The sequence below is a fragment of the Vagococcus sp. JNUCC 83 genome, from assembly GCF_053667615.1.
On the sequence record NZ_CM132204.1, the window covers coordinates 1,844,781 to 1,902,451 of the forward strand.

54 protein-coding genes and 2 riboswitches (2 of these 56 cut by a window edge) are annotated in these 57,671 nt (G+C 34.0%); of the genes, 14 read left to right on the forward strand and 40 right to left on the reverse strand.

The genetic code is table 11. The features are described 5' to 3' along the window. The 6 genes in view from JNUCC83_RS08955 to JNUCC83_RS08980 are tightly spaced (at most 50 nt apart) and all read right to left on the reverse strand, a layout consistent with a single transcriptional unit that may run on beyond the window. Positions 1-97: the 5' portion of a WxL domain-containing protein gene (locus JNUCC83_RS08955; RefSeq protein WP_454459697.1), read on the reverse strand. The gene continues 605 nt to the left of window position 1, outside the view; the window shows 97 of its 702 coding nt (coding positions 1-97); its start codon is at positions 95-97; its stop codon lies off the left edge, out of view. 50 nt (positions 98-147) lie between these two features. After that, positions 148-966 carry a WxL domain-containing protein gene (locus JNUCC83_RS08960; RefSeq protein WP_454459698.1) on the reverse strand — a complete coding sequence of 273 codons (819 nt, stop codon included), beginning with the start codon at positions 964-966 and terminating at the stop codon, positions 148-150. Between the two features lie 32 nt (positions 967-998). Then, positions 999-1,751 carry a WxL domain-containing protein gene (locus tag JNUCC83_RS08965; protein ID WP_454459699.1) on the reverse strand — a complete coding sequence of 251 codons (753 nt, stop codon included), beginning with the start codon at positions 1,749-1,751 and terminating at the stop codon, positions 999-1,001. Between the two features lie 21 nt (positions 1,752-1,772). After that, positions 1,773-2,114: an LPXTG cell wall anchor domain-containing protein gene (locus JNUCC83_RS08970; protein ID WP_454459700.1), complete on the reverse strand. Its 342-nt coding sequence runs from the start codon at positions 2,112-2,114 to the stop codon at positions 1,773-1,775. A gap of 20 nt (positions 2,115-2,134) precedes the next feature. After that, positions 2,135-4,750 carry a MucBP domain-containing protein gene (locus JNUCC83_RS08975; protein ID WP_454459701.1) on the reverse strand — a complete coding sequence of 872 codons (2,616 nt, stop codon included), beginning with the start codon at positions 4,748-4,750 and terminating at the stop codon, positions 2,135-2,137. Positions 4,751-4,784: 34 nt separating this feature from the next. After that, entirely contained in the window at positions 4,785-6,368 is a 1,584-nt protein-coding gene (locus JNUCC83_RS08980) for an immunoglobulin-like domain-containing protein (protein WP_454459702.1), read from the reverse strand. 667 nt (positions 6,369-7,035) lie between these two features. Here JNUCC83_RS08980 and JNUCC83_RS08985 point away from each other — a divergent pair. From JNUCC83_RS08985 to tnpC, 3 genes are all read left to right on the forward strand, one after another. Then, positions 7,036-7,242, forward strand: a complete 207-nt coding sequence (locus tag JNUCC83_RS08985; RefSeq protein WP_454459703.1) for a hypothetical protein — start codon at positions 7,036-7,038, stop codon at positions 7,240-7,242. After that, positions 7,232-7,588, forward strand: a complete 357-nt coding sequence (gene tnpB, locus JNUCC83_RS08990) for an IS66 family insertion sequence element accessory protein TnpB (RefSeq protein ID WP_454459704.1) — start codon at positions 7,232-7,234, stop codon at positions 7,586-7,588. Before JNUCC83_RS08985 ends, tnpB begins: the two co-directional genes overlap by 11 nt. Positions 7,589-7,693: 105 nt before the next feature. Then, positions 7,694-9,196, forward strand: a complete 1,503-nt coding sequence (gene tnpC, locus JNUCC83_RS08995; RefSeq protein WP_454459705.1) for an IS66 family transposase — start codon at positions 7,694-7,696, stop codon at positions 9,194-9,196. A gap of 173 nt (positions 9,197-9,369) precedes the next feature. Here tnpC and JNUCC83_RS09000 read toward each other — a convergent pair whose 3' ends face one another. From JNUCC83_RS09000 to thiT, 9 genes are all read right to left on the reverse strand, one after another. Then, positions 9,370-12,615 carry an isopeptide-forming domain-containing fimbrial protein gene (locus tag JNUCC83_RS09000; protein ID WP_454459706.1) on the reverse strand — a complete coding sequence of 1,082 codons (3,246 nt, stop codon included), beginning with the start codon at positions 12,613-12,615 and terminating at the stop codon, positions 9,370-9,372. Between the two features lie 79 nt (positions 12,616-12,694). Further along, the gene (locus JNUCC83_RS09005) at positions 12,695-13,495 is read right to left on the reverse strand and encodes a WxL domain-containing protein (RefSeq protein ID WP_454459707.1); all 801 of its coding nucleotides are present in this window, start codon (positions 13,493-13,495) and stop codon (positions 12,695-12,697) included. 62 nt (positions 13,496-13,557) lie between these two features. Further along, complete coding sequence (locus JNUCC83_RS09010) at positions 13,558-14,334, reverse strand: WxL domain-containing protein (RefSeq protein WP_454459708.1); 777 nt, start codon at positions 14,332-14,334, stop codon at positions 13,558-13,560. Then, positions 14,318-14,650, reverse strand: coding sequence for an LPXTG cell wall anchor domain-containing protein (locus JNUCC83_RS09015; protein WP_454459709.1), 333 nt, complete (start codon positions 14,648-14,650; stop codon positions 14,318-14,320). Before JNUCC83_RS09015 ends, JNUCC83_RS09010 begins: the two co-directional genes overlap by 17 nt. 26 nt (positions 14,651-14,676) lie before the next feature. Next, complete coding sequence (gene lepB, locus JNUCC83_RS09020; protein WP_454459710.1) at positions 14,677-15,180, reverse strand: signal peptidase I; 504 nt, start codon at positions 15,178-15,180, stop codon at positions 14,677-14,679. A gap of 15 nt (positions 15,181-15,195) precedes the next feature. Then, positions 15,196-15,843 carry a hypothetical protein gene (locus tag JNUCC83_RS09025; RefSeq protein WP_454459711.1) on the reverse strand — a complete coding sequence of 216 codons (648 nt, stop codon included), beginning with the start codon at positions 15,841-15,843 and terminating at the stop codon, positions 15,196-15,198. Positions 15,844-15,845: 2 nt separating this feature from the next. Next, a complete protein-coding gene (locus JNUCC83_RS09030) occupies positions 15,846-16,907 on the reverse strand; it encodes a WxLIP family cell surface protein (RefSeq protein ID WP_454459712.1) in 1,062 nt (353 codons plus the stop codon). A gap of 268 nt (positions 16,908-17,175) precedes the next feature. Further along, complete coding sequence (locus JNUCC83_RS09035; protein ID WP_454459713.1) at positions 17,176-17,652, reverse strand: MFS transporter; 477 nt, start codon at positions 17,650-17,652, stop codon at positions 17,176-17,178. A gap of 43 nt (positions 17,653-17,695) precedes the next feature. Further along, on the reverse strand, positions 17,696-18,256 hold the full coding sequence (gene thiT / locus JNUCC83_RS09040; protein ID WP_454459714.1) for an energy-coupled thiamine transporter ThiT: 561 nt from the start codon (positions 18,254-18,256) through the stop codon (positions 17,696-17,698). A gap of 61 nt (positions 18,257-18,317) precedes the next feature. Beyond that, positions 18,318-18,419, reverse strand: a riboswitch (TPP riboswitch). 406 nt (positions 18,420-18,825) lie between these two features. Here thiT and JNUCC83_RS09045 point away from each other — a divergent pair. Further along, positions 18,826-19,143: a hypothetical protein gene (locus JNUCC83_RS09045; protein WP_454459715.1), complete on the forward strand. Its 318-nt coding sequence runs from the start codon at positions 18,826-18,828 to the stop codon at positions 19,141-19,143. On the opposite strand, the gene JNUCC83_RS09050 is transcribed toward JNUCC83_RS09045, so the two are convergent. Together JNUCC83_RS09050 and JNUCC83_RS09055 are read right to left on the reverse strand one after the other, a co-directional pair. Beyond that, positions 19,132-20,031 carry an ROK family protein gene (locus tag JNUCC83_RS09050; protein ID WP_454459716.1) on the reverse strand — a complete coding sequence of 300 codons (900 nt, stop codon included), beginning with the start codon at positions 20,029-20,031 and terminating at the stop codon, positions 19,132-19,134. The genes JNUCC83_RS09045 and JNUCC83_RS09050 overlap by 12 nt on opposite strands. Positions 20,032-20,111: 80 nt before the next feature. Beyond that, positions 20,112-21,023 (reverse strand): Rgg family transcriptional regulator, encoded by a 912-nt coding sequence (locus tag JNUCC83_RS09055; protein ID WP_454459717.1) that lies wholly within the window; start codon positions 21,021-21,023, stop codon positions 20,112-20,114. A gap of 90 nt (positions 21,024-21,113) precedes the next feature. On the opposite strand from JNUCC83_RS09055, the gene JNUCC83_RS09060 reads away from it, so the two are divergent. Next, a complete protein-coding gene (locus tag JNUCC83_RS09060) occupies positions 21,114-22,358 on the forward strand; it encodes an MFS transporter (RefSeq protein ID WP_454459718.1) in 1,245 nt (414 codons plus the stop codon). 30 nt (positions 22,359-22,388) lie between these two features. Here JNUCC83_RS09060 and JNUCC83_RS09065 read toward each other — a convergent pair whose 3' ends face one another. Beyond that, complete coding sequence (locus JNUCC83_RS09065; RefSeq protein ID WP_454459719.1) at positions 22,389-23,045, reverse strand: 5'-methylthioadenosine/adenosylhomocysteine nucleosidase; 657 nt, start codon at positions 23,043-23,045, stop codon at positions 22,389-22,391. 118 nt (positions 23,046-23,163) lie between these two features. Between JNUCC83_RS09065 and JNUCC83_RS09070 the strand changes: the two genes are divergently transcribed. Together JNUCC83_RS09070 and JNUCC83_RS09075 are read left to right on the forward strand one after the other, a co-directional pair. Continuing rightward, on the forward strand, positions 23,164-23,595 hold the full coding sequence (locus JNUCC83_RS09070) for a LytTR family DNA-binding domain-containing protein (protein WP_454459720.1): 432 nt from the start codon (positions 23,164-23,166) through the stop codon (positions 23,593-23,595). Further along, positions 23,592-24,035, forward strand: coding sequence for a DUF3021 domain-containing protein (locus JNUCC83_RS09075; protein WP_454459721.1), 444 nt, complete (start codon positions 23,592-23,594; stop codon positions 24,033-24,035). Before JNUCC83_RS09070 ends, JNUCC83_RS09075 begins: the two co-directional genes overlap by 4 nt. Before the next feature lie 480 nt (positions 24,036-24,515). On the opposite strand, the gene JNUCC83_RS09080 is transcribed toward JNUCC83_RS09075, so the two are convergent. Next, on the reverse strand, positions 24,516-24,932 hold the full coding sequence (locus JNUCC83_RS09080) for a cytidine deaminase family protein (RefSeq protein ID WP_454459722.1): 417 nt from the start codon (positions 24,930-24,932) through the stop codon (positions 24,516-24,518). Between the two features lie 310 nt (positions 24,933-25,242). Between JNUCC83_RS09080 and JNUCC83_RS09085 the strand changes: the two genes are divergently transcribed. Then, positions 25,243-26,595: a DUF3329 domain-containing protein gene (locus JNUCC83_RS09085; RefSeq protein WP_454459723.1), complete on the forward strand. Its 1,353-nt coding sequence runs from the start codon at positions 25,243-25,245 to the stop codon at positions 26,593-26,595. A gap of 130 nt (positions 26,596-26,725) precedes the next feature. Here the strand turns inward: JNUCC83_RS09085 and ftsY are convergent, their stop codons facing one another. From ftsY to aspS, 11 genes are all read right to left on the reverse strand, one after another. After that, positions 26,726-27,949, reverse strand: a complete 1,224-nt coding sequence (gene ftsY / locus JNUCC83_RS09090; RefSeq protein ID WP_454459724.1) for a signal recognition particle-docking protein FtsY — start codon at positions 27,947-27,949, stop codon at positions 26,726-26,728. Between the two features lie 11 nt (positions 27,950-27,960). Continuing rightward, a complete protein-coding gene (locus JNUCC83_RS09095; protein WP_454459725.1) occupies positions 27,961-28,779 on the reverse strand; it encodes a Cof-type HAD-IIB family hydrolase in 819 nt (272 codons plus the stop codon). 14 nt (positions 28,780-28,793) lie between these two features. Then, positions 28,794-32,366, reverse strand: coding sequence for a chromosome segregation protein SMC (smc, locus tag JNUCC83_RS09100; RefSeq protein ID WP_454459726.1), 3,573 nt, complete (start codon positions 32,364-32,366; stop codon positions 28,794-28,796). An 18-nt stretch (positions 32,367-32,384) separates the two neighbouring features. Beyond that, the gene (gene rnc, locus JNUCC83_RS09105) at positions 32,385-33,086 is read right to left on the reverse strand and encodes a ribonuclease III (RefSeq protein ID WP_454459727.1); all 702 of its coding nucleotides are present in this window, start codon (positions 33,084-33,086) and stop codon (positions 32,385-32,387) included. Between the two features lie 113 nt (positions 33,087-33,199). Continuing rightward, positions 33,200-34,984, reverse strand: a complete 1,785-nt coding sequence (locus tag JNUCC83_RS09110) for an oligopeptide ABC transporter substrate-binding protein (protein WP_454459728.1) — start codon at positions 34,982-34,984, stop codon at positions 33,200-33,202. 23 nt (positions 34,985-35,007) lie between these two features. Next, positions 35,008-35,910 carry an ABC transporter permease gene (locus tag JNUCC83_RS09115; protein ID WP_454459729.1) on the reverse strand — a complete coding sequence of 301 codons (903 nt, stop codon included), beginning with the start codon at positions 35,908-35,910 and terminating at the stop codon, positions 35,008-35,010. Between the two features lie 30 nt (positions 35,911-35,940). Beyond that, entirely contained in the window at positions 35,941-36,903 is a 963-nt protein-coding gene (gene opp4B / locus JNUCC83_RS09120; RefSeq protein WP_454459730.1) for an oligopeptide ABC transporter permease, read from the reverse strand. A gap of 1 nt (position 36,904) precedes the next feature. Further along, on the reverse strand, positions 36,905-37,855 hold the full coding sequence (locus JNUCC83_RS09125; RefSeq protein WP_454461355.1) for an ATP-binding cassette domain-containing protein: 951 nt from the start codon (positions 37,853-37,855) through the stop codon (positions 36,905-36,907). Further along, complete coding sequence (locus JNUCC83_RS09130; RefSeq protein ID WP_454459731.1) at positions 37,852-38,856, reverse strand: ABC transporter ATP-binding protein; 1,005 nt, start codon at positions 38,854-38,856, stop codon at positions 37,852-37,854. Before JNUCC83_RS09130 ends, JNUCC83_RS09125 begins: the two co-directional genes overlap by 4 nt. A 354-nt stretch (positions 38,857-39,210) precedes the next feature. Continuing rightward, positions 39,211-40,065, reverse strand: coding sequence for a YitT family protein (locus JNUCC83_RS09135; RefSeq protein ID WP_454461356.1), 855 nt, complete (start codon positions 40,063-40,065; stop codon positions 39,211-39,213). A 74-nt stretch (positions 40,066-40,139) separates the two neighbouring features. Continuing rightward, positions 40,140-41,906, reverse strand: a complete 1,767-nt coding sequence (aspS, locus tag JNUCC83_RS09140) for an aspartate--tRNA ligase (protein ID WP_454459732.1) — start codon at positions 41,904-41,906, stop codon at positions 40,140-40,142. A 379-nt stretch (positions 41,907-42,285) separates the two neighbouring features. Here aspS and JNUCC83_RS09145 point away from each other — a divergent pair, with 379 nt between their 5' ends. Then, a complete protein-coding gene (locus JNUCC83_RS09145; RefSeq protein WP_454459733.1) occupies positions 42,286-43,602 on the forward strand; it encodes an N-acetylmuramoyl-L-alanine amidase family protein in 1,317 nt (438 codons plus the stop codon). A gap of 43 nt (positions 43,603-43,645) precedes the next feature. Here the strand turns inward: JNUCC83_RS09145 and JNUCC83_RS09150 are convergent, their stop codons facing one another. Next, positions 43,646-44,725, reverse strand: a complete 1,080-nt coding sequence (locus tag JNUCC83_RS09150; protein ID WP_454459734.1) for a 3D domain-containing protein — start codon at positions 44,723-44,725, stop codon at positions 43,646-43,648. A 149-nt stretch (positions 44,726-44,874) separates the two neighbouring features. Between JNUCC83_RS09150 and JNUCC83_RS09155 the strand changes: the two genes are divergently transcribed. The 3 genes from JNUCC83_RS09155 (at position 44,875) to JNUCC83_RS09165 (ending at position 48,879) form a co-directional block, all read left to right on the forward strand. Beyond that, complete coding sequence (locus JNUCC83_RS09155) at positions 44,875-45,351, forward strand: nucleoside 2-deoxyribosyltransferase (protein ID WP_454459735.1); 477 nt, start codon at positions 44,875-44,877, stop codon at positions 45,349-45,351. A 77-nt stretch (positions 45,352-45,428) separates the two neighbouring features. Then, on the forward strand, positions 45,429-47,156 hold the full coding sequence (locus tag JNUCC83_RS09160) for an ABC transporter ATP-binding protein (protein WP_454459736.1): 1,728 nt from the start codon (positions 45,429-45,431) through the stop codon (positions 47,154-47,156). Continuing rightward, on the forward strand, positions 47,149-48,879 hold the full coding sequence (locus JNUCC83_RS09165) for an ABC transporter ATP-binding protein (RefSeq protein ID WP_454459737.1): 1,731 nt from the start codon (positions 47,149-47,151) through the stop codon (positions 48,877-48,879). The genes JNUCC83_RS09160 and JNUCC83_RS09165 overlap by 8 nt, the downstream gene beginning before the upstream one ends. 48 nt (positions 48,880-48,927) lie before the next feature. Here the strand turns inward: JNUCC83_RS09165 and JNUCC83_RS09170 are convergent, their stop codons facing one another. The 4 genes from JNUCC83_RS09170 to mgsA all read right to left on the reverse strand — a co-directional run bounded on the left by JNUCC83_RS09170 (position 48,928) and on the right by mgsA (position 51,365). Continuing rightward, positions 48,928-49,419 carry an LURP-one-related family protein gene (locus tag JNUCC83_RS09170; protein ID WP_454459738.1) on the reverse strand — a complete coding sequence of 164 codons (492 nt, stop codon included), beginning with the start codon at positions 49,417-49,419 and terminating at the stop codon, positions 48,928-48,930. A 69-nt stretch (positions 49,420-49,488) separates the two neighbouring features. Further along, positions 49,489-50,169, reverse strand: a complete 681-nt coding sequence (locus tag JNUCC83_RS09175; protein ID WP_454459739.1) for a YjjG family noncanonical pyrimidine nucleotidase — start codon at positions 50,167-50,169, stop codon at positions 49,489-49,491. Positions 50,170-50,257: 88 nt separating this feature from the next. Further along, positions 50,258-50,782 (reverse strand): folate family ECF transporter S component, encoded by a 525-nt coding sequence (locus JNUCC83_RS09180; RefSeq protein WP_454459740.1) that lies wholly within the window; start codon positions 50,780-50,782, stop codon positions 50,258-50,260. A gap of 39 nt (positions 50,783-50,821) precedes the next feature. Then, positions 50,822-50,926: riboswitch (THF riboswitch) on the reverse strand. Between the two features lie 61 nt (positions 50,927-50,987). Next, the gene (mgsA, locus tag JNUCC83_RS09185) at positions 50,988-51,365 is read right to left on the reverse strand and encodes a methylglyoxal synthase (protein ID WP_454459741.1); all 378 of its coding nucleotides are present in this window, start codon (positions 51,363-51,365) and stop codon (positions 50,988-50,990) included. Positions 51,366-51,481: 116 nt separating this feature from the next. Here mgsA and JNUCC83_RS09190 point away from each other — a divergent pair, with 116 nt between their 5' ends. Both JNUCC83_RS09190 and JNUCC83_RS09195 read left to right on the forward strand, forming a co-directional pair. Next, complete coding sequence (locus tag JNUCC83_RS09190; RefSeq protein ID WP_454459742.1) at positions 51,482-52,588, forward strand: ABC transporter ATP-binding protein; 1,107 nt, start codon at positions 51,482-51,484, stop codon at positions 52,586-52,588. Positions 52,589-52,731: 143 nt separating this feature from the next. Beyond that, complete coding sequence (locus JNUCC83_RS09195; protein WP_454459743.1) at positions 52,732-54,474, forward strand: IS1182 family transposase; 1,743 nt, start codon at positions 52,732-52,734, stop codon at positions 54,472-54,474. Here the strand turns inward: JNUCC83_RS09195 and JNUCC83_RS09200 are convergent. From JNUCC83_RS09200 to metG, 5 genes are all read right to left on the reverse strand, one after another. Then, positions 54,401-54,964, reverse strand: a complete 564-nt coding sequence (locus JNUCC83_RS09200; RefSeq protein ID WP_454459744.1) for a hypothetical protein — start codon at positions 54,962-54,964, stop codon at positions 54,401-54,403. The two genes, JNUCC83_RS09195 and JNUCC83_RS09200, sit on opposite strands and share 74 nt — an antisense overlap. Before the next feature lie 83 nt (positions 54,965-55,047). After that, positions 55,048-55,932 carry a 16S rRNA (adenine(1518)-N(6)/adenine(1519)-N(6))-dimethyltransferase RsmA gene (gene rsmA / locus JNUCC83_RS09205; protein ID WP_454459745.1) on the reverse strand — a complete coding sequence of 295 codons (885 nt, stop codon included), beginning with the start codon at positions 55,930-55,932 and terminating at the stop codon, positions 55,048-55,050. After that, positions 55,925-56,500, reverse strand: a complete 576-nt coding sequence (gene rnmV, locus JNUCC83_RS09210) for a ribonuclease M5 (RefSeq protein WP_454459746.1) — start codon at positions 56,498-56,500, stop codon at positions 55,925-55,927. Before rnmV ends, rsmA begins: the two co-directional genes overlap by 8 nt. After that, complete coding sequence (locus JNUCC83_RS09215) at positions 56,493-57,269, reverse strand: TatD family hydrolase (protein WP_454459747.1); 777 nt, start codon at positions 57,267-57,269, stop codon at positions 56,493-56,495. Before JNUCC83_RS09215 ends, rnmV begins: the two co-directional genes overlap by 8 nt. A 78-nt stretch (positions 57,270-57,347) precedes the next feature. Beyond that, on the reverse strand, positions 57,348-57,671 hold the end of the coding sequence (gene metG / locus JNUCC83_RS09220) for a methionine--tRNA ligase (RefSeq protein WP_454459748.1). It continues 1,686 nt past the right edge of the window; only the last 324 of its 2,010 coding nucleotides appear in the window; its start codon lies beyond the right edge, outside the window; its stop codon occupies positions 57,348-57,350.

A 57,671-nucleotide genomic window follows, 5' to 3' on the forward strand; every position in this document is an offset into this window, starting at 1 on the left:
CTGTATTACCTACTTTCTCCGCTTGAGAGGCTACTCCACCAATTACAATTGTACTAATCAATAAAAAACTAGTACCCAAAATTGTTTTTTTCTTCATTTCATTTCCTCCAATTTTCTCATATCATTTTCTTATGTTAGAAGACACTCCTATGATGGAGTATCTTCTAAGTTCCAAGTTAATTCAGCTTTATAAAGAACACCCTTTTGCTTTTTAATGCTACCAGGAACATCTAAAGAAATAGATTTACTTGCAGTTTCTGGATCATTTTTTACAGATCCAGCTAAAATTGCTATAGACCCAGTACCTTGTCCTTCTTTAGCACCAGCAAATAGTTGCTCTGCTGTACCCTTACTTAATGATACGGCATTATCTGTAGCGAAAGTATCTGGTAAAGCTGCCCCATTAGAAGAACGTTTAAACGAGTTAAGATTTTTAATTTTTAGCACGGTTCCTCTTAATGCACTACCATCATCTGTTTCAGGTGCAACCTCTTTTCCATCAACAGTAAAATCTTCGGTTTGTGCTACCTTCAATGTCCAACCCGCACTAGTTCCTCTGTCGTCTGTTACTTGAATATAATTTGGCACGGTAATACCATTTTGTTGGTTTTTAGCGTCCTCCGCTGAGTTAAATACAGTAGCTGGTTTTGCATAATAAGTCACATTATTACCTGACATAATCTGCTCACCAAAATGAAAATCTGAAACATAATCAATCACTAACGGACCTCTATTTGTTCCTCGTTTATCTTCAGTTGTGTTACTTGGAAAAATTGAATCTTCACGAGTTGGGTTTTCCGGTTCAATCAAGCTATTGTTATTTTCATCATCTTTACCCTTTTGTCTAAACTGAATATCTGGAATACTTGTTGCTGAAGATAAGGTTGTTGCTGCTACTGGTTGTGAAACAGCCGCAAATCCAATCACTGTTAAAACACTTGCTGAAACTAATTTAATTTTATTCATTATCTTTTCCCCTTTTTTGTTTTATTGAATAATTAACTTGGGTCGTCAACTAATTCCCAATTTAGTGTAGTTGAATATGCGCCCTTAGAAATTTTTTGGTCTCCTGCAATATCTAAACTAACACTCTTAGCCCCTTCAGTCGCATCTTTACCAAAAGCGTGAGTCCAAGTACCAATCCCTTGGTTTTTTTCAGCTGTTACCACTCTAACTGCAGCCGCACCCGGTGTGATTTTTACTTCAGCAGCAGGTGTTGGTGTATTTGTAGCTGTTTTATTCACTGAATTTGATACACCATTTAGTAACGAAATAGTCGTTTTTTCAATAGTATTTGTATTGATTGTTTTATGTTTTAACGCAGTAGGTTGTGATACCATAACTTTCCATCCAGAACCAGAACCACGATTGTCTGTCACTTGAACATAATTTGCTCTTTGAACCTTTTCAGTTGTCCCTTCTTGAGTTACAGTTGTTGGTTTTGCATAATATGTATTTTCGTTACCAGAGATTTTAATTTGTCCAAAATTATAATTTGAAACTAAATCAATACTTAAAGGTCCTTTATTATGTGTTTCTTCATCAGGATTCTCAGGTGTAACTGGTTTATCTGGATGCTCTGGATCAACCGGTTTAGTTGGATCTGTATTATCCAAAAATTCGATGTCCACTTGGTTTGTTGCTAATTTTCCATCACTAGTATTTCCATTTGACGCTGCCAAACTCACTACTGATGCTTGTGAAGCTACTACTAATAGAGCTGCTGTTGTGATTAATTTTTTTGATTTCATTGTAAGTACCCCTTTTTTATTTTATTTAAACTTTCTTTGCTTTGTTGCTTTAATAACTATAGTAACTAAAGTGATGCTTAGTCCAATCAGTACTACAAACATAGCTTTTTCTTCTCCAGTTTGTGGTAAAATACCTGATTTTTTTGTTGCAGTGCCTGTAGACCCACTCGTTTTCGGCAGTTCTTTTTCTGCCTCTTTTGAGCTAGAATCTACCGGTTCTTTCGGTTCCCAATCTTCGAGAATCTCTGTAGTCACCTTATTGTCAGCACTGGAAGCTACTTCTGCAGCCGCATTTTTTTGATAAGTTACCAAGCTAAAAACAAAAAGTAAGGAAAGTAGAAACACTTTTCTAATTTTTTTCATCCATATCTCCTCGCTTTTGCTTATGGCGCATCAACAAGATTCCAAGTAAGTTCTGCTTCATAGTTGCCTGCTTTTGCTAAACCACCTGGTACTGATAAAATCAAACCTTCTTTTTTGCTTACCCAATCTTGACTGATATTAAAAGCCGTTCCTCGATTGTCAGCTGTGGTTGTACCATTTTGTATTGGATAATCACTACCGTCTACTGGAATATCATTTTTCACTCCAGATTTTTTGAACTTCAGAATTCCTGGAAGTTTGTCACCAGTGCTTGTATTTTCAAAATCTTTTGCTATTGATAAATTCAACACCCAGTTTTTACCAGGAGCACGATTATCCTTAACGATGATATCTTCACTCAACTTGCTTAATGAATAATCTTCTTCTTTAGAAGAAATTTCGTTCACTCCAAAATTAAATTCTGACGGTGTCGTTAGTTCAAGATTTCCTGCACCCCTTCTTGAGGTCACAACATTAGAATCTACTTTTTTAGCAACCATGCCATCAGAGTAATTCCCTGAAGCACTTGAAGAAGCTACTACGTCTACCTCAATTAAATTTTTAACCGTTGCATCATAACTTAACGTTAAATCTTCTGTACTAGCTATGGATTCACTACCATCTAATGTGATGGTGATGGTATTTGTTCCTTCATCATACACATCTGCTTTGGCGTAAGTTAATGTTTTGCCAGAAGTTGTTTTTAATGTAATATTGTCAATATTTTCAACATTTGGACTCACATTTGCCACTAGATTAAAGTTTTGATAACTCGAAGTGGCATCTGTCAATTTGGTTTTGAGGTCTGTCGTATAGGTGACTTTTTGTCCCATGTCAACTTCTTTTCCATCGACTGATTCTCCAGCTTCATTGGTCACTTTTTGTACAAGGTCAAATCGATGCTCTTTGTAAACAAACGTAATCGTTTGTGCATCGGTAGTAAAGCTACCAGTTAATGCTGAACCTGTTGATTTGCTGTAATCATATCCATTGATGGCCACGTTCATTCCTGTAGCATCATAAGGTTTTCCGATAATCCCACTCAATGTGTCATCAGCTTTTAGCGTGTTTCCCTCTTCATCAACATACTTAACAGTGACTGTTCCTTTATTTTCCACTTCAACTGGTTTGTCAGTTGTGGTTTTTTCATTAAAGTATGTGTCTTCCGTTGTTTTCGAACGAAACTCTGCTGTATTATTGATGTTCATACCTGTTGCTTTTTCGCCAAGTGTCACTTTAAATTTGACGTTGATTTTACCATCCGCTACAAGTTTCAATCCACTTCCATTGCCAGGTATATTTAATGTATGAGTGGCACTGTCATAGGCTTGACTAATCGGGATGCTTGTTGGATTACCATTTGTTCCGTTAACATCTTCAATTATGATATCTTCGGTTGGTGCGTCAAATCCTTCACTTAATTTATCTTGGATTGTAATATCGGATAATGGATTCGCCGATTCGTATGAAATCGTATATTCAATCACATCACCAATTTGGGCTTTGCCTTCGCTACGCGTTAAGTTTTTTGCTGTTTTACTTTTTTTTGTGTTCGTGTCCACACTAATCCCAACATCGTATCGTGCGGTATAAGATTCACCAGGCGCAAGTGTTACTTTCCCCCAACTCATAAATATCCCACTGTCGGGTGAAGTAAACGTAGGATTACCCTCGGAATCCGTACCATTTTGTCTTTGATTAATTGGAATATCTACATCTGCAGCCGCAGTCATAGATTTGGTTGTCACATCCGTACCCTGATTATCTAAATCATCGCCAAACACACTTGGAAAAGGTCGCTTTATATTTGGATCATCCGTGTAAATAGCAGCACCATTTTGGTGTGCAGCTGCGTATAATACAGGGAAGTGCTCACTGTTATCGGGTATACCGTTAGTGTAATAATCTAAACGATAATTCCCTTTTTTTAAGTTGTTTGGGTCTTGAGGTGTTTTTATATAAATCCCTTGACCTGCACCACGAGAATACACGGGAACTTGGTCATTATCATTTAGTTTAGTATCCACACGTTTCATGGGATACACTGTTTTTGTCTCTGTTTTTGACGTGTTGGTAAACGTATACTTATGAACGACTGCATCTTGATTGGCATTGGCATATTGCTCTAAACTTATTTTTAAGTCTGTATCTGACAATTTGCTACCTGATGCGATAACTGCCTCTTTATTTGGTTCTGCCAGGTTACTTAATAAAGTTCGTGTACTGTCATTAAATAGCGCAACTCCACCCTCAGCTTTAAAATTCCCTGAAGAACCCCCGTCTATAAGGTACTCATCCGTTGTACCAATTAAATTAAATGGTGATGTAGCCACCCCACTACTTGAAGTATATATATGCTGAATCGTGGTATTATTTAAAGCAGCTTCATCCGATTGAATATAGTGAACGTCAGGTGTACCACCCTCATAAGACAAAAATCTAGACAATCCGTACCGCAATTTGCCGACATCTTTTTTCTCAAGCCATTGCGTTGGATAATAGGTCGCATTAACTTGAAGTGTTGATAAAACAATACTTAATAATAGAATAGAGACAAGTAAAAGTGATTTGAATTTCTTTTTTTTAATATTAACCCCCTCCTCCTTATAACCTTTATTGTATAAATCGCAAGCCATTATAATTTAATGACTTACGATTTTTCACAACATATTATTGCACAGTTACGGTAATGTCTTTTTGAACTGTATTGCCATCAGAGTCTGTGACTTCATAAACAACACGGTAATTACCGTCTTCTTGATTATCAACTTTATTTTCAACGACTTTAATTGATGATGTGATATCCCCATCTTCAACATCATTAGCTTTAGCTAACGCTAACGCTTCTGCATCACCAAAGTCAATATATTTTTCTAAATCATAATCACTCGCCTCAATCGTTGGTGCATATCCGATTGTTTGACGACCAGCTTCTCCTTCAATGACGTTCGTTGAAGAAATGTAATCATCATAACGAGAATTGCTTAATTTAAGAACAGCTTCACCTAAGTTGTAAGTAGATAAGTAGCCATAAGTGTAATCGTTATTCATGATAAAGTTCTTCATTGCTTTGTTATTATAAACTGAGATATATCCTGAAGAACCAGTTACCTTAGAATCTTGCATCACAAAGTTCTCAATCGCTTTATTATTATAGACACTCACATAACCAGTAGATTGAGACACTTCAGTTCCATGAAGTTCAAATGTTTTCATTGTTTCACTGTATGCAACATCAATTAATTTAGTTCTACTATTAACAAATTTAAGACTTTCTAAACGCAGGTTCTTTTGCACGAATGAAATAACTGTGTCAATATCAGCATTACGGAAGTATAAGTCTTTTGTTCCTTCTAAGACAACTTGTTGTTTATTGCTTAATTTTACAGTGATTTTATCGAGAGAATCAGTTAAAGAAGTAATTTTCACACCAGCTGGTATTTCTACTGTTTTAATTTCTTTATCCGCACCAGTGTAATAGATATAACCAGGTTTTGAAGCATCAAATTTTGTTTCAGCAATTGGTGTTGCTGTATTTGGGTTCATATGGAAAATGTCACTTGGACTCATACCACCTGATGACACCACTCTTAAGCCTTTTGGTCTTTCAATACGTGTGTTGACATAATTTGTGTTGTAGCCTTTTTGGTTACTGTATTGGCTTGCGTCATCTTTCAATACAGAGTTTGAGATAGTTGATTCCACTAAACTCTTATTACTGTATATACGTAAATCCGCATTTAGAGTTGAGTTGTCAACAATAAATGTTTTTAATTGTGGTGCAGAGTGAATGGCTAATGAATAATCTGTTGCGCCAAATTCAGAATTTTTAACGATCAATTCTTGAACGTTCTTCATTCCTGAAAAATCAACACCTTTTTGGAAATTAACGCCATCTAACGTTACATTTGTTACGCTGTTTAAATAGAATGGCACAAGATTAGACACAGTTAAATTTTTAAATGTCACTTCTTTAACGTTATCTAATTTATATGTTTGTTTTCCATCCTTAACCGTAATTCTTGTAGAAGTAGCGTTCATTGTTACAACTGAACTTTCTGGAATTTCAATTGTTTGTTCTTGCCCGTTAGCATCCACGTAAACTATTCCAGATTGAATGGCCACATCTTCTCCTAATTTTTCTGTTACCTCTGAACTAAGTTCAGCAGCGTTAACTGTGCTAGTAGACATCATTAAAGCACTGCTAGCTAAAAATGATAAAACTATCGCAGATTTAATAATAATTTTTTTCAAAATAAACATCTCCCTTTCTCTTTTTATTAAATCTAAAAAACATACGTTAAACGAACAAAATGTGTCACTAAATATTACCCATTATGTAATTATTTGCTACGGTACGACGCGATTTTAATAGTCTAAACTATTTTTTCGAAAAATATATATTTATCGAAAAAGATAACAAAAAAAATGGGTATGTTTTAATTCTAGAGCTTACAGTGACTGATAAGACAATGTTCAATTACGTATATATTTAATTATATATTATAGCATCTAACTATTCAAGTCTTTATATAAAAACCTCTATTTTAAAACAAAAGATAAATAACACAGATAACTATAATTTAATTTGCTATTTTATCAAATTACTCATTAAAAATATATTCTCATTATCACTGTTTACTTTTACTTTAAAAAATGATCTGTTAATATTATAAATCGAACAAAACAGCTAATAATATAGATTTTCTAAGTAAAATATATAACCATTTTTTATATTTTAGTAATTACTCATCACGGTTAATTACGACTAACAGCTAAAATTTTAAAACATAATTATTACAGCTCTTACAACTATAAAATCCACCTGGTTTACCGTAAGCGGGAAGTAATAGGGTATCTATGATAAAAGTATACCTTCGGTTATTCTTAAATTACTTAAGAAAGATTGGAGGTATTTTCAATGCCAGAAAAACAAGATATTGTTCCAGTTACATTTGATTCAAAGCTTAAACAAAAAAATGATGGACCGCAATCAACTACCAACGTTACTAAACCAAAGGTTGCGATTAGGGTCAAACGAGATCAGATGGATATCACCATCTACAATGGTTGTAATAATTATATTTTAAATGCTGCACTAGGAGTGTTGAACTCTCATGCTAATTAATTATTCAACTGTAAAGAATATTTATGTGGTTTGTGGAAAAACAGATATGAGACGTGGTATCGATGGATTAGCTTCTATTGTTTTAAATCAATTTGATTTAGATGTCTATTCTGATTCACTCTTTTTATTTTGCGGAAATAGTCTCAATCGCTTTAAAGCTTTATATTGGGATGGTGATGGTTTTATATTACTCTATAAACGTTTTGAAAATGGTAAACTGCAATGGCCCAGAAAAGAATCTGAACTAAGATTATTAACTAAACAACAACTTCGTTGGTTGTTAGAAGGTTTACAAATTGATCAAAGCAAAAAGATAGCTCCAGCTATTCCAGGTTACCTCAGCTAAATAAGTATCTAAAATGATAAAAATCTGTCATTTTAGATGCTTATTTGTTTTAAAAAATGTACAATGAAAGAAACTAAGAGAATATAATGATTTGAGGTGATTTCTTTGTCTGAGTTAGAAGAAAAACTTTTAAAACAAGTTGAAGCATTATCTAATGAATTGTCACTATTAAGAGAGCAAAATGAATTCCTAATGAAAAAACTATTTGGTCGTTCGTCTGAGAGAAATACAGATGATAAAAATCAAATAGATTTATTTGATGATGACTCGTCTTTTAATCTAGCAGAGACAACTGAAGAAAAAACCGTCTTTGAGGAAATTAAGTATAAACGAAAAAAGAAAAAAGGTTATAAAGCTGAGCTAACAAAGGATTTACCCATAGAAGAGATACATTGTGACCTTCAGGGTCACGAGTGTACCTGTGATTGGTGTTGTACCTCTTTAAAGCACATAGGTAAAACTAGAATAAGAGAAGAAGTCGTTTTTGTTCCTGCAAAGATGTATAAAGAAGTTTACTATCAACACGCTTATGAGTGTCCCACTTGTAAAAAAGATGGTGTTGATACGATAAAGAAAGCAAGCGTACCTAAACAACCGATAACACATAGTTTAGCTTCTCCGTCTGTATTAGCCCAATTGATTCATCAAAAAATTGAAATGAGTTTACCTTTTTATCGTCAAGAAAAAGAATGGGAAGCCTACGGATTACGTGTTCCACGTCGAACACAGGCTAATTGGTTCATTACCTCTTGTGAGAAGTGGTTGACTCCCATTTGGAATGAGTTAAAGAAACAACTTGTAAAAGAGAAATTCATTCATGCAGATGAAACTCATTACAATGTTTTATCTAGCGATAAACAAAAATCGTACTTTTGGCTATTTCGAACGATTGAACAAACTGAACACCCTATTATCTTGTATCATCATGAACTTAGTCGTAAAAGTAGCGTGGCCAAAAATTTTCTACATGATTTTTCAGGCTATCTTCATTGTGATGGCTATAATGCTTATAGATCTGTAGATAATGTGGTACTTGTGAATTGTTGGGCTCATGTGAGAAGAAAATTTTTTGAAGCAAAAGATTCATCTTCAAAAGAGACTCCCGCTAAGCAAGGCGTTACTTACTGCGACAAGCTCTTTCAGATTGAAAAAGAGATAAGAGAATTAAATGATGCAGAAAAATATCAATCACGACTAGCTAAAAGCCAACCAATTATTGATGACTTTTGGCAATGGATTGACTCTTTTGTCACTTTACCTGGATCAAAACTAGGCAAAGCAGTTAACTACGCTCTTAACATGAAAGAAGGTTTGATGGCTTTTATGAGGGACGGTCGTTGTGCGCTATCCAATAATTTAGCAGAGCGAAGTATTCGACCTATGACTATAGGGAGGAAGAACTGGCTATTTTCAGCTAGCGAGAGCGGAGCAGTAGCTAATGGTGTTGCATACAGTATCGTTGAAACAGCTAAAGCCAACGGCTTGGTTCCAACTAAATATTTACAGTATCTGTTTAAACAACTTCCAAATATCGAAGATATATCAGACTCTGACATACTGGAAGCTTATTTACCATGGTCAGATCAAGTACAACTTAATTGTCTATAGAAATAGGGATCCACTTGTCATAGCATGACACAGCGAATCCCTATTTGGCATATACTCTATTACTTCCCGCTTACGAACCAAAAAAAAGTGCCAAGAGAAAATCACTTTCTCATGACACTTTTTATTGTAACAACATATTTTCTCGTTTACTTAAAATGTATTTAATACAATGATTAAAATTTTGGTACTTCAGATATTGTCCATGTAACTTCTCCAGTATATGTACCTAGTACATTTCCAGATGACATTTCTGCAGGATTATAACTCAATTTTAGTCCTTTAGATTTGTCAGTATTTCCCCAGTCAGAAGAAATATCTACATTACCTTTGCTAGTGTTCGATTCAATAATAGCATCTGAATCACTCAATAGGATAGAACTCTTACCTGTATTATAACTTAATGCATTAGGTATCGTTTTTCCACCACTATTAGTCAAAGGTTTAGTTACCTTGGCTGATAACGACCATCCATTATTTTGAGCTAACCTCGTATCTGAAATGACTAGATCATCATCTATCGACTGTGGATGTACAGTTTGAACTTTATCTGCCAACTGTAAAGTTCCAAAATCAATTGTTTTTGGAGCAGATACAATCCTTAAAATACCATCAAAAACATAGTCCACCTTATCACCATTACCAGTTATAATGACTTTAGTATTTGAAGGCGGTGTAATTAATTTATAGTTTTTGTTCACTATTTTTTCTATTGTACTTTGTACATCTTTATTAGCATCTAAATCTTGAGTTGAGCCAATGGCACCTTGTATCACAATAGGTTCTTCAAGTTTTGCGCCATTTAAATCCGTAAAATTAACTGTGATAGTATTATTTTTAACACTACTGATGTCTGCTTGATTTGATTTAATCGTAAAATCATTATTGCTAATGTCTTTACCCGATACAGTGGCGATGTTACTTATCGTCTTACCTGCAACCTCAGAAGAAACTTTTGCATCAAACGTAATGTTTTTTACATTTTCTCCAGACGCTTTTTTAGGCATAATTTTACCTAATGGTACCTTCAATTTTCTGGATGTTTCATCATATGAAGCATCAGATATTTTCACACCATCAACTGTTACATTTGCATTGCTTGGTTCATAAATTAATCCAGCATCCAAAACGTCTTCTAAATAGACGTCATTCCATTCAATGTTACTACCATCTTCTTCATCATTACTTACACTGATCGTATATGTCACTGTATCTCCAATAGAAATTGGTGAATCAGATTTCCCATCTTTTAGCGATACTTTTTTTGTAGCTGTGGCTTTTGATATGCGTCCTTTTTCAACCACATAAGATGACGCTGCTGGGAATGTCGCATCGGAATAAACCAAATCCTTTGAGGGATTGATATTTCCGTCTTTATCATTGGTTGTGGGGGCTTTGACTTTTAGATTCGTTGGCGCTAAACCTGCTGTATCTCTAAGGTAGACTTGTACTTTATCACCTACGTTAAATTTGTTTGGTAAAGTATAACTAAAATTACCGCTCTCATCAACCGTTGCGACTTCTGTCATTGCTCCACCGTTTACCTGTAGATAAACTTTAGAACCCACTTCAGCTCCGCTACCCGAAATCTTAGAATCACTTTCATATATTTTACCTGTATTAACTTTTACCGGTTTTGGTGGTGTAATATTAAATACTGGCTCACTTAATGAAGGTTCTGAAACTAAATTACCTCTAGTTGCAATCGCACTAAATTTCATACCTGGATCTAAAAAGTCTGTTAACGTTGTTGAAACATAGCCAGAATTATCCGTCAATAAAGTCGCTTTGTTTCCAGTTTTAGGGTTAGTTATTTCAACAGGAAGACCTTTACTAGCAAATAATTCTGTGTAGTGTAAATCTCCATTTTCATCAAGACCTGTATCATCTGGCACATCCCCTAATTTAACCCTAGCAAGATTAGTCAGCTGCTTGTCAGCATCTGTAATGGTATATTGCCAATTAATAGTTGGTGGCACGTTCAAACCTGATATACGAGCAATATTACTTCTAGCTGTCGTCGAATTAGAGTTTAACGATGCGGCTAATTCACTATTACTTGAGGTAACTTTATGTCCATCTGTAATCGTTAATTCTTCTACGTCTGTATAATCAAAATCAGCCGTCGAAGAAAAACTAGAACCCAATTTCCAAAATGACATGTTACTGTTTTTTACGGTAAAACTATTGTTACTACCCGTATTATTTACTTGTACTGCATCCCGATTTGTATTAGAGGCATTGTTTCTAATATCAAAATTGGCAGGGTTATCCAAAATTATACTGTTATTTTTTTTTGCTGCTAAAGATCCTAGATCAATCAAAGCATCTCCCACTCCTGTGGTTCGACCAATTACATATAAGTTAGAGCCCGGTTCAAATAGCATTTTCATGTTCCTAGCGCTAGAACCACTCCAATCCATAAGTGGTGTGGACGAATTAGCACCAGACCCCACAAAATTGGTGACGTTGTCTTGAATAGATGGGTAACTAGCCAAAGAGGTTAACGTCACAATAGACCCTTTTTTCGCATTAAAAGTTTGTCCATTTCCAGAAAATTGAACAGCAGCACCTGGAACACTGGCTGTAAACTGTGCATTCTCCCCAATTTGTATACTTCTGTAGTACATATATATAGCAGGATATCCCGTATTATTTGTGTTTCTGACATTTCTTAATTTTACATTAGCACCATCACCCACAATAAAATCACCAGTTCCTGTATCACTTGCTCCAACCTGACTATTAAACCAAATGATAGAATAATTATTCTGTGTGATTTCACCATAGTACTCTGTTCCATCCGCAAAATTTACACCACCTGTATAGAAATTTTCCGCTCGAGTGTAAATTTTATTTTTTCCAGATACATTTATTTGCGCTCTAGGTGTTCGAAATAAACGACCAGAACCAGATGTTGAACTCACATCAGGTACGTAAACGTTTTTCATATTAAACGTCCAATACTGTCCGTATTGATTATTATTTGATGCACTATATGCGTTATACGTTTCTATAATACCTCCACGTGCAACATCAGCTCCAACAGTACCATTGTTTGCCAAAGTAATATTTTGAATATTCATAGTTGCTGTACCAGAATTAGTTGGTTTTCCAATCATCAGACTAGTGTTAGCCAAGTCAAGCTTGTAATTTTTAAAATCTTCAGGCTTCGTACCAGCTTTACTACCGTCAATTACAATATCTGTTGTTCTATATTTCAAATTTGTAGCTACTCCAGTATAAGTAATATCATTTGTTAACGTAATTTTCGTAGTTGTTTGATCTTCAAACGCGGTTTTAAAATCTGCCCAATTGCTGACAGATACTTCCGCAGCTTGTGCTGTAATGCTTTTGGGTACAAAAACAGAAAAAATAATTAAAGTGATAGGCAATATGAGTTTTTTAATAAAATTAAGCATTTTATTATATCTCCTCCCTATAAAACGAGGATGGCACTAAATAGCACCATCCAAAAAATTATAATAAACTCGTTTGTTTCTATGCTCCTGGTGTAGGTGTAGACGCGATAGTCCATGTTACTGTCGCAATGTAATCACCTAATGTCATTGATGCTGCAGTGGCAGCTGGGACTGTTAATTTAACAGAGTTAGCTGTTGTATCCACTCCTTTTTGAATTGCATCGTTTCCTAATACTGCATTATTTGCATCATAATCAGCGCTTTGACCAAATTCTAATACGTACGTACCAGCACCTTTACCAGCTGCTGCGTTTACTACTTCAACTGCCGTTCCATCTTCACCTAAAACAAAAGAACTAGCTTGAGATGTTAATGATGGTGCAATGTCCTTATTAATAGTTTTAGTTTCAAGTAAAGGGTTAGTGTATGTTAATGTTGCTCCACCTAATTTTTTACTGTCATCAGCAAGTGAAAATTGTTTTGTCATTGCCGCTGTAATAGTATATCCAGCATTTGATCCTCTAAGGTCAGACCATGTTACTAATTGACCACGTTTAGTTTTATCTGCTAATTCAAGAGCATGAGCATCACGTGTGATTATACTGTTTCCTGTAGAAATTTTATCAAAAATTAAATCTGTTGTATTAGTAATCCCTAAAGGTCCCTTGTTTGCCCCTGGATGTACCCCAGGTGTATCTGGTGTTATACCTGGTTCAGTATTTGGTTTCTCTGGATCGACCATAGGATCATCAGGTTTAATTTCACCTGCTCCAACTGTCACCTTTCCATTTGATTCAGCTGCATTTGCTGTTAAAGGTATTGTTGCACCTCCTACAATTGCTGTTAATAGTGTGAGTGCCGCTATCTTTCTTGCTTTCATTATGTATCTCCTCCTAAAAAATTTTTATATATGTAAAAGAGAATTTCTCTCTTATACCAAATTTAATTTGGACCTGAAACAAGCGTCCATTCCAATTTTGTAGTATACTCCACTGGATAAATCTTTGCCGTATCTGGCACTGTTAATGAAATAGCGGAATTTGAATACTCCTGCTTTTTGTACTTTTCATTCATAACAGGTTTATTAGATTCAGATAACGGACTTAATGTTGGTTTATTCTTCTGAGGATTATCCTCTGAAGAACCGAAAGCTATCGACCAAGATCCTTTCCCTTCACCTTGATTAGCTGTTGCTATACTATAAGCTGTATTCAAATTGGATAGTACGACAGCATCTCGTGTTACTAAAGGTGTTGTACCGTTACCATTTGAGCTAGCCCAGCCTTTATCAAAAGACAATGTCGCACCTTTTAATTCTTGATTTTCAAGATCTTGAATAATGGCACTTCTAAATTGAGATTTTTGAGTTAGTTGTAATTCCCACCCATCTGTTTGGCGAAAGTCAGATACTTGTATAAAGTAACCTCGAGCTGGTGTTTCATCTAAAAATAGTTGAGCTAGAGAATTGTACTTCTTATCCTTATCGCCCGAGTAAGCTCGACCAAAATTTAATGGTGAAACAAAATCAATTCTAAGAGAACCTTTTGTCGATAAAGTATCACCTGGATTAACATTATTTTCAGGATGTTCTGGATCAAAAATCTCCGAAGAACCCCTATCTTCGACAACAACTTTTCCATTACTTATTGCAGCAACAGAATTTGTTGATGACACGATCATCGATATAGCACATAACACTATACTATTCCGTAGTCTCATTTTTCGCACCTTCTCTCCTCAAAACAAAAACCAGTAAAAAAATACTTATTAAAATAAATCCGCTACTAAATAATACTTGATTATTATTTTCACCTGTTTTAGGCAAAATTCCTTTTTTTTCATTTTTTTTAGATGAACTAGCTGTCGGTTTATCTTTTTTAGGTTCTTCTTTTTTAGGATTTTCTTGACTACTACTACTATCATAGAAAATTATTTTCCCTTCAACCTCGATATTCCCTCCATCAGCAGCAATTCCCTTTAAACTTCCTGTTGTTATCGTCAAACATAATAATAAAAACATTACTATTTTTTTCAATTTAACACCCCTTTTTGAATACATCGTCACAGAGTACCTCTATGAATTCCTATAATATTCTTCCTGTCAACTAGTCCATACGTTCGGCTATCATTATCCATAAATCTATTGTCAAACAAGACAAGAAAGTTATCATCAGGTATTTGAGATTTACTGCTTATAGTCATTGTAGAAAAATTCATGGTATACAATCCCCCAAATAATTGACTGTTATTTTTTTCGTAATTAATAAATGGCTCTATTTGTTCTTTTCCATCAACATACAAAACATCATTCTGATAAAGAATATTTTCACCTGGAAGGCCTATGACTCTTACAATAGAATATTTCGAATTTTGATTAAGTAACACTATATCAAATCTTCTAACTTTATCATTGGTACGTCTGAACAAAACTATATCATTTATTCTAATTGTAGGATTCATGGCATACGTATCAGCAACTTTGACAACATATACCATGTTCAGTATTACCACTGTAATTATGATTGAAATTATCCCCAGTATCAAAAACTGAAATGATTTTTTCATAAAACTTATCTTTCCTTATTTATTACTTAATGCATTTGCATTAACTTTATAGTACTCAAACACTTGATTCTCAATGTCTTTTATTCGTTTCAAATCAGATGTGTATTGCTCTTTTATATTTTGTTGATTTCCATAGAATAATGAACTATCTTTCGTTGCATTCATACCAAGTTGCCCTATCATCTTATAGTATTTATTAAGTAATTGCTGTCCCTCAACTGTGTTTGAGCTATCAGAAGTCTTGTTGCTATAACTAGCCATAGACAAAGCCAAATACTTAGTATTTTGAACAGAAGCATCCTCACTATCTGTCTTAGCTGATGCTTTTTCTAATTCATTAGTAAAATCATCAACTAAAAAATACCCTCTAACTAGTAAATCTGAATCTGTATTTGTCATATTAGAATTCTGATAATTGTAATAAAAAACAAAACCTCCTAATACAATTAACTCAAGAATAAAAAACTTAATAATTCTATTTCGAATTTTTTTATTTTTAGATAATAAAATTTGTTTCTTTTTACGCTCTTTTTTCTTCTTCGCATTGAGCGTAGATATCACTCTTTTTTCATTGACGTAAATAACTAAATTAAATACTAATAATGCTAAGATAATGATTATTATAGAAATCAACAGGACATTAATAATATTTTGACTGTTCATTGTTATCTACGCCCCGTTTTTTTTGATTTTTTACTTTTACCCTTACTATTCCCCTTTTTCTTACGAATAACACTGAATATAAAGTATAATACAAGAAATACTACTATAAATATCCCAACAATTAAACCAACTAACTTCCAATCAAATCGTTCTTGAGTTAGCGATGAGTTTTTTTCGTTGTATTTTTCTGCTTGTTCTTTTGTGATTTCGAACTCTTCATTCCAATCCCACGATTTGTCTTTTATTTTAGCATTTATTTTTATCATGTATTTTCCAGGTACCATTTCTTCATTGTACATTGATATTGGAAAATCTATCGCACTCGTAGGTGCCATTTGAATGCCTGTTTTTCTTTCTTCATATAAGACCTTGCTTTCACCTTTTTTAGTAATTTGCGTTTCTAACGTCATATCCCCAACATATGTTGGTTTAACATTAGCTATTTGAGTAAAAATGGTATTGTTGTAATTTCTATCACCTGCATATGTTTTTCTATACTCTAAGTCTGGTTCAATCACTTTATCATTTTCTTGTAATAAGATAGCTACAACATAAGCAAACTGATTTTTTACTTTTGATCCATTACTTGCTGTTGTATCTGTTTCTTGATCTTTTTGTTTTAAAGTAATTCCGCCTGCCAACATACCATCAAACTCAATTTTAGGCATTTTAATTTTTATATCTATTTTTTTACTTTCTTTTGGCTTAAGCACTACTTCTTTGTCAGTCTTAACAATGTCCCTAAAATCAACTATAGCTGACTTGTCTAATTTAATCCCTGTTTGATTATACTCAATCACACCGTTACTATTCGTTTTAGCTGAGTCTATCAATGTTTCCACTACCTGCTCTTTATCCGATAGATTAGTCAGTGTCATTTGTACAGTCTGCTCTTGATTAGGTGCCATCATCAAATCGAAATAAGATAATTCTTTGTTTTTTTGATTATCAGGGACTTCTATACTATATGTAAAAGACATCCCCTCCTGTGTATCAGCTGCATTTGTTTTTATAGGTACAATAAATATTAAAATAGTAGTTATAAATAATAGTAATTTCTTCAATTTTATCTCCTCAATATTTAAAACAGATTTTCATTTTACAAATGAATATTCACACTCATCTTCATTAACTCTCAAGAGTTTCATTGTTTTATTTGTTACATTTTTTATAATACTCATATTTTATGAAAAAGTCAACAAAATTTATTATTGTGTCTTTAACATTTTAAATTTTAAGTACTTAAAACCTCGATTTACTTAATCATCCATTATAAAATTAATTTACACAAAAACATAAAAAACTCTCCTAAAATTGAGGAGAGCTCCTTTATTAACTGAAATGATGAGCATATTTCTTAGTGATAATTGTTACTATAAATAAGTAGAAACTTGATACAACAAACATGCTATATACACTAACTTTGTCAGCAAACATACTTAATATTGCTAAGCTTAAAGAAAATATACCTGAACAAATCACACTACTCGTCGAATAAACAGAGGTAATTTTCTTTGGAGCGATACTTTGTTGTATAACGGTCACTTGCGGAATATTTTTCATTTGCGCAAATACTCCCACACTCACAGATAAAACCAACGCCAATACTGGTATAGAATTTATCACAAATAAACATGTTACAACTGCCCCTAATAAGGAACCAAAAAAGATAATTTTCGGTTTATTTTGATTAATTTTTGTTTCATACACCATAACAACTAAACTACCCATCATAGATCCTAAGAAAAATGTGGCATTGATCCACCACTGATCACCCTTATGTAAGGATGACTGAACGAATACCAACATAAAACAGAAAAATACCCTTTGATTAAAGAGTGTTTCAAAAGGATTAATAATCCTTTGGTATAAATAAGCCTTTATTTTTATTTAAAACAAGTAACAACACACTAACGGTTGCCAGCCCCGTTAAAAAACCACTGATTCCATTTGCTACTAGTGAATAAGTCACTGGTGATAATCCCCAAACTGCGTACTGCCCCCAGAAAATAAATCCAGCAATAAAGTGGAATGTATAGCGAACAAACACACCAAAAAAGGTTCCTGACACCACATATTTCCAAGCCACGGATGGATTATTTTTTAAAGTAAACTGTAGTTTTTTACTAAATACACCAGAAACTCCTGCAGCGGCAAAAGCGAAAATGTATTCGATAATCACTTGAGACACCATTAAAAAATACACTTGCCCCATTAAAAAGTGCAATAATCCCCAAATAAGTCCAGCATAAACACCTGGTATCGTCCCACGACGTAGAGCGTATAACGTTAGCGGTATCATTCCTAAAGAGACGGAAAAACCTGTTCCTATATTTAATGGGATAAATGATAGAGCCATTGATAGTGCTGCTACAATTGTCCCTTCTAAAATAATTCTTGAACGTTTTGACATAAAAAACTCCTCCTATTATTGATTCATACGTGACCAATCAACAAAAGAGCAGTGCTTACTTGCTACCACTTCACACAATTCCTACGATTGAATTAACAATATCAGGTTCGAGGGTTTAGAGTTTTCGCTCATTCTCAGCCTAGAAGCTCCCCTTTGTGACGGTTATGTATTTAATTATACTTCACATATAGTATGGCATGGATCGACAAAAGAATCAAATGTTGTTTTTTTATTTCAGTCTGAGCACAAAAAACTCTCATCTTAATAGATGAGAGAAGGAAGGACTAAATATAAGAATATCTAGCTTTTATTTCTTTTGGGAGAAGAAATAAACGTGGATGGTAGGAGTCGAACCTACACCTCAAGTAAATTGAGAATGAACAACTTGTTAAATCTCAATGAGTTAAAACACCTCGTTCACCCACAAATAATATCTTTTGTTCAATATAAGTATAGTTTAACCATTTTATCTTAAATTTAGCTTAAGAAAGTTTAGCAAATAAGTTAAGCTTTTCACCAAACAAGCTAAAATCACGCATAAATTCAAAAAAATATCCGCTTGGTACTGGTTGTGCCCACCACTTAAAATTTCAAAAGAAAAACACCGTGCATTAAATATCATCCATAAGATGGATTTATCAGATGTTGAAGCAAAAAACATGATGACTTATTTTGACAAGGCAACAGCTTGGTTCTATGTAGCAACAGCGGGCTTATTTAATGCCATTTACTTTAGTTACGATCTATACAAAGACAGCTCATTCTCTAGCTCCCCTATCTTATTTCTTTTATTTCTAGCTTTTATGACAGCATTTAGTATTTTAAATGTGGTTTACCGTATGAATCCGAACAGAATAGAAGAAAAATCACGCCACTTAAAGAGTTAAACTATGTTGATTCAACAAGTTTTGTAAAGCCCCTATTAAATTAGAAGAATTGTTATAGTAACACGGAGCAATGTCTATTCTTTCAAACGTTTGATCTAAGATTTCTAATTCTTCAAATAGGTTATTATAGGCTAGTTCTATGTTTTCAATGAGTATAGCTTGTTGGCTGACTCCTCCGCCAATAACAACCTTCTCAATATCCAAAATAGCTTGGAGATTAACAATAAACTTTGCTATGCCACGACAATACGATAAAAATAGTTTGGTTAATTGCGCATTTTCTTTCATTTCAATCGCATCAAACACTGCTTGATAATCATCGTCATCTACACCAAGTATCGCTGTGGCTTTTTTTATAAATGTCACAGCTGATCCACTTGAACCATAGATAGTCAAACCTGTTGATGGAGAGTCTTCAATACAGAAACTAAATTCTCCCGCTTGAAAATTTTTCCCTTGATACAGTGAGCTGTTAAGAATCAAACCACCTCCAACTCCTGTCCCTAATATCATTCCTAAACTGTTTGTCGTCCCTTTTAAGTTACCAAACTGCCATTCAGCTAATACGGCCGCTTTTCCATCGTTGATCACAGAAAACGGTAATAGAGTAATAGACTTGATCCATGAAGCCATATCAAAATCATACAAGTACATAATTGTCCCACATGTGTAGACATATCCTTTTGTTGAGTCTATTTTTCCGGGACAACTTATCGCAATTCCCTCAACATAATCTGCTACACGATCAATTTCTTGCTTATTTAGTGCTTGAAATTCCTCAATTGTCTCTGGTGTTTTTAGTTTCCATTCTTTTTCAATGAATCCATTTTCTTGCAATAGACCGTACTTCATATACGTTCCACCAATATCAATACACAAATAACTCATAATATTACCTCCACTTTTATTTAATAACTGATTAAAAACATACTCATTCTAATAAATAGCATTTTCTTGCGGTGTCTGTTTTATGATTTAAAAGAGACACTATTGTCTCCACTCACAACTTTTTCACAAAACTGTATAGTATTCGTCATTCCTTTTGCCAAGTAGTTATAATCACCACCTAAAAGATAGCACATCTCTTCTATCTTTTTGGCATTCTCTAAAAATTGGTTATCATGAGTCATAACGTAGTCGTATAGATTAAAGGTCAGTACACAAAGGATTCTCTGAAACCCCTCTTCTGTATTTTTTGTTACCTCAAAAAAATCTTGTCGGTAATGATTCATTCTCTCCCAATCTTTATTCTCCAAAGCCGTAGATAAGTAATTAACAAATAAATAACTTTTAACCTTAATGGCATCTGAATAACTGTTATACTTCATTAATTGTTTTAATGCAAACTCTGTCAAAAATCGATACGTGTCATAATCAAAATAATGTCCATTATTAAGAAAAAAAGCAAATTCTTTTAGTGTCCATGACTCAACAGACATAAGATAGTCTTTTAACACTTCGACATCTTCACTTGGGTAAGTAAGTGATTCATTATGTATCTTTAATGATTCTTTGTAATTAAAAATTAATAGGTTTAATCTAGCCTTTAATATTTCGTCCTGTTTATTTGTAGGCTCATCATAATAGGCTCGCAACTTTCTTAAAGTCTCAATGTCCCCTCTATTTGTTGCTATTGCTATCAACACATTACTAGTTATTTCTTCTGAGCTTTTATAGTCATTAACAATAAATTCAAATTCTTCAAACTTCATATCCAATCTATCTAACACTTCCATAAACTTCGTCACCGACATATCATGTAGTCCTTTTTCAAAATCAATCGCATAGGTCTTTGATACAATCCCTGAATACAAATACTTTTGCGAATATCCCTTGTTTAGTCGAATGTTTCTGACAACTTTTCCATAATCATTTTTCATCTTATTTCTCCTTTTTGGTCAATTATACTTTACCATGTATCTGTTCATAAAACGAGTTGTTCTATACTAGAAAAAAAGGAGGAATGACTTATGTCAATTATCAAAAAGTATCCACTCTATCAAAAACTTATACTCAATAATTTTATTTCAACGTTGGGAGATTCAATGTATTATATTGCCTTGATGACCTATGCTGCACAATTCACCCACTCATCTCTTGCAATTACTATTGTGTCATTATCTGAAACCATTCCGTTTATATTTGCTTCACCTTTAGGGAGTTTAGCAGATATGAGCTCAAATAAATCATCAAAAATTTTCTACTCAGGCATCATACGTGGACTACTTTATCTATCTGTTAGTTTTTTAATAGGGTTTCAACAAAGCATGATGTTACTAGTTGGAATTAGCTTAATCAATTTCGTGTCAGACAACATAGGGAAATACTCTAACAGCCTGTTTTTTCCTTTTATACCACTCATTGTTGAACAAGATGATATAGAAGAGGCACAAGGATTAAATGGAGCAATTAGTCAGGTTGTTGCCATTATTGCTCAATTTGTCGGAGCCTATCTTTTAGGATTATTTTCTTATCAATTACTTGCTTTAATTAATAGCATGGCATTTTTTATCACAGCATTTATTGTTTTATCCATGAAGAAAACACTTGATTCATTAGAAAAAGAGCATCTAGACAAACACGAGACCATCTCATTACCTGCTATATGGAAACAAATGACGTTTGCTATTAAGGAAACAACAAAAAACAAAGCATTTTTTCACTTAATTCTTGTTTTTGCTGGGTTAAACGGATTATCATCTGTTATTTCTCCAATGTTATCTATTGTTTTAGCAAAGGACTCAACACTGATTATTAATAGCTTTTCTTTTACATTTGCACTGATTCAAGGACTAACCTCAATTGGTATTATTATTGGTAGTTTGTTCGGTACAAAATTATTTAAAAAGTTAACTTTAGAACAATTTAATCCAATCATCTTATTTTTTATGGCACTGCTGGTATGTAGCATACTATTAAAGAATATTTATGTCCTATTGGTATTACAAACCATACTAGGATTATTGATTGGTGGAGTCAACCCAAAATTTAATGCTAAACTGATGAAAGAAATCCCAATAGACAAATTGGCAACCATTGCTGGTGGGGTAAGCACTCTGCTAATGATTTTTCCACCCGTAACCATTTTTATTTTTACTACATTGGCAACTGCCTTTAATAGCAATATATCACTCATTGCTCTAGGAATAAGTTGTTTAACACTGTGTTTTTATTCTTATGTGCATGATCGTTTTACCAAAAGTAAAACAGCTTAGTTTAAATTTCTAAGCTGTTTTTTTATTTTGTCATTGACTTAATACATCTAAGCAAAACTGGCCTACTCTATTACTTGCTATTTTTTCATGATTTTCATAGGACTCAGTTGCATCATCATTTGCTAAATCTGATATTCCTCTAATTGATAAAAACGGTAAATCGTTAATAAAACAAGTATGAGCGATGGCACTTGTTTCCATATCCACTGCAACAGCATCAAACGTATCAACGATATAACTCTTCTCACTATCATCTGCAATAAAAGATTCCCCTGACACAATCCCTCCTATCATTCCTTCTTTATGATACATTTTAAACTTAGCCAGTAACTGTGCATCTGCTTGAAACACAGACGTATTAGGAAATAGATTTTCCATTTGCTGTTGATTCACATCATGGTGGCTGTATCTATCACCTAACACGATATCCAGTGGTTTTAGATCAGCATGCAGACCTCCAGCTATACCGATATTTAATACACAATTTGGCTCAAAATAATCAATCAGTAGTTGGGTATATACTGTTGCATTAACTTTTCCAATACCACTTGTCACTAAAACTAACTCATTGTCTCCACAATCAGCTAAGTAAAACGTCTGCTTTTTTAGTACAACAGGCGTGCAATCTAGATGATTTCGTAAATAATCTAATTCTATTGGCATGGCACATATAATTCCTATTTTCATAAAAACACCTCGTTTCATTTTTATATTACCACTTATCTAGCCAAAACTAGCCAACTATCATAAAAGAGTGGTTTTTAAAACATTTTCCATTTATTCTTATTTTAAGGAGGAACATATTATGAAAGTAAATTTTATTAAAAACACACAATTAGCTGACGACCTAATTATTTTAGAAGCACAGCAAAAAAATGATATCATCGATTCCATTATAGGTGATATTGAATCCACTATTTCAGCTGTAGAATGTTTTATAGATAGACAAAAATTGATCCAACCCATTTTATCATGTACCCGTTTCATTTCGTCAAACAAAAAAGTCTTTGGTTACACAACAGATAATGAATTCACTGTAAAATATCGACTATATCAGCTAGAAGAGTTATTACCTAAACAATTTGTTCGTATATCAAATACTGAAATTATTAATAGTCGTGCCATTAAGCACCTAGAATTAACAACGACGGGTATTATACTCGTTCATTTTAAAAACGGGGAACAAACTAGTTCATCTAGAAGATACATCAAAAAAATAAAGGAGAAATTACTATGATAAAAAAAATAGCTACACATGCCATTAAAGGGTTTCCTCTAGGAATAAGTATTGGCTTAGTGATTTCGATTATAATAAGTTATATGATTGGACTCACTATTTATAGTCCAGCCCCACCTCAATTTATCAACAAGTTTACGTCGTCTTTAAACGCTATGGTGGTGTCTGTTATCATTTGGGGGTTAATTGGGGTTCTATTTTCCACAACAAGTCTTATTTTTTCAGAAACCGATTGGAGCATTACAAAAATGACTGTCGTGCATTTTTTCCTATCTTATGTTTTTTTTGCCCCTTTGTCTATCATAGCTGGTTGGCTTTCTGTTTCTTTATTAAATCTTGTGACGTTTACCGTTATTTATTTACTTATTTATATAATCTATTGGTTAGTATGGATGCTTCAAGCTAAGAAAGGGATTGAAAAAATAAATTCAAAATTATAGATATAGATAAAATAAACTAGTATGGATTGCCCTTTTTTGGTACTCTTTTTATAAGATAATGACTAAAATAAATTTAAATAAAGGATAAATTTACTATGAATAAAAACAAAATGAATTTAGTAGCAACTATATGGCCCCTTTTCCTGACTTCATTGAAAATTCAAATTCATATCTAGACAAAAGAACATCTTTAACAAAGTTTGAAAGAGTTATTCGAATAGTGTTTGCATTAAGTTTTGCCGAGCTATTATTTATTTATATCAGTCTAGGATTTTATTTTATACCTCACCCTAATGAAACGATAGATATCGTTTATTTAAGCATTGGATCTCTTTTCTGGATACTAGGTTTGTTTTTATGGAAAGGATACCAGCATTTTTTTGCTTATATTTTTCGATTAGAAATATCTTGGAAAGAAAATAATCGACCTTTTTTTGTGAAATCAACTTCTTCAAAAAGAAAACTTAAATAATCATTGTATTATACTCTCATATCTCCCCACCATTTTGGTAACAAGTCTTTTAACGTTATAATCTCTCTTGTTTCATAGTCAACCATTATTTTAGTGTCTTTATTTTTAGGAGAAAATTGCATTAACGTTTCACGGCAAATCCCACAAGGCATACCTCCGTGATCAGTTGGAGGCGTATTTCTAAAAGCAATTATTCTTTTCACTTGTGTTTCCCCACTTGCTTGATACATATTAATCAAGGCCATTCTTTCAGCACACAAATTTATCGTACCACCTGTTCCCTCAATGCAATATCCAGTAAAAATTGTTCCCTTATTACTTTCTAAAGCACAAACCACATGATTCGTATAAATAAAACTATTTACTTCTGTAGGATGATAATACTCTTTCGCTTGTAAATATAATTGTTCCCAAATATCTACCATACTAATTCCCTCTTTCTATCAACTACTTTTTTAATGATATAATGGTAAAAAAGAGGAGTGATGTTGATGGAATGGTTAACGATTGTCGCTGATTTTTTTAGTAATTTATTTGCCAGTATAAGTTTTAAACATATGACTAAAAAAGATTAATGATACTAATATCCCCTATTACCGTAAGTATAATTATAGTACAATAAAACAAAATGTCTATAACAGGTGCTGTTTTTTATAGATTTTCAATTTTTGTGTGGTTATAATGAAGTATCATTGATAATTTTTTATGAATCAAATTAAAGACGGAGATTAATTCATGGCCACCAAAAAAAGAAAACAATATAATCATAAACATAAACAAATAAAAGAAAAACCATTTCTTCGATGGCTTGTTCTTGGCATTAGTTTCGTTGCTATTTTTACCTTAAATCAATTAACCTATTTTACTTCTGATGACTATGCTTATCATTATGTCTACAAAGGATTTCTTCCAACAGAAAATGCTGAAAAAATTCATGGCATTTCGTCTATCATAACCTCGCAAATAACTCACTATAAGTTATGGAATGGGCGTTATCTAGCACATAGTATTGTCCAATTTTTTCTCCAATACAATAAAATAATTTTTAACTTGTTCAATACACTTGCTTTTCTTTTATTAGCGTATCTTATTTATTCCATTGTCAATACTGTCTCAAAAGTCAAAAAACCTAGTCTACTATTAGCTCAGATCATTACATTGTTGTGGCTTATAATTCCTAGTTTCGGTCAAACAGTATTATGGGTATCTGGTTCTGGTAACTACTTATGGACATCTCTTTTTTATACAGGATTTCTATTGCTCTGTCTCAAAAATTTAGATGACCATATGCTGACTATCTTAGTTTCTATCATCGTTGGTTTTCTTTCTGGAGCTACAAATGAAAACTCAGGCCCAGCAACCATACTAACAGTCCTATTAATCTTTTTATTTAATCTCATAGTCAAGAAAAAATTTCATGCTTATCAACTAATAGGCGCTGTATTTTCTATTTTAGGGTTTATTTCAATGATGTCATCAGCCGGCTCACAAAAGCGTGGACATATTGATTTATCAATGGATGTCCTATTGAAAAATCTCGATCATATTTTCCAAAGCAGTATGTTACATTTTTACTTCATTTATCTTTTAATTCTTATTCTCTTACTTATCTTATCTCTTAGCAAAAAAATCACTGGAAAAGATATATACTTTATCATACTATTATTTATTGGTCATTTTGCATGTATTTACAGTCTAATACTTATTTCTGAGCAACCGTTACGTATTCTATTTGGTGCATCTGTTTATAGTGTTATTATCACTGCCTATTTACTAAATCGTTTATCTCGATTTAAATCAGTTCAAACAATCATAACAATAGGGCTGTTATTATTTTCTACTTTTAATTATTATCAAGCTCTAAAAGATAATTTAATAACTTATTCACAAGTAAAAGAACAGGTTGCTATTTTAAATCGCGCTTCGCAAAATGATGATATCGTTTTGCCTATGATTACTAGACCAACCACTTCATATAACGCATACAATGGTACCGCTAATTTAACAGACAATCAAAATGCCTGGTTTAATAAATGGATGGCTCAATTTTTCCATGTTAAATCTATTACTGGTCAACCAAGAGGATAATCTAACAGTTTGCTACACAATTAAATAACATTTTTACCAATATGTCTCTATCATAAAAGATGCTAAATTTGATAAGTTCTTCAAATTTAGCATCTTGTTAATTTATTTTATTAATATATTACCATTCATTCTACCCATCATAATCTTCCATCAAGTCTTTAAACAATCCATAGACAAATTGATTTGGATTAAATGCTTCTAAATCAGTGATTTTTTCACCTAGTCCGACTAATTTTACTGGCAGATGAAGTTCATTTCTAATAGCTAACACAATCCCACCTTTAGCTGTTCCATCTAGTTTAGTCAACACAATACCTGTAACGTCTGTTGTATTTTTAAATTCTTTTGCTTGAATTAACGCATTTTGGCCTGTTGTTGCATCCACTACCAATAGCACTTCATGTGGTGCTGACGGGTATTCACGTTCAATGATACGTTTCATTTTTTCTAACTCTTTCATCAAGTTAACTTTATTTTGCAAGCGACCTGCTGTATCAACCAATAAAATATCATAATGCTCATTTTTCATTTTCTCAACAGCATCATACACGACTGCCGCAGGATCGCCACCAGCATTATGTCGCACAACATCAACACCTGCTCGCTCGCCCCAGACAACTAACTGGTCAATCGCTCCCGCTCTAAATGTATCCGCAGCTGCAAGTAACACTTTTTTGCCTTCATCTTTATAACGTTTGGCTAATTTACCAATACTTGTTGTTTTTCCAACACCATTAACCCCAACAAATAGCATAATAGTTGGGCTGTCTGTTTGAATGTTCAGCTCATTATTTTCTTCAATACCTTCAGCTTCATAAATCTCCACTAACTTTTCGATAATTGTTGCTTGAACATCTTTTTTCTTTTTCACATTTTTTAGTTTAACTTCTTCTTGCAACTCATCAGAAATACGCATAGCTGTTTCAAAACCAACATCGGCAGAAATCAAAGCTTCTTCTAAATCTTCAAAGAATTCATCATCAACCATTCTAAAATTAGCAAATAACTCATTCATGTATTGGCCAAATGAACGTCTTGATTTTTCTAATCCCTTATCATATTTTTGGATTGTTTCTTCTTTTTTAGGAGCTTGGGGTTGTTCTTCAACACTAGCTTTTTTCTCTATTATTGATGCTTCTTTCTCTTTATGAATCGGTTCTGGTTCACTTTCTTCAACAGGCTCTTCTTTTTCTGTTATTTCAACTATCACTTCTTGTGTCGGTGCTTCTTTAGGTTCCTCTTTTTCAATTTCCCCGACTGTCTCTTCTAACTCGTCAACAAGCTCTTCTTTAGGTGTCTCTTCAACCTTTTTTTCACCTAAAACAGCTTTTTTTATCTTATCAAAAAATCCCATTTAACTGCCTCCTATTGTTTCGTTAGCACAAATGTTTCAACTGCATGTGCTACACCATCTTCTTCATTGCTTTTAGTGATAAACTGGGCGATTTCTTTCACACCCTGACTCCCATTTTCCATAACAACTCCCAATCCAGCGTACTCAATCATTGACAAGTCATTTTCTTCGTCTCCAATGGCCATCACTTCAGATTGTTTAATCCCTAAATAATTTGCCAATTCATCAATCCCTGAGGCTTTACTTGCCTCTTTATGGATAATTTCTAATAAATTCACTCGTGATTTCATGATATTAAACTCTTCTAATAAGTCTTTAGGAAGTTGAGCTATTTTTTCATCTAAATAACTTGTTTCCACTGCCACAACCATTTTATTAAACAAACGATTTTTATCCAATGTATCGATTGTTGCATGCTCTACTTTTAACAGTGGGTTCATAGACTCATAAATTGATGTATAAGGCTCGTTTGCTGTGTCTAGATGAATCACTGTATCAACAGAAATAATATCTAATGGTAAATTCAACTCTTTCATAATTTGTGCAACTCGACTCACTTCCTCAAAAGTAAGTGAGTGGGCAAGTAACGTTTCACCAGTATCATTTTTTTGCACGGAGCTACCATTAAATGTGATACTATAATCGCCCTCATCTCTTAACTCTAATCTATCAAGGTAAGGCTCGATAGCAAATAATGGGCGTCCAGTACATAACACTACTTTAGCCCCTTGCTCTTTTGCTTTTGTTAATGTCTCTTTATTCTTGTCTGAAATTTGTTTATCATTAGTCAGTAAGGTTCCATCTAAGTCAATCGCAATTAATTTAATCATCCTTTAACTCCTATCTACTTTATGGTCTCTTCAAGTTTTTCCATTTCTTCCAAATGGACTGAAACAATTTTTGATACACCCGATTCTTGCATTGTCACACCGTATAACACTTTCGCAGATTCCATTGTTCCTTTACGATGAGTAATTACTATAAATTGTGTGGCATCACCAAAATGTCGTAGGTAATTACCAAAACGAGCAACATTTGCTTCATCCAAAGCAGCCTCTACCTCATCTAAAATACAAAACGGAATGGGTCGTGCTTGAATAATAGAAAACAACAATGCAATTGCTGTTAATGCTCGTTCCCCACCGGACAATAAACTTAATTGTTGTAATTTTTTTCCTGGAGGTTGGGCAACAATGTCAATTCCTGTATGAAGTAAATCTGTTTCATCACTTAAAATCAAATCCGCATGTCCCCCACCAAACATTTTAGGGAATACTTCACGAAATTCTTCACGTATGTCACAGAATACCTCATGAAATTGCTTCATCACAAGCATATCCATTTCATCCATTGTTTCTTGTAATTCACCTTTTGCTTGATTCAGATCATCTCGTTGGCTAGTTAAAAAATCATAACGTTCAGTGATTTCATCATACTGCGCAATAGCAGACACATTCACTGGGCCTAAGTTGGAAATTTGTTGTTTCAACTCACGTATACTTTGACTCACTTCCTCTGCATCTTCTACAGGTAAGGCTCGTTCTTTTGCTGCTTCATACGTCAAACTATATTCTTCCTGTAAGTTTGTTAGCAAACTGTCTAACTGGTTATCATATGAGCCTTGAGTAATTTCTAACTCTGATTTTTGATTGATCAACTCACGAATATTTTGTTGACTTGTTTCCACAATCACTTCATACTCTTTAATTTTGATAGCATATCCTTCTCGTTGTTCTTTTGCTTTAGCAATGTGTCCTAAAACAGCTTCTCTTTTTTGAGAGGCTTCTTTCATCTTCTGACTAATAAGAGCTTCATCTTCTTTAAAATGAGAGCTATCTTCTTCATTTGATTGGCTTTCTTGCAACATGTCGCTCATTTTTTGATCTGTCTCAGCCAGCCTTGTCTTACGTTCATTTTGTTTGTCTGCTAATTGATTTAACTTTTCATTAATAACAGCAAGTCCTGCTTCTTTTTTCGCTAAATCATTAGCTAGCTGGTCTTTTTTCTCAGAATTAGTGGCTTCTAATTGATCAATGTCTGCCATTTTTTTATCTAATTCTTCTATTTTTTGAGTTAATTCTTTTTGTTCACGTTCGTACGTTTCTTTTTCTTGTTCATACTCTACTAAAAATTGATTTAACTCACTTTGTTCATATTCTAATACTTTTTTCTCTTTTTCTAATTGTGCAACATTTTGAGTTAAAAGTGAGACTTGTGACTGTAATTTTTGTTCAGATAGTCTAGCTTCTTCTCCTAAATGACGTAACCTTTCAAGAGACTCTTCAATGACTGTTAATTCTTCTTTTAATTGTGCGACATCTTGTTCTTTTTTATTATAAAGAGTTGTCATTTGTGAGAGTTGTTTTTCAACGTCTTGCAGTTCTTTTGACTGAGAAAACCAATGCATGGACTGACCCTTTTTACTCATCCCACCGGTCATCGAACCCCCAGGATTCATAACATCTCCGTCTAATGACACCACACGATACTGAAAGTTTATTTGTTTAGCTATCTGTGTAGCAGAGTCAAGAGAATCAGCCACTATCGTTAAGCCTAATAAATTTTTAATAATAGTCGCCACATCATTTTCATAACTTACCAAATCACTGGCTACACCAACAAATCCTGATAATTGATGCACTTGATCCAAAATATCTTGGCGGATATGACGAGCTTTGACTGTCGTTAAGGGTAGAAATGTTGCTCGACCTAGTCGTTGTTTTTTTAGAAAAGAAATCGCATCTCGTGCACTTTGATCATCTCTTGTTACGACATGTTGCACACTCGTTCCAAGAGCTGTTTCTAAAGCTAATTGATACTTAGAAGGGATTTCTATTAGTTCAGCTACGGCTCCTACTATACCTGGAATACGATTTTTTTCTTTTAATACAGCTCGCACCCCTTGATAAAAACCTGTATAATTATCTTGTAGTTCTTTTAAGCTTTTTTGTTTGGCTTGGGCTTGTTGTAAAATTCGTAAAGCATCCATCAATTGTGTGTTTAGTTTTTGTAACTGAGTACTTAATTGTTCTTTAATTTGTCTTTTCTGTTGGTATTCTTCTAAATACGTCACAACATTTTCTTTCTTTACATCATATTCTTGAGATAAAGTTTCAAGCTCAGCTTTCTTTTCTTTAATCATCGAAACAAGCTTCTCTAATCGTGTTATTTCGTTTGAATTACGACTTGTTTCTTGAGTGTATTGCTTTTCTAAATGTTTTAACTCATTATTGACATGACTTTGCTGTTGCATGTATTCTAAATAGTCACTACGCATATCATCCAGCTGTTCTTTGGCTGATTTACTATATTGAACTAACTCTTGCTTAATGCGAGAAATCTCTTTTTTGATTAGTTGTTGCTCATTGTTTAACTCTTGCTCCTCATTTTTAAGAGTCTCAATCTCACATCGTAAAGCTTCTTTTTGTTTATCCAAATCACGTAACGTTTTTTGTTGTGCTTCTTTTGTTTGAAAAGAAAATTTTTGTTTTTCTTCAAGCACTCTTTTTTGTGTTTCTAGTTGTTCATACTCTGTACTACAGTCTAGCAATCGTTGTTGATGACTATCAAGCATTTGTTCTAGTGTCAGTTGTTCAGATTTCAATTGTTCAAGGGTATCTTCTAGTATTTCTTTTTCTTTTTCTTTTAAAGATAATTCTTGGCGATTAGTAGCTAACTGCTCTTTATTTTTTTCCCATTTTTCTTTTGTCTGATCAATCAAAAAAGCTGACATACTGATATCTTGTTCTGATAATTTTTCTTTCAATGATAGATATGATTTAGCATTATCACTTTGCTGTTTCAATGGATTGAGCTGTAACTCCAACTCATAAATAATATCTTGCACACGACTTAGGTTATCATCCGTTTCACCTAGATGTTTTTCTGCTTGTTTTTTTCTATTTTTATACTTCAGTACTCCTGCAGCTTCTTCAAAAATGGAGCGTCTATCTTCTGGTTTACTATTGAAAATTTCTTCTACTTTCCCTTGAGAGATGATTGAAAATGAATCACGACCCAAACCAGAATCCATAAATAAACTAACCACATCTTTTAATCGACTGCGTTGTTTGTTGATGAAAAAATCACTTTCCCCATCTCGAGTTAACCGTCTTGTCACACTGACCTCAGTGTATTCAACCGGTAAAAAATAATCTTCATTATCTAATACTAACGTCACTTCTGCTATATTTAACGGCGAACGCGAAGAAGAGCCAGCAAAAATAACGTCTGGCATTTTTCCACCGCGTAAACTTTTTGCTGACTGCTCTCCTAACACCCATCGAATGGCTTCTGTAATATTACTTTTCCCACTTCCATTGGGACCAACAATTGCTGTTAAACCTTCATTAAATTCAATTACTGTTCGATCTGCAAAGGATTTAAATCCTGCAATTTCTATTCGTTTTAGATACACAAAAAATAAGTCCCCTTCCTAGGATTCTTCAGCTAAAATATTAGCCAAAGCTGCCTCGGCTGCTTTTTGCTCAGCTATTTTTTTAGATTTTCCAGACCCCTCACCTAATGGAGTCCCACCACCGCACACTTCTACATGAAAAATACGTGCATGTGCTGGCCCTTCTTCTGCTATTAAGTGATACTCTATTAAAATATCGCCATTTTTTTGCAATACTTCTTGTAATGCTGTTTTATGATCCATCTCATGTGAAAAAGCACCTGTTTCTATTTTCGCTACGACCACTTGATAGATAAATTCTTTTGCTTTTTTTGCCCCTTGATCTAAATATAAGGCTCCTAAAAATGCTTCGAATAAATCACACAACAATGATGAACGGCTTCTACCATTTGAGTTTTCTTCACCCTTACCAAGCTTAACAAATTGATCAAACCCACATTCTTTTGCAAACATCGCTAGACTATCTTCTCGAACAATAGTCGAACGTAATTTGGTTAATTTCCCTTCAGGTAGGTCTTGAAAATGGCGGTATAAATAATCAGAGACTTCTAACTCTAATACCGCATCTCCTAAAAATTCTAATCGTTCATTATCTTGTAATTCAAAGTGTCGATGCTCATTCACATAGGATGAATGGGTAAACGCTTGTTCCAATAACGTAATGTCTTTAAAAATAATATTGTAGTTTGTCTTTAATAATTGTGCTAACGTTTGTTCCATTGGATGTGCCTCTCCCTTTTTACCATAGATACTCTTATTATACGTTTTTTTTGTTTGAAAGAAAACAAAAACTATCAATTTGACCAAATAGCCAAATTGATAGTCATTATACATTATTTTTTATCAGTAACTCCAACATGAGACCATGGGTTACTTGTTACATCATAAGCCCAGTCAAAGTTTGTTACTTTATCGCTCACTGGTAATACGGCATCTCTGAATAATGTTGGGATAACAAATGCTTCATCTGCAACATATTCTTGCCATTCTTTAAATTTATCTGCACGGTATTTACCATCAAATGATTTTTCAGAATCAATTTCATTCAACAGTTTAGTGTTTTCATCACTGACAAAACGAGTGTAGTTAAAGGCTGCTTTAGGTCCATATAATCCTGATTGAGAAGGATCTTGGCTTAATGACCAAGCTGCTTGATAGACATCAACATCTGGTGAATCATTTTTCAATTTATCATAGAATGATTGGAATTCAATTAAACGACCAGTTGATAATTTAACATCTAAACCAATTTCTTTCCAGCAGTCAATATAATACTCAGCTAACGGTTGCGCAGTTTCGCCACCTGACATAGAAGCAAAATTAATTTCTAATTTTTCACCTTTTGGATCACGGCGGAATTCTTCGCCATCTTTTTTCTTGTATCCAGCATCATCCAACAATTTATTTGCTTTATCAATATCTTGTTTAGAGAAACCAACTAAGTCCTTGTCACTAAATTCATCAAAAATTGGTGGAACAATTGCATTAGCAGATTGACGTAATCCGTTGTAAAATTTATTAGCTACATCTTCATTGTTAATCGCATATCCCATTGCTTGACGTAATGATTTGTTTGCCATTTTAGAATCTGGATTATAAACAGATTCTCCCTTAGCATCATCCCATTTACCTAATTTGAATCCAATGTAAGTGTAAGCTAAGTCTTGACGTCCTAAGATTTCATATCCTTCTACATCTTTGTAGTTTGGATAGTTATCAGTTGGCATACTGAATACCATATCATATTTTTTAGCTTTTAAAGATTCAACAATTGAGCTAGATTGTGCCACACGCATAGTAATTTTGCTTAATTTTGGTTTTTCTCCATAGTAGTATTCATTTGGTGTGTATTCTACAGATTCACCTTGATTAATTTTTTCCATTTTGTATGGACCAAATGTTACGATGTTTTTACGTACAGCATCGCTTGATTCCATCCCTTTTACTGGAATATCTTTAAAAATGTGAGAAGGCATCGCCGAAGTCCAAACAGTTTCACTTGTTTGTTTCATTCCTGGATTCATTTCTTTATAAGAAATTTCTACTGTTTTATCATCTACTTTTTTAATTCCTGAAATAGAATCAGCTTTTCCCTCATGGTATTCATCCATACCAACGATATTTTGGAAGTCTTCACCATAGCGGACACCTGAATAATCTTTATTACCAATGACTAAGTATGGTTGAATAATATCATCAGCTACTAAAGGCTTACCATCTGACCATTTCGCATCTTTAGTAATTGTAATCGTAATTTTTTTTCCATCAACATCGATATCTTTTTTCGCTACCCCATCTTCAGTTGATTCGAAGTTTGCATTGCTTCTAAATAATTCTTCATGAGACGGTTGCATAAATTGAACATCATAATTATCTTCTGAAAATGTTTCAGAGAACATTCCTTTAAACTGAGTGTCCATAACAACTGCAGCCTCAAGAGTTCCACCATCTTTGGCTTTTTCTTGATTAGACGTTTTTACTGGGAATTTTGAAACATCCTCAGTTTTGTCTGCTTTCCCACTAGATTTTTTGTCAGATTTTCCTCCACCACAAGCTGATAACCCAACTGTTACTGCAGCACCAAGTGCTACGACGCTAAATAATTTTTTGTACTTCATTCCTTCATCCCCCTTAGATTTTTTTATCCTAAACGTTGACGTGCATCAGCTGAACGCTTCAATGCTTGACCAACGTAGTTGATACATAACATCATGACAAGGATTAAAATAGACGCTGGCGCCCACACCCATGTCATATCTGATAAAACGACACCATTTGACGCATACCCAATCAATGTACCTAAACTTGGTGTCGATTGTGGTAATCCGAATCCTAAGTATGACAACGTTGTTTCAATCCCGATGTTGCCTGCAAAGTTCATCGTCAAATTAGTAATAATTAATGAGCTTAGGTTTGGCATTAACTCACCAAACATTATCTTGAAGTCACTAGTCCCCAATGTCTTGGATGCACTAATATAATCGCGACGAGATTCAGATAATGTTTTCCCTCTAAACAGACGCGCTTTTGCTACCCAGTAGAAGGCACTCATAATCATAATAAAAGAAAATACGTTATAACTTGGAATAATCGTAACAAATACAATGATAATCATCATAATTGGTAAAATCATAATAAAGTCAACGATTCGCATGATAATACTATCAATCATGCCACCATAGTACCCAGCAACAATTCCTAGTCCTACACCAATAATTGACGTAATAATAGTGATTGAAAACCCGATAACAACGGAGTTACGAGCACCAATAATTAATTGTCCAAAAACATCACGACCACCCTCATCAGCACCTAATAGGTAGCCTTCACCAGGAGCCGCGTATTTATCTAAAATACTTACTTTCATGACAGCATCTTTATCTAAGACAAGTGCCCCGATAAAAATGACTGCGAAGATAATAATTAATAACGCCAATGAAAATAATGCTAATTTATCTTTTTTAAATTCTCGAGCAATCATTTTAAAACCTGTTGGTGGCGCACTAACAGTTTCTACAGTTGCTTCTTTTTTATCTTTACTCATAGCGAGTCTCCTTTCTTACCTATTGGTTTGTTACTGAATACGAATACGAGGATCGACAATACTCATGACGATATCCGAAATTAAATTCCCGATAATCGTTACAATACCTAGTATTAATACTATGGCTGTAATCACTGAGTAGTCACGTCCAAGGATTGCATCAATAAACAGTTTACCAATACCCGGATAAGCAAAGGTTTGTTCAATAACAACTGAGCCACTAATTAAAGCGGTAATCTCATAACTTAATTGAGCTGCTATTGGTAAAGAAGCATTTCTAAAGATATGGTGTGTAAAGACTTTATTAGTCGGTACACCTTTTGCTCTTGCTGTACGAACGAAATCTAGCTGTTTAGCATCGATGACTTCATTACGTAAGTATTGAATCGTTACAGCTGTTGCAAGTAAAGCTTGCGTAATTGCTGGTAATATCATGTGATACAAACGACTCATAACATATTGGAATGAGCCAGGTTCTAATCCACTAGCTACCGAACCAGTTGTTGGGAACCATTCTAAACGGTAACCAAAGATAAACAGCATCAATAACGCGAAGATAAAAATTGGAACAGCAAAGCTGACAAAATTATAAACGACAACTGCTTTATCAAACCAAGAATTTTGGTAACGACCAGAGAATAAACCTAATGGTAAGGCAATTGCATATGTAATAATCACTGTTAATAATGACAAGTAAATGGTATTTCCAACACGAGAACCAATAATATCACTTACTGGTAATTTGTATAAGAAACTTTGACCAAAGTCACCTTTAAATGCATTAGTTATCCAATCAAAATACTGAACGTACCATGGATTATTTAATCCAGCAGCTTCTCGCATTCTATCAATTGTCGCTGGATCCATGTTTGGGTTAATCAATCCAGTAAACGGATCCCCCGGCATTGCTTTTGCGATAATAAAAATAAACAGACTCAACACAAAAATTTGTGGAATCATCAGTAATACTCGTCTTAATATCGTTTTCCACATACTATTGTCCTCCTCCTTCAGTTGTTTTAACTGCTGCCTGATGAGTTGGGCTAATAGTTTTCAAATCATATACACGACCATTTTCATCATAATATTGGCTGTATAAATCTTGGAAATCTTGTTCAACTTTACGACGCTCTTCTTTATGCTGTTCACGATTTTCAACATCAATCTTAGGAATAGCAGACAGCAAGCGTTTAGTATAAATATGTTGTGGGTTATTATAAATGTCTTCTCTTGTTCCTATTTCAACAAAACGACCATGATTCATAATCGCAATGTTATCGCACATGTGTTTTACCACACCTAGGTCATGAGAGATAAATAAATAACTTAAATTATACTCTTCCTGAATACGTTTCATGAAGTTCAGCACCTGAGCTTGAACAGATAAGTCAAGAGCTGATACCGGCTCATCGGCAATGATTAATTTAGGATTTGTTGCCACAGCACGCGCAACACCTAAACGTTGTCTTTGACCACCAGAAAATTCATGAGGATATTTATAAAGTGCATCAGTTGGCATCCCAACAATATCTAGCAAAATTTGAACACGTTTTTTCTCTTCTTGCACAGATAGGTTTTCAAAGTTTCGAATTGGTTCTGCAATAATATCTAATACACGTTTTCTAGGGTTCAAACTTGACATTGAATCTTGGAAAATCATTTGAACATCTTTGTTGTAGCCAATCGATTTTCTTGCTTTTTTTGAAATAACATTTGTATTTTCAAATAAAATCTGTCCAGCTGTTGCTTTTTCAAGTCCAACAATTGTTTTACCAATTGTTGATTTACCTGAACCAGATTCCCCAACTAAACCATATGTTTTTCCTGCTTCAATTTCAAAGTCAACACCATCAACGGCATACACATAATCGACAACTTTATTTAAAAAGCCTCCACGAATTGGGTAATGCACTTTTAAATCTTTTATTTCTATCAATCCCATTATGCGTCACCTTCTTCTCTAAAGTGGAAATGTTTGTAACATGTGCATCGAACAAAGTGTCCTGGTTCAATCTCATGCAACGTAGGCTGTTCTTCGTGGGCATCCTCAGCTATCCAAGGAATACGAGCCGCGAATCGGCAACCTGTACGTGGCATATTTTTTAATGAAGGAACCACTCCTTCAATAACATGTAATTCAGAGTCATGTGCGTCTTCTTGCGGAATTGAGTTCAGTAACGAGCGTGTATAAGGATGTTGTGGATTAGAGAATAAAACATCAACAGGTGCTTCTTCTACAATTTGGCCACCATACATAACAGCAACTCTATCTGCTGTCTCAGCTACTACACCTAAATCGTGAGTAATCAAGATAATACCGGCTTCTGTTTCTTCTTGTAAATCTCCCAATAAGTCTAAAATTTGAGCTTGAATTGTCACATCAAGTGCGGTTGTTGGCTCATCTGCAATAATAATTGGTGGCTTACAAGAAATAGCAATAGCGATAATAACACGTTGTCTCATCCCACCTGACAATTCATGTGGGTATTGTTTTGCCACTCGTTCAGGATTTACAATCCCTACTTGGTCTAACAACTCAATCGCACGAGCAGTTCGTTGTTTTTCATCTAAATCTGTATGATAAAACAGAGCCTCTGCAATTTGATCTCCAATACGCATCAATGGATTCAACGCTGATAATGGATCTTGGAAAATCATCCCGATATCATTTCCTCTAATCTTGTTATAAAGCGTTTCGGATAAACCTACAAGATTTAAATCGTTGTAGATGATATCCCCTGTAATTCTAGTATTTTTTGGATCTTGTAATCCCATTATGGTCATAGCTAATGTACTTTTCCCACAACCAGATTCTCCAACAATTGCTAAAATTTCATTTTTGTCTAATGTAATTGACACGTCATCTACTGCATCATAAAAATTGTCTTTGATTCGAAATCCAGTATGTAAATTTCTCACGTCTAATAATTTGTTGTCAACAAACAATAGAATTCTCCTTTCTTATATTATTCCCGTACTGATTTTATTTATACATATAAACTCTTCATTTTTAATATTATCTATATGCTTAATAGATGAAAACTATCAAGATATCTTATAATTATATTAGAAAATAATCTATTAAGCAATAGTTTTAGTAGCAATAAAATTACTTTGAGATTAAAAATAAATGGCATGTGTCTCATTATAAACCATAATACTCATAAATTAAAGTCAATTTACGAATCTTCACAAACATTTATTCGATAAAACACATTTAATATTAAGAACTATTAGCATAATTCTACAATTCCGTTCATTTATTTTACAAAAAATAACCTTTTTTTGTATTTTAAAAAACTAATCAATCGTCTCATAAAAATTCCCCATAATTGTTACATTCTCAGAAATACTGACAAATGCTTTAGGGTCTGCTTGCTGCATAGCATGTTGTAACATCGGGATTTGATCACGTGTTAAAACTGTCAGTAACACTTTTTGTTCATTATGGGAAAATGCCCCTTCTGCATCGTTTAATATCGTAATCCCACGACGCATTCTAGATTGTAATTCATCCACTACTGCTTGTGGTTTTGAGGTGATAATCATCACTTGCATTTTCTTTTGTTTAGTATAAACCATATCAACAACTTTACCATTAACAAAAATGGAAAACGCACTATAAAAAGAGTAAGGCCAACCAAATAAATAACCTGATGTTAAAATAATACACGCATTAAAAATAATATTTAACGATCCCACATTACGCCCTGTCAGTTTTCTTATAGTCATACTAACTATGTCTAACCCACCAGATGACAGCCCACTACGAAGAGCAAGTCCTACACCAAGGCCACAAATTCCTCCACCAAAAATAGCACAGATAATCGGGTCAGTTGATAAAATTGTTATAGGTATAATTTGAACAAAAAAAGCTGTCATAAATACGGATATCATGGTAAACACCGTAAATTTCCGACTTAGCATTTTCCACGCTAAAACAAACAATGGGATGTTTAAACAGTAAAGCACAACCCCCATAGGCAACTCAACACCTGAAGCTTTTTCAGTTAATGTTACGATAATTTGTCCTAATCCTGTGATACCACTGGCATAAATATGTCCTGGTCTCCAAAATAAATTCAGTGCGATAGCTTGTAAAATACCATTAACAACGGCCATTGAAACCTTTTCCATGTAACCATTGTCTACCATATATTCTTTACATGTTTTTAGTTTTTCCACTGGTTGCATCTCCTCGATTTTCTTGACTACCTAACAGAAAACGATCAATCTTCTAATTCAACATTTAATGATAATTCCTCTAACTGTTCTTTTGAAGCGATACTCGGCGCTGAAGTCATCAAATCCGCAGCTTTACTATTTTTAGGGAAAGCAATTACTTCACGGATATTGTCTTTTTTCGCAAGTAACATGACTAAACGATCCAGTCCTAAAGCAATTCCTCCATGTGGTGGGAAGCCATAATCAAGCGCGTCTAATAGAAAACCAAATTGTGACTCAGCAGATTCTTTGGTAAAACCTAATGCTTTAAACATTTTTTCTTGTAACTCACGTTGATAAATTCTTAATGAGCCTCCACCAAGTTCATAACCATTTAATACAACGTCATATGCTTTGGCATAAACTTTCTCAGGAGAAGTTTCTAATAATTCTATGTCGCTTTCTTTTGGCATTGTAAACGGATGATGCGCTGCAACAAAACGATTTTCTTCTTCAGAGTACTCAAATAATGGCCAGTCCACTACCCATAAGAAATTAAATTTATCTGAATCAATTAAGTCTAATTCTTTTCCTAGGCGATTTCTTAATGCACCTAGTGATGCTGCTACAACTGATTGAGTGTCTGCACCAAATAGTAATAAATCTCCTACTTGTGCCTTTGTTGTTTCAATTATTTTATCACTCGCATCGACTAAAAACTTAGCAATGGGGCCTTTTAGACCATCTTCTTCAACTTTCACCCAAGCTAAACCTTTTGCACCAAACTGGGACAGCCACTCACCCAATTTATCTAAATCTTTGCGTGAATAGTTTCCTACTGCTTGTTTAGCATTTAGAGCTTTAACAGTTCCACCAGAATTTAAAGCATTTTGGAAAACTTTAAATTCAACATCTTTAACAGCATCTGTCATGTCTATTAATTCCATACCAAAACGTGTGTCAGGCTTATCACTTCCAAATCGTGCCATTGCGTCATCATATGTCATACGAGGAAACGGTAAGGGTATATCGACTCCCATAACTTCTTTCATCACTTTATATAGTAAATTTTCTGTATAAGTTTGGATGTCTTTTTCCGTTAAGAAACTTGTTTCAATATCCACTTGAGTAAATTCTGGCTGACGATCACCACGTAAATCTTCATCTCTAAAGCAACGTACGATTTGATAGTAACGGTCAACACCTGCTCCCATTAATAATTGTTTCGTGGTTTGCGGTGATTGTGGCAAAGCGTAAAAATGCCCCGGATGAACACGTGAAGGGACTAAGTAATCTCTTGCCCCTTCAGGAGTTGATTTATTTAGATAAGGTGTTTCGATATCTAAAAATCCATTGTCATTTAAAAACTCACGAATCACGCGTGTCACATGATGTCTAAGTGTTAGATTATGAAGCATTGATGGTCGTCTAATATCCATGTAGCGGTATTTCATACGAACATCATCACTAATTGTTTGATCATCTTCTATAACAAATGGCGGTGTTTTGGCTTCATTATAGATAACAATATCTTCTGCAATGATTTCTACTTTACCTGTTTTCATTCGAGGATTAACTGCTGAACCAGTACGTTCAACCACCTTTCCTTGCACACCGATGACATACTCGCTACGACAAGAATCAGCAATCTCTAATGCTTTTTCCGAAACTTCCGGATTAAATACTACTTGCACAATTCCTTCTCTATCTCGCAAGTCAATAAAAATCAACCCTCCTAAATCACGGCGCTTTTGCACCCAACCTTTTACTACAACTTCTTGTCCTAAATCTTTTTCAGATACTAAACCACAATATGTTGTTCGCTCTTGCATGTTACCTATCTCCTTTAACTAAATCATTATTGTTTAAAACAAAAAAAGCCCTTGTTATTATATAACAAGGACGAATAATTTCTTACACGTGGTACCACCTATTTTTAAAAAGTGAAGTCACTCTTTCTCTAAACGAAATAACGCTCGCTAGCGGGATATATTACTATCCATCTCCAGAGTGTCAGTCCTTTTCAATGAATGGTTTCACCATATCCATTCTCTCTTTATAATAAAAAAGGCACGTCTCCTTCATCGATACTCTACTTTAAAATACTAAAAACAAGACAAAAAGTCAAGATATAATAGTCTAACTCACTACTCATCTTTCTCTTTTTTTGCTATAATATTCTGTATCAATTAATCTTATGAGGTAAACCATGTGAAAAACACAAACTCAATAAATCGTACGATAAAAATGTTCATCATTAATGCTTTAGTTATCGCTCTTGTTTTTATCGGTTTTAATTATATGCGTGGTAATAATCAAATCGCTACTGTTGGTACCACTGCTTTAAACGTTCGCGCAAAACCAGATCCTTATGCTTCGGTTATCACCCAAGTCCACAAAGAGGATAAAGTAACCATCACTAGTCAAAAAAATAATTGGTATAAAATACAAACTGCCGATAAAACGGTAGGCTGGGTACCAGATTGGTTGCTCTTTGATGGTACAAGTGGTCCATATACAAATTTAACTGCTTCAGTATCTAAACGAAATACCGAATTAAAAAAAGAGAATTCTGAGAATAGCAAAACAATTAAAACCTTAAAAAAGAACGAACATGTCAATGCAACATTGGAGTTAAACGGATGGGTTAGAATTTATAGTGATGGAGATTATGGTTGGATTCCAAGCGATAGTTTAACCATTCAAAAAAATCGTGCAAACAAATACAAAGAAGATCAAGCACTACATGTCGCAACAACATCTGCTTTTCTAATGAGTAAAAGTGAAACATCAAGTCAGCAAGAGGAATTATTAAAATATGGTACTAGCGTTACTTTCCTTTCTGAAACCGAAAATGGATGGATGAAAGTCAAAACGAAAGACGGGAAGACAGGTTTCCTGAATTCTTGGCAAGTGACTTCTAGAAAAATATCCGATAAAGAAGAAAAACCAGGGATTCCAATGCCTGAGTTTACGATTATGTTAGACCCTGGACATGGCGGCGATGATCCTGGCGCTCAGACAAATGATGGAGCGACATTAGAAAAAGAAGTCACTTTAAAAACCGCTCTAGCTGTTAGAAAAGAGTTGCAATCTCATGGCTTCAATGTCCTTATGACTCGTGACACAGATAAGTTTGTCTCACTAACGAATATCGGCAAGATAAGTTCTGAAAGCCAAGCTAATGCGTTTATTAGTTTTCATTACGACTCCAGCGCAACAGCAAACACAGCATCTGGAACAACGACTTTCTACCGTAAAGACAGTGGAAAACTATTGGCTCAATCTATCAATGATAGTATTGCTAACATCTTGCCTCTAGACAACAGAGGCTTTGGAAAACAAGATTATCAAGTTTTAAGAGAAAACTCTAAACCAGCAGTCTTACTTGAGTTGGGATATATAAACAATGATTTTGATGCTGCTTATATCAAAAACGAAAAGTATCACCAAAAAGTTGCTGAATCAGTTTATGATGGATTAATGGTTTATATAGAAGAAAAAAGTAGTAAAGGTGCTGAAAATTAAAAAAGATTCAAACAACACGATCATATGTTGTTTGAATCTTTTTTTATTGAATAGTAACCGTTACTGTCCGACGTCCCCACTGTAAGCACTCAGCTACTGTGTTAAAGTGAACATCGATAATGTTTCCCTTGATTGCTCCACCAGTATCCCCAGCTATAGCAAAGCCATAGCCAGAAACTTCTACTAATGAGTTTAATGGAATAACATTTGGATCTACAGCGATAACACGAGAATTTTTTCTTAAATCAATCCCTGTCGCTGTGTAAGGTGTTAAACCAGCTTCGCTATATGAATAAGCTGTGGATTGCATTGTTAAAGTACGACCATTACCACTAGAGGTTGGCTGTTCTACAGGTGTTGATACACTAGAAGCTCCAGAGGTTGTACTGCTAGAACTTGATGACTCACTTTCTTGACCAGAATTAGTAGAAACAGTTGCTGTTTCAGAAGATTTTTTTAATTCTTCTGCTTTTTTAGCCATCTCTTTTTCTTTGGCTACTTGAGCTTCTTTAATCATACGTTCTTCAGATAATTTTTTTAGTGTTGCTTCATTGTCTGCTAGTTCTTTTTTCAACCCACTGACTTGTGACTCTAATGCTACCTTATCAGTTTCTACTTTAGTTTGTTTTTCCGCTAAAATTTGTTGATCCATAACCAACTCTTCTCGTAATTTTTCAAGTTTTTCTTTATCGGTTTCTAATGTATCAATTTTGTTTTTTTCAGCAGTTTGTAGTACAGACACAGCATAAGCACGGTTGATAAAATCTGATACACTTTCAGCACTTAATAATGTGCTAACAACATTTGTATTCTGTTCATTTGTTTGAATAGTTTTCATACGTGAAGCAACCATTTCTTTACGCTTATCCATGCTACGTTTTGTCTTTTCTATTTGTTGTTGAGTAGAAAGAATTTTTGTCTCTGTATCATGCACTTCATTTTTTAAGTTTTCTAAGTCTCTATAATTTTTATTCACATTATCAAGAGCGCTATCGATTTTTTCACTAATCTCTACGCTTTGTTTTTTTACGTCTTCTTCTTTTGTTGCTGCAAATAATGATACTGGCATGCTTGTTAGCATGACAAAGCATAACAAACCAGTTATAGTTTTCCTATAATTCAACAATCGCCAACACCTTTCATTTAATAACGTTCACTTTTTATCTTCACTAATTATACAAGACTGATGCATACTTAATATGACATTTTCTTTACAAATTATTACAAATTAAGGTATTCTATTATACAAATGTAATAGTTAGGAGTGATTTTATGACCAACATCTATTTTGCTAGCCCTTTATTTTCAACAATGGAAAAAAATTACAATGAATGGCTTGTGAAAAAAATCAGAGAAATGTATACCGACGTTAGTGTGTATTTACCTCAAGAACAAATGGAAATCAACGATAAAAATAGTTATGCAGATTCCAAAATGATTGCTACTTACGATACTAATGCTTTACTAAACAGTAATTTAATGATTGCTGTACTCGATGGCCAAAGTATCGACGTTGGGGTGGCAACTGAGATTGGGGTTGCTTATCAAGCGGGCATCCCAATTATTGGTTTGTTTACCGATAGTAGACAGCAGGGCGCTGATAACACTAAAAAAATAACTGCCTTACAAGATATAGCAGAATCCCAATTCCCTTATGTTAACTTATATACAATTGGGTTAATTAAACTAAATGGCCAAGTCGTTAATTCCGAAGATGATTTATTAACACAAATACACTCATATCTTTAAACACTAGCGAACATCTTTTACTACTTTTTAGTATAGGATGTTCGCTAAAATCATGTTACCCTATTTAAAGAAAGGATGTGACCAACTTGTCAGTATTTTCATACACAAAAAAATATAAAAAGCAACTCGTGTTAGGCCCTACATTTAAATTAATGGAAGCCATATTTGAATTAACACTTCCTCTATTTATGGCTTATCTCATCGACTCAGGAATCAGGCAAAATAATCTGTCCATCGTTTATTCATCTGCAATATATATGTTTATTTTATCTCTATTAGGACTTTTTTGTGTCCTAATTTGTCAGTATTATGCTTCTGTCGCCTCACAAGGTTTCGGAACAGAATTAAGGTTTGCTGTCGTCAAAAAAATCACGCAATTTTCTCATACAGAGATTGATGAATTTGGTCCAGATACTTTTTTAACTCGTACCATAAATGACGTCAATCAACTACAGCTAGCACTAGCTATGTTCATCCGATTAGTGATTCGTGCCCCATTTTTAAGTATTGGTTCAATCGTTATGGCGTTTACTATTAACACATCTATGGGATTTATTTTTTTACTAACTGTGCCTATATTTTCATTTATACTATACATTTTGATGAGTAAAACTGTTCCCAAATATCAAAAAGTTCTATCATCTATTGATTTGTTAAACACTGTCACAAGTGAGCAATTAACAGGTGTAAAGGTCATCCGTGCTTTTGCTAAAGAAGACGCAATGGAAAAAAAATCAGCAGACGTAAGCGAACAATTAGCGACTCGCTACATCAATATGTCAAAATTATCCGCCCTTATGTCGCCCTTAACATTATTTATGACAAACATGATTATCGCTCTCATTTTATGGGTCGGTGACTTTCATATTACTGCTGGAAATCTACAAACTGGAGACATTGTGGCTTTAATCAACTATATGTTACAACTTCTTGCCGCATTGATTGTTGTTGCTAATTTAGTGACAATTTTTGTCCGTGCTTTTTCGGCAAAAAAACGAGTAGAAGAAATATTAAACACTACGCCAAATATAATAACTGGAAAAAGCATGAAAACATTACAAATTCAATCAGATAACACATTATCATTTGACCATATTAGCTTTTATTACCCTGGCTCATCTCAAAATGTGTTAAAAGATATATCTTTTGACTTAAAAAAAGGAAACCAACTTGGAATTGTTGGGCCTACTGGCAGTGGAAAAACTACTTTAATCGAACTAATCCAAAAGTTTTACTTACCTACAGAAGGCATTTTGCTGCTAGATAACATCAATATTATTGATTTAAATACAGGTGATATAAGAGAAGCTATCAGTTACGTGTCTCAAAAAAGTGTTATTTTTTCCGGAACCATCAGAAGTAACTTACAAATGGGATTAAAAAACGCAACAGACAGTGATTGTTGGCAAGCATTAAAATGGGCTGATTGTTTAGAGTTTATTGATGATTTAGATTCTCCTACAGCAGAAAATGGAACAAACTTCTCTGGAGGACAACGTCAACGTTTAGCTATAGCTCGAGCGTTAATTAACCAACCAAGTATTCTTATATTAGATGATGCTTTGAGTGCATTAGACTACAAAACAGACCTAACTATTCGTCAAACTTTAGCTAAGTTAACATTTATAAAAAACAGCATTATTGTGTCACAACGAATTTCTTCTGTAAAAGAAGCTGATTATTTATTGGTCCTAAACCAAGGAGAATTAGTTGCTCAAGGAAATCACCAACAACTAATGAAAACCTCCGACTTTTATCAACAAATTGTTGCATCTCAAACAAAGGAGGAAAAATCACATGTTTAAACAAACCATTGATCAATTCACTCCTTATTTGCGTCCTTTTAAAAAATCAATCATCTTAAATGCTTTACTTAGCATCATTTATGGTTTGAGTAGCGTCCTTGTCACTATGTATATCGGAAAATCTGTAGATAGTATCTCTCAAAACGGGACACAGCACTTAAAAACCAATCTAGCAATAATTATTAGTTTAACTTGTCTGTCTGCCGTTAGTTTTTACTTTCTTCAGCGAATTAGCCAATATATTGCCTATACTTCAGTCAAGCAAGTTAGAAAAAAAGCCTATCAAAAATTAAATAAGTTACCTATGAACTATTTTGATACGCACTCTCAAGGTGATACGATGAACCGATTTAGTACTGATTTGGATTATATCTCTGAAGCATTATTGGCTTTGTTTAATCAACTTTTTCCAAGTATGACTATTATTATTGTTGCTCTTGGAATTATGTTATCCCTTAATGTCTTGTTAACAGGGATTATTCTACTCGTTACAGTATGTATGTTCTTAGTCAACTACATCATCGCTAAAAAAGGACAACATTATTTTAATAAACAACAGCAACTTCTAGGAAGTATGTCAGGCTATATAAACGAGCAATACCATCACTTAAAAACCATTAAAACTTATGAGTATGAAGAATCGATTGTAACGCATTTTCACACCATGAATCTTGAATTACAGCAAGTTGGTCAACGGGCACAATTTATTTCTTCATTAACCAACCCACTCTCCCGCTTTATTGATCACATCGGCTACTTACTCATTGGTTTAATCAGTGGTTTATTAATCGTTAGACTGTCTATTCCTTTATCACTAGGGATACTATCAAGCTTTATTATCTATTCTGGGCAATTTTCTAAACCACTCATAGAATTGTCAGGCATTACGACTCAACTTCAAACAGCTTTTTCTAGTATTCAGCGTATTGATGAGTTACTTAATGAATCAGAGGAAATGGTAACCGCCCAAACGTTGATAACTGACTTTAAGCCCAAGGGAAATATTTCATTTTCACATGTCTATTTCTCTTATACTCCTGACAAACCATTGATTGAAGATTTTAATTTATCAATTAAAAGTGGGCAAACAGTTGCTATCGTTGGGAAAACAGGAGCTGGAAAATCAACGTTAGTCAATTTGTTAATGAACTTTTATCCTTTAGATAAAGGTGTGATAACTATAGATAACATGCCAATTACAGATATACCTAAACAACAGTTACGTCGACAATTCGGGATGGTCTTACAAGAAAATTGGTTATTTCAAGGAAGTATCTGGGACAATTTAACATTTGGTAAAGAAGATGCAACACAAGATGAAGTCATCACAGCTTGTAAAGAAGCCAACATTTATCATTTTATCAGCCAATTACCTAACGGGTTTCAAACTATAATTGGGCAATCAGGCATATTATTATCTGAAGGACAGAAACAACTTTTTACAATTGCTCGAACAATGATTAGCAAACCAGCCATGTTAATACTAGATGAAGCCACAAGTTCCATCGATACATTAACTGAACAACACATTCAAACAGCTTTCGATACGATGATGCAACATAAAACTAGTTTCATCATTGCACATAGACTATCTACAATAAAAAAAGCTGATGTGATTTTAGTCATGGATAAAGGAAAAATTATCGAAACCGGAACGCATGAAGACTTACTAAAACAAAATGGCCCGTACTCAAATTTATATCACTCTCAATTTTCACACTAAAAAATACTCATTCTAGTTTAGCTATTGCCTCTAACTAGAATGAGTATTTTATTTTAACGTATTAACACTTGCTTCCATTTTTTTCATGGAATCTAGAGCTAACATGAGTCCCACAGTCTGTGCTTCATTTGCTTTCTCAAAAACAGTCATTTCATAAGCATCACCCAAAGCAGTCCATCTATTTCTCACTTTTGATACTTTACGGTAGCCTGACATGACATCAAAGTCCATTGACCACCAATCATCAAACACCTCTAAATCATCACTTGTGATATTAAATGTCATACTAGAAATAGAGGGTGATTGTTCCACTGTAAATGAAACCTTATCATCAACAATAACATCCAAACATGGGAGTGTCGTACCAATATGTCTTTCAACACGTACAACTTCTTCTCGCTTATTATTACAAACACTATAACAACTCAATCCATTATCATCGAAACAGTTGATACTATATACCTTATCCCCATTTCTTGTAATGATTTCTCGTGTGTTTTCATTAGTATAATCCTCTTTTAACATAAATAGTTGACGCATCACGTACACCTCTTTAGTAGTTTATTATACCAATAAAACAAATTCCCCGTAATACGACTTTTCTTCCAACTAAACTAAAGCTAAGACATCTCTTAATGCATCTACTTTATAAGTATATGTTTTTTCAGATGTTTCTGCTCCATTACTAAACCAAATTGAATCAATACCTACACGATTTGCTCCTTCAATATCTGAAGATAAACTATCACCAATCATCACAACTTGCGATAAGTCTTTTAGTTGAGAGTCATTGAATATATAATCAAAAAAACGTGCATCAGGTTTTTCAAACCCAACTTCCTCAGAAATGTATAATTCATCAAATAAATGAGTAATACCTGCATTAGCCAAACGTTTTCTCTGAGTTTCACCAACACCGTTTGTTCCAGCAAAAATAACGTATCCATTTGACTTAAGTTGTTGTAGCAAGTCTATTGAGCCACCCATTACATCATTTCTCTCTTCAAGAAAATGACGGTATTGCTCATCAACTAGTACACCATCCACAACGATATTATTCGCCAAAAAGAATCGTTTAAAACGTTCTTTTAAAACAATATCCTTACTGATTTTACCATCTTCTAATTGGTCCCACAAGTCATGATTAATTTCTTTATACTGTTTAAATGTTTTTTCATTAAAAACAACACCATATGTGGCAAATACTTTTTGAAGTGCGTAATATTCTGAACGACTAAAATCGAGTAACGTATTATCTATATCAAATATAATATATTGATATTTTTTCATGTATACCCTCCTTTTTTCTTCCTACCATACTTTATAACATAAAAAAAAGCAGTGTGTCTATATACACTCTGCTTTTTGTATGATTTTTTTATGAAGCAAATTTAACTAATTGCTTTTGTATGATTTTAACATTGGCTAACCAATATGTTCCAATCACATGGACAACCAATAAAATCAGAGAACTCACAATACGGCTTGGAATGTTTGCCACAATACCTGGACCATACATTAAGTATAACCAAAACGTATTCATTCCTAAGTTTACAACTAGCGTCACAATCACATTGACTGTAATAATGCGTTTTAGTGTCATTTCTTTTTTATAGTAGAATAATCCATATAAAAAGGCTGACAAAAAGGCTGACAACGTAAATCCTGGGAAAAATCCTGCTGTCACTGGAAATAATGTAATCCCAATAAAGTCAGCTAAGGCATTTCCTATCCCTGCCACAAGTGGCGAGAACATCATACACATCAACACAACCGCTACAAACGTAAAACTAATACGAACAAACGGTGTTTGAATCGAAATAAATCGTGTTAATACGATTTGCAATCCCATTAATACCCCCATCAATGCGATCGACTTTGGTGTAAAATCATTTTTGCTCATTCTAGCATCTCCTTTTATTTAGAGTTGCTACATCCATTATGCAGCGAATGCAGAAATAAGGCCGCAAGCACTCCACTTGTACTTTTCGTCCACTAAGCAACATCCCATCCTAGTGGCACTTGACGCTATATTTCCTACTCTGTTAATTGTTTTACACATCGTACTATATCATAATGAAAAAAAATTACAATAAAGACTATCGTAGTCAAATTTTCGCCAAATTCTCTAACTCTTTAAACAGTAACATCGCAGTGCTTTTATTTGTTGCTAGAGGGATTTCATAGACATCGCTTAGACGAATCAACGCAGTCACGTCTGGCTCGTGTGGCTGAGCGGTCAATGGATCACGTAAAAAGATAATCATATCCATCTCTCCTTCCGAAACACGTGCACCTATTTGTTGGTCGCCTCCTAAAGGGCCTGATTTAAATCGATAAACTGATAAATCTGTTGCTTCTTGAATCCGAAGACCTGTTGTCCCTGTTGCAAACAATTCGTGTTTACTCAACACCTTTTCAAATTTTTTGGTTAATGCTACCATTTCATCTTTCTTTTTATCGTGAGCTATCAGTGCAATTTTCATTTTTTTCTCTCCTTTTCGTCATATTGCCCAAAAGTCTAGGCATGTTTACATTGTAAGCGTATTACTGATTTTATTATACTGTATTTAATAAAACAAATGAAAGAAGGATATACACTATGGTAGAAATTGCTTTAAAACACATTTATAAAAAATATGACGGAAATCCTAATTATTCTGTTACAGATTTTAATTTGCATATTGAAGACCGCGAATTTATCGTGTTTGTTGGCCCTTCTGGTTGTGGTAAATCGACAACGTTACGTATGGTCGCAGGTCTTGAAGATATCTCGGAAGGAGAACTTTGGATTGGTGACAAACTAGTCAATGATGTTGCTCCAAAAGATCGTGATATCGCCATGGTTTTCCAAAATTACGCCTTATACCCTCATATGACTGTTTATGATAATATGGCATTTGGTTTAAAACTTCGTAAATATGATAAAACTGAAATAAGAAAACGTGTGGAAAATGCTGGTGAAATCCTTGGTTTAACAAATTACTTGCAACGAAAACCAGCTGCTTTATCAGGTGGGCAACGACAACGTGTCGCCCTAGGACGTGCGATTGTACGCGATGCAAAAGTATTCTTAATGGATGAGCCTTTATCAAACTTAGATGCTAAATTACGTGTGGCGATGCGTGCTGAGATTGCCAAACTTCATCGTCGCCTAGAAACAACAACCATTTACGTTACCCATGATCAAACTGAAGCAATGACTATGGCTGATCGCATTGTTATTATGAAAGATGGTTTTATCCAACAAATCGGGACGCCAAAGGAAGTATACGATACTCCTAATAATGTCTTTGTTGCCGGTTTTATTGGTTCACCTGCTATGAATTTATTTAACGTTGAATTAACAGATAATGGTCATATAACTGATGGTCATGATTTAAACGTTAAGTTGCCTGAAGGAAAATTCAAAGTATTACGTGATCAAGGCTATGTTAATAGACCTCTCATCTTTGGTATCCGTCCTGAAGATATCCATAGTGAAATTTTAGCTAAAGAAACCGCGCCTAATAGTATTGTAAAATCCGAAGTCGTTGTCTCAGAATTACTAGGTGCTGAAACTATGCTTTATACAAAAACTGGCGAAACAGAATTTATCTCAAAAGTCGATGCTAGATCAACCTATCGACCTGGTGAAATCATTGAGTTAGCTTTTAACTTAAACAAAGCTCACTTCTTTGACCCAGAAACAGAACAAGTAATTAGATAATAACGAAGAGGCTGACCCAAAAGTCTCTAGAGTAAACTAAAAGGAAGAAAATCTTTTTTCGATTTTCTTCCTTTTTTGACGTAAAAAATAGCACTATCCTATATAATTAAAGTGACGAAACCAACTAAAAAGGAGTGCTATTTATGTATAAGAATTATAACACGAAACAGGTTACTTTATCACTGAATTTAGATATTTATTTAGAAGAAAATGATATCGCTTTTGCGATTGATGAATTAGTAGAAAGTATCCCTGTGGATGTGTTCTCAGTTTTTGAGCATCGAATGGGAACTTCGTCTTATCATCCAAAAATGATGTTGAAGCTTATTCTGTGTGGCTACACTCAATCTATTTTTTCAGGAAGAAAGATAGAAGCTATGTCTAAAGATAGCATTCGTGCCATGTGGTTAACGCAATCACAGACACCTAACTTCAGAACAATTAATCGATTCAGAGTGAACCCACTGGTTCAACCGATACTTCAAGAATGTTTTATTCAATTTAGAAATCAGCTTGTTTCTCAACAATTAATTGATGAAGAAGCTATTTTTATTGATGGAACAAAGTTAGAAGCCAACGCAAATAAATATACCTTCGTTTGGAAAAAGAGCACACAACGTTATGAAGAATCTTTGAGAGAGAAGTCAAAGTCCTATTATCAACAACTTGTAGAAGAGCAAATTATTCCATCTATTTGTTCAGAAGATGATGAGTTAAACACAGAAAATTTAAAACAAATCATTGATGAGTTGGAAATGAAAGTAAGTGATTTAAGTACTAAAATTGAAAATACTTCAGATGTTCAAGAGAGAAAAGAACTTCGTTCTGAGCGTAAAGAGCCTAAAAAAGCATTGAAAGCTTTTTCTAACTTTATCTATAGAAAGAAAAAATATAAAGAACAACATGATATTTATAACGGTAGAAATAGCTACTCTAAAACAGATCATGATGCCACTTTTATGAGAATGAAAGATGACCACATGATGAATGGTCAGTTAAAACCTGGATATAACGTTCAAATTGCAACCAATCATCAATACGTTTTAGCATATGAAACATTTTCAAATCCAACGGATTTTAAAACAATGATTCCCTTCTTAGATACTATCAAGAAATCTTATTTTGACTTACCTAAATACATTGTGGCTGACGCAGGTTATGGTAGTGAAGAAAACTATCAAGCAATTTTAGATGATTTTGAAAGAACTCCATTAATTACTTATACAATGTATCAGAAAGAACACACTAAAAAATACAAACAAAATCCATTTATTCCAGATAACTGGATTTATAATGAATTGGCAGATACTTATATTTGTCCGAATAATCGAGAAGTCAAATTTAGAAATTACTCTACTCGAGCGGATAAATCTGGATTCAAAAGACACCTTAAAATGTATGAATGTGAGTCTTGTTTAAATTGCCCAGTTAGAGCATTATGTACTCGTGCGAAGAGTAGTAAAAATCGAGTGATTCAAAAAAATGGGAATTGGGAATATTTTAAGGCTCACGTAAGAGAGCTTTTGAAAGAGGATGTCACAGGAGAAATATACCGTCAAAGAAAAATAGATGTTGAACCAGCCTTTGGAAATCTGAAGGCTAATTTGGCATTCAATCGATTCTCTGTAAGAGGAAAAGATAAGATTTCACAGGAGCTGGGATTTGCATTAATGGCACTAAATTTAAGAAAACTTAGAAAAAATAGGAAGGATATTAGTAAGAGATCACGAAAAAACAAGCATTCTGAAATGAGAGGTTTCATTTTGGAATGCTTGTTTTCAGTAAAGAGACTTTTGGGTCAGCCTCTTTTATTTATTTTTTTGCCGCTAAATATACTGGAAAAGAAAAGCGTATTCCAATTTTTTGAGCAATTATATAAGCAATAGAAAAATCTATTAAACTATGTATAAACCCACCCACACCAACTAGAACAATGACTGATTGGAAAAATCCCATTGTATAACTTGCCTCACCTACTCCATCTGTCATAAAGAAGAACGTCACGATTAACGTTTCAAATAATGCATGGACTAATCCTAACACAATATTAAACATAATCATCTTTTTAGGTGAATAAACAATACTTGGTCTTTTTTGTAAATACAATGCACCAAAGAAAGCAAAAAGCACATGAGATAATGCCCTCATCCCAATAATAAAAGGTGTCGTCATGAAAAAGCCAAATGCTGTCCCTAACGCAACAAGTATTGCAACTAATGGTGAAACGAACATTGCTAACATAACCGGGACATGACTCGCTAATGTATAAGATGCTGGTCCAATCACAATTCTCACTGGCATAATCATTGGAATCATAATCCCTAATGCAATCAAAAATGCTGCATACGTCATCATTTGTACCGAATTTTTTTTCATTTTTTACGTTCTCTCCATTTATCATTTATGTATATGATAAGCAATACACAAACTTTTGTCAATGAACAATCACAACCATCACTTTATTTTTTATTCGTGATTAACGTGTTTGATAGTTTACCAAATTCTGCAATACTTAATGTTTCACCACGACGTTTTGGATCAATGTCACTTTCTTCTAACGATTTTTCTAACCAGTGTTTTGTGTCCTCATCTTTCCCAAAACGACTGGTTAAATTATTCCACAATGTTTTACGTCGTTGCGTAAAAGAGGCACGTGTTAATTCAAAGAAAAATGTTTCATCAATCACATCAACAATTGGCTTTTCTCTTTTTTCTAATTTAATAATGGCTGAATCCACATTGGGTTGTGGGACAAATGCTGTTTTAGGCACGATAAAAGCAAGTTTTGCTTCCATATAAAATTGGACAGCAATAGATAATGAGCCATAAGCTTTTGTCGATGGCTTTGCCGTCATTCTGTCTGCTACTTCTTTTTGCATCATCACAACCATTGTCGTAATATCAAGTGGTGACATCAGTAGATGCATCATGATAGGTGTCGTAATATAGTAAGGTAAATTAGCAACGACTTTAATTGGTTGAGTATCATCAAATACTTTTTTTGCTTCAGTTACAACATCAGCTTTTAAAATATCTTCATTAACCACTGTCACATTATCATAAGGTGACAGCGTATCTTCTAATACTGGAATTAAACGTTGATCAATTTCAAACGCTAACACTTTCCCTGCATTTCTTGCCAGGTGTTCCGTTAGAGCCCCAATACCTGGTCCAATTTCAATTACACCATCTTCTTTTGATAAATCTCCTGTTTCGGCAATTTTTCTTAAAATATTAGGTTCTGTTAAAAAATTTTGCCCCAAACTTTTTTTAAACGAAAAACCATGTTTTTTAAGTATCTCTTTCGTTCGGCTAGGTGTTGCTATATCTTTGTATTCATTCATTCGTTTCACCTTCTATTATCTCTTTCATTGCCTCTAAAAATTTTTCTTTTGTTATTTGAAATATACTCAATCGTTTTTTTAATTGTTTGCCATTTGTGTAACCAATATTAAGTAATTCTCCTAGTTTCTCCCGCTTCACCTTCGCACCACTACCTGCAATTAGTCCAAATTGCATCAAATCTTCCACTGTGATGTCAGATTCAAATTGATTGGTTGTAGGTGTTGAAACATCTTTTAATGCTTGGATAATTGCTTCATTACTGGCATGTTCTACACCTAAACTACCATGTTTCTTTTTGGGTGCTCCTTTTTCTCTAGTAATAAAAGCATGTTTCGCCTCGGGGACGACAGCCATAATCTGCTTACGTATTTTTTCACCTGGAAAATCAGGGTCAGTAAACACAATCACACCACGTACACGCTGAGCATGTTTAATTTTATCCAACGTTTCGTTACTCAGTGCCGAACCATTTGTTTCTATCGTGTCAACATCTAACACTTGTTGCAATCGCTTTGTATCGTCTTTTCCTTCTACAACCACGATTTCTGATATTTTTTCTTTAATCATTTTCTGCTAACCTAAACAATCTATGCGCATTTTTAGTCGTTTCTTTTGCTACTGTTTGATATGGTAATTGTCGCAATTCTGAAATTTTATCTACCACATAATGCGTGTACCCTGGTTCATTACGTTTTCCACGATATGGCACAGGTGCTAAATATGGGGCATCTGTTTCAACTAATAATTTATCCATCGGCACAATTTTAGCTGCTTCTTGAACCTCTAATGTTTTCTTAAACGTGACAACACCACTAAATGAAATGTGCATGCCTAAATCTAAGAAACGTTTGGCCCACTCACTATCACCACCAAAACTATGCATAATGCCTCCGATATCTTGAATGCCTTCTGATTTTAAAATCTTATAAGTCTCTTCCATCGCATCTCTTGTGTGGATACTAATCGGTAAGTTCATCTCTTTAGCAATCGCAATTTGCCGACGAAAAACTTTTTCCTGCACAAATGGGTCGTCATTCATCCAATAATAATCCAGTCCAATCTCCCCTAATGCCACAACACGAGGATTGGTTAATTTTTCTTGTAACTCTTTTTCAATCTCTTTTGTATAGCTTCCCGCTTCAGTTGGGTGCCATCCAATAATACTATGAATAAATGGGTACTGTTCACTTAGTTCTAATGAGCGCTCAATTGTTGGGGTATCAAATCCTACAACCGCCATTTCACTGACGCCAAGTTGCTCTGCTCGTTCAATCACTTCTTTATAATCATCATTAAATTGTTCTGCATTTAAATGTGTATGTGTATCAAAAATCATAGTCCTCACTCCTATCACGATGATTTTAACATAAAAAGAGATTGAAAAAGACCTCTTTTCCAATCTCTTTAAAAATTTCTAGCCAACGATACTTCCGTTTTCTGCTCCCTTAGGTGCTTCAACAACATATAATTTTCCATCTGAATTTTCAGCTGATAAAATCATCCCTTGACTGATATGACCACGAATTTTTCTTGGTTTCAAGTTCGCTACAATAACTACTTTTTTACCAATTAAATCCATTGGTTCTGGATAAAATTCTGCAATACCAGATAAAATTTGACGATTTCCCTTGTCACCAGCATCTAATCTAAATTGTAATAATTTATCTGCTCCCTTAACTTTTTGGCAGTCCAATATTTCAGCTACCTTAAGTTCGACTTCATCAAATGTTTCGAACTT

Excerpts from the sequence above, each read along its gene's own strand:
- JNUCC83_RS08960 (WP_454459698.1), bottom strand. The coding sequence starts at position 966 with ATGAATAAAATTAAATTAGTTTCAGCAAGTGTTTTAACAGTGATTGGA.
- JNUCC83_RS08965 (WP_454459699.1), bottom strand. The coding sequence starts at position 1,751 with ATGAAATCAAAAAAATTAATCACAACAGCAGCTCTATTAGTAGTAGCT.
- JNUCC83_RS08970 (WP_454459700.1), bottom strand. The coding sequence starts at position 2,114 with ATGAAAAAAATTAGAAAAGTGTTTCTACTTTCCTTACTTTTTGTTTTT.
- JNUCC83_RS08975 (WP_454459701.1), bottom strand. The coding sequence starts at position 4,750 with ATGGCTTGCGATTTATACAATAAAGGTTATAAGGAGGAGGGGGTTAAT.
- JNUCC83_RS08985 (WP_454459703.1), top strand. The coding sequence starts at position 7,036 with ATGCCAGAAAAACAAGATATTGTTCCAGTTACATTTGATTCAAAGCTT.
- tnpB (WP_454459704.1), top strand. The coding sequence starts at position 7,232 with ATGCTAATTAATTATTCAACTGTAAAGAATATTTATGTGGTTTGTGGA.
- JNUCC83_RS09000 (WP_454459706.1), bottom strand. The coding sequence starts at position 12,615 with ATGCTTAATTTTATTAAAAAACTCATATTGCCTATCACTTTAATTATT.
- JNUCC83_RS09005 (WP_454459707.1), bottom strand. The coding sequence starts at position 13,495 with ATGAAAGCAAGAAAGATAGCGGCACTCACACTATTAACAGCAATTGTA.
- JNUCC83_RS09010 (WP_454459708.1), bottom strand. The coding sequence starts at position 14,334 with ATGAGACTACGGAATAGTATAGTGTTATGTGCTATATCGATGATCGTG.
- lepB (WP_454459710.1), bottom strand. The coding sequence starts at position 15,180 with ATGAAAAAATCATTTCAGTTTTTGATACTGGGGATAATTTCAATCATA.
- JNUCC83_RS09025 (WP_454459711.1), bottom strand. The coding sequence starts at position 15,843 with ATGAACAGTCAAAATATTATTAATGTCCTGTTGATTTCTATAATAATC.
- JNUCC83_RS09035 (WP_454459713.1), bottom strand. The coding sequence starts at position 17,652 with ATGTTGGTATTCGTTCAGTCATCCTTACATAAGGGTGATCAGTGGTGG.
- thiT (WP_454459714.1), bottom strand. The coding sequence starts at position 18,256 with ATGTCAAAACGTTCAAGAATTATTTTAGAAGGGACAATTGTAGCAGCA.
- JNUCC83_RS09050 (WP_454459716.1), bottom strand. The coding sequence starts at position 20,031 with ATGAGTTATTTGTGTATTGATATTGGTGGAACGTATATGAAGTACGGT.
- JNUCC83_RS09055 (WP_454459717.1), bottom strand. The coding sequence starts at position 21,023 with ATGAAAAATGATTATGGAAAAGTTGTCAGAAACATTCGACTAAACAAG.
- JNUCC83_RS09060 (WP_454459718.1), top strand. The coding sequence starts at position 21,114 with ATGTCAATTATCAAAAAGTATCCACTCTATCAAAAACTTATACTCAAT.
- JNUCC83_RS09065 (WP_454459719.1), bottom strand. The coding sequence starts at position 23,045 with ATGAAAATAGGAATTATATGTGCCATGCCAATAGAATTAGATTATTTA.
- JNUCC83_RS09070 (WP_454459720.1), top strand. The coding sequence starts at position 23,164 with ATGAAAGTAAATTTTATTAAAAACACACAATTAGCTGACGACCTAATT.
- JNUCC83_RS09075 (WP_454459721.1), top strand. The coding sequence starts at position 23,592 with ATGATAAAAAAAATAGCTACACATGCCATTAAAGGGTTTCCTCTAGGA.
- JNUCC83_RS09080 (WP_454459722.1), bottom strand. The coding sequence starts at position 24,932 with ATGGTAGATATTTGGGAACAATTATATTTACAAGCGAAAGAGTATTAT.
- JNUCC83_RS09085 (WP_454459723.1), top strand. The coding sequence starts at position 25,243 with ATGGCCACCAAAAAAAGAAAACAATATAATCATAAACATAAACAAATA.
- ftsY (WP_454459724.1), bottom strand. The coding sequence starts at position 27,949 with ATGGGATTTTTTGATAAGATAAAAAAAGCTGTTTTAGGTGAAAAAAAG.
- JNUCC83_RS09095 (WP_454459725.1), bottom strand. The coding sequence starts at position 28,779 with ATGATTAAATTAATTGCGATTGACTTAGATGGAACCTTACTGACTAAT.
- rnc (WP_454459727.1), bottom strand. The coding sequence starts at position 33,086 with ATGGAACAAACGTTAGCACAATTATTAAAGACAAACTACAATATTATT.
- JNUCC83_RS09110 (WP_454459728.1), bottom strand. The coding sequence starts at position 34,984 with ATGAAGTACAAAAAATTATTTAGCGTCGTAGCACTTGGTGCTGCAGTA.
- JNUCC83_RS09115 (WP_454459729.1), bottom strand. The coding sequence starts at position 35,910 with ATGAGTAAAGATAAAAAAGAAGCAACTGTAGAAACTGTTAGTGCGCCA.
- opp4B (WP_454459730.1), bottom strand. The coding sequence starts at position 36,903 with ATGTGGAAAACGATATTAAGACGAGTATTACTGATGATTCCACAAATT.
- JNUCC83_RS09135 (WP_454461356.1), bottom strand. The coding sequence starts at position 40,065 with ATGGTAGACAATGGTTACATGGAAAAGGTTTCAATGGCCGTTGTTAAT.
- aspS (WP_454459732.1), bottom strand. The coding sequence starts at position 41,906 with ATGCAAGAGCGAACAACATATTGTGGTTTAGTATCTGAAAAAGATTTA.
- JNUCC83_RS09155 (WP_454459735.1), top strand. The coding sequence starts at position 44,875 with ATGACCAACATCTATTTTGCTAGCCCTTTATTTTCAACAATGGAAAAA.
- JNUCC83_RS09165 (WP_454459737.1), top strand. The coding sequence starts at position 47,149 with ATGTTTAAACAAACCATTGATCAATTCACTCCTTATTTGCGTCCTTTT.
- JNUCC83_RS09170 (WP_454459738.1), bottom strand. The coding sequence starts at position 49,419 with ATGCGTCAACTATTTATGTTAAAAGAGGATTATACTAATGAAAACACA.
- JNUCC83_RS09175 (WP_454459739.1), bottom strand. The coding sequence starts at position 50,169 with ATGAAAAAATATCAATATATTATATTTGATATAGATAATACGTTACTC.
- JNUCC83_RS09180 (WP_454459740.1), bottom strand. The coding sequence starts at position 50,782 with ATGAGCAAAAATGATTTTACACCAAAGTCGATCGCATTGATGGGGGTA.
- mgsA (WP_454459741.1), bottom strand. The coding sequence starts at position 51,365 with ATGAAAATTGCACTGATAGCTCACGATAAAAAGAAAGATGAAATGGTA.
- JNUCC83_RS09190 (WP_454459742.1), top strand. The coding sequence starts at position 51,482 with ATGGTAGAAATTGCTTTAAAACACATTTATAAAAAATATGACGGAAAT.
- JNUCC83_RS09195 (WP_454459743.1), top strand. The coding sequence starts at position 52,732 with ATGTATAAGAATTATAACACGAAACAGGTTACTTTATCACTGAATTTA.
- JNUCC83_RS09200 (WP_454459744.1), bottom strand. The coding sequence starts at position 54,964 with ATGAAAAAAAATTCGGTACAAATGATGACGTATGCAGCATTTTTGATT.
- rsmA (WP_454459745.1), bottom strand. The coding sequence starts at position 55,932 with ATGAATGAATACAAAGATATAGCAACACCTAGCCGAACGAAAGAGATA.
- rnmV (WP_454459746.1), bottom strand. The coding sequence starts at position 56,500 with ATGATTAAAGAAAAAATATCAGAAATCGTGGTTGTAGAAGGAAAAGAC.
- JNUCC83_RS09215 (WP_454459747.1), bottom strand. The coding sequence starts at position 57,269 with ATGATTTTTGATACACATACACATTTAAATGCAGAACAATTTAATGAT.